The sequence below is a fragment of the Bariatricus sp. HCP28S3_D3 genome (assembly GCF_052065755.1).
GTDB lineage: Bacteria > Bacillota > Clostridia > Lachnospirales > Lachnospiraceae > Allocoprococcus.
Window position 1 is genome coordinate 1 of record NZ_JBQHTK010000021.1, and the last position, 57,330, is coordinate 57,330.

A 57,330-nucleotide genomic window follows, 5' to 3' on the forward strand; every position below is an offset into this window, starting at 1 on the left:
ACAGGTTGGGTCTGGTGTTGGGGTATTTTTTAAATTTTAATAGGGGGCAGTGGTGGCGTCACACACAAAAATGATAGTGTTACACAAAACCGCCCCCCAAAACAAACTAGAAACAAATCGTCTCCGGTTCACTTGTGAAGCTGCTGAATACTGCAGTTGCATTCTGAAAATAAAATACTGCTGTATTTCCATCATCTTCGGAATACATGGCTCTAAGAGATGTATAATCATCCAACATAGATTTTCTTGCCTCTCTTCTGTCATCTTCTACCAATTCTCCTGATACGCGAAGCCATTTTCCGTTCATGCATGCGCAGACTTCTACGTTCGGGTTCTCTTTCAACTGTTTATACACACTTTTCACTTTTCCGGTCTGTATATATAACTTTCCTTCAAAGATATGCGCCGTTCCAAAAGGTCTGACTCTTGGCTGGTTTCCGTCCATCGTTGCGAGATAATATGTTTCTGCTTCTTTTAAAAATTTTTCAACGCGTTCCATGTTAGTATCCTCCATGTTCTTTATTTTATACTTGTCACTTTACAAGGTACGGATTTGAATGTCAAGAATCCGGACAATGGATCTGAATACTTCATACTGCAGATTTCATTGACATTATGTTTCTTCCATTCTCCTTCCATATAGAAGCTTCCTGCACCGCCGGCAATATGTATACTGCCTTTTGCCATCGGGCAAATGCGTACTTTGAATTCACCTTTTCCAAAGACTGTCTCTACGATTGCTTCTTCTCCATCTTCCAAGCCATAACGTTTTGCATCTTCTGCGTTCATATCAATTGTTGGAAGTGGTTCTCTTTCGGCTATTTCCTTTAATCCCGGTCCAAATGAGCAAAACCTTAGGGCACTTCTTGCAGCTGTTGTCATAATGAGTGGATATTCTTCTTTGCTTCCCATTTCTTTGACAGAACGGATATCCTCATATTTCGGATACGGTGTATAACCGCATTCTGCAATATAAGTCGAACTGATCTCAAATTTCCCGGAAGGAGTCGGAAATCCCGGCTTACCATCCTCGCGCAGTTCTCCGGTCTTATATTTTTCATATTGGATTTCAGGTGGATTGACCACACCATATTCACTCTTCTTAAGCCGGTCAAGCAGTTGCTCGTTGCCACCGCACATCCAGAGCATAAGCTCCTCATCGTTCTTCGGATATGCGTCTCCAAAGCCCATTCGCTCCGCCAGTTCCTGTAAAATAAACACATCACTTTTGGCCTCTCCGACCGGTTCTATGATTCGGTTACGCAGACGCATGCCACCCTGAACCGGAACGACCGACTGATCTTCATAATAAGTTGTGGCAGGCAGAATCACGTCAGCATATTTTGCATCATCGGTCATAAACCGGTCGAGAACCACCAGACAATCCAACTTTTTATAGACCTCGTGCCACAGGCTTTGTTCCGGATATGTGATGGCCGGAGAGGCTGCACAGATCAGCATTCCCCGCACCGGATACGGATCGTCATGCAGCACCGCCTCCGGTATTTTCACAAACTGTCCGCTTCCGGTAAGCCTGCTGTAAAGCGGAAATTCTTTCGCACCGACAGCATCTTCCACAGTTTCCATCGGTCGTAGAGGAATCGTCGGATTCTTCTTAGAAGCAATACAGATTCCGCCGGGAACATCGATTTTCCCGGTGATCGCCCAAAGTATCTGGATGGCTCTGTTATTTTGTACACCGCTCAGCTGATATTCCAGTCCTGTGTATGAAATCAGTGAAATCTTTGTCGTACTGCAGAAAATATCTGTTAATTTGCGGATGTCTTCCATGGAAATACCGCAGCACTCTGACATTTCTTCCAGGGAAACCGTTCTCAGATATCCTGCAAATTCATCGAACCCTTTTGTATATTCATTAACAAATACTTTGTCATATCGTTCTTCTTCCACAATAATCTTCAGCATCGCAACCGCGAGTGCTCCGTCTGCTCCCGGAATCACCGGAATCCACCAATCGGCAAGTTCTGCCATTCCTTCTCCTCTCGGGTCAATCACAATGATTTTTGCACCGCGCGCTTTTGCTGCCTTTACCAGTTCCAGTGTAGTAAGCGGTCCGGAATCTGTTTTTGAATTTTTCCCCCAGATAAATACGACTTCACTGTTCGAAATATCCTGATAAAGCTTCGGCGTCGGGACACCATAGGTCAGTACAGGTGTCATCATATTAGAAGAGACATTACAGATACATCCACAGCTCATATCGTTATGGGATCCCAGATTTTTAAAAAATGCATTCACTCCGTTAAAGCATCGCATCGTTGCTGCTTCTCTTCCGCTGCTGCCCACATAACTTACCAATGCGTCTGCACCATATCGCTCTTTAATTTTCATAAATCCGGCTGCCGCTGCGTCTAAAGCCTCTTCCCAAGTGGCCTCCCGAAACGCTCCGCTTCCTTTCTCTCCGTTGCGGATCAGTGGTTTCCGTATCCGTTTTTCTGAATAAACGATCTGTGGAGATAATGCCCCACGCGGACAGACACGCCCTCCCGGGCAGTCCCTGTCGGGTTCTACTTTGATCAGTCTGCCGTCCTCTACAGTAGCTTCAATCGGACATTTATCCGGACAGATGCCGCAAAATCCTTTTTTCTTCATTTCTTCCTTCCTCCTTTATTCTGCCAGGCGAAGTGCTCCCGTATTGCACGCCCTCACACACGCCGGTTCCAGTCCACAGGCCACGCGGGTTGCGCAGCCGTCGCATTTTACAATTTTTCTTTCTTTATCATATCTCGGAATATCATGCGGACAGACTCTCGCACATGTTCTGCAGCCAATACATTTTTCTTTGTGCAATGCGACAACAAATCCATTTTCCGTCCGTTCAAACACCTTCATCGGGCACTGCTCCATACAGGGTGCATCCGCACAATGAAGGCAGCTTCTGGTTATATAGCTCACAAGCCCGCTCTTCCGGGATGTACGTTTCTCATAGATCCGGGGTGAAACCGCATCGGCCTTCGTTTCATCATAGTGCTGATCCATACAGGCTACTACGCAGGCAAGGCATCCCGAACACAGTGCCGGATCACATACAACTCTACTCATGGTGCACCTCCTTCTTTTCCAGTCTGCAGCAGTAAGATTTATATCCCGGGAATCCGGATACCGGATCAAGATAATTATCATCAATCAGAAGATTGATGTCCTTATCTCCCGCTCCATGATATACATTCACTGCTCCCGGCAGACAGGACGAATTGATGCTGAGCACTAATTCCATGCTTCCTACCGGTGTCTTTATCATTACAATCTCATTGTCTTCCATCCCCAGTTTTTGGGCATCATCCGGATGAATCTCAACAAGCGGATACTCTTCCAGATTTGCAAGCCACGGCATCCGGTAGGTTCTGGAATGGAAGAGCTGTGGTTTTCTGCTGCCTGTCGTCAGAATCAGCGGGTATTCGTCCATCGGAAGTTTTTCCCTGAAATCATGGTAAACCGGAAGTGCCTCATTTCCTTCTTTATTACATGACGCCATGATGCTGGAGACAAATTCAATCTTTCCGCTCGGTGTCTTCACCTGCAGAATCTGTTCCGATGTGCGCCCCGGCATGATTTTCCTTGCCTTGATTCCTTTTGGCGCCTGCCTGATTTCTTCCAATGTGAGTCCTGTCGCCGAAACAGATTTCCTCAGATAATCCTCATGGCACCTGATCGGTTCTTCTCCTCCGATTGTAATTCCCAGTTTTTCTGCCAATCCGGTAATCACATCCATATCGCTCCTCGCCTCTCCCATCGGTTCTACTACCGGTGCCTGATAGTACACGGTGTCTGCGCCTAATACGGCAACCTGCTCCCGTTCCAGAGACGTCTGGATCGGTAGAACGATATCCGCAAATTTGCCGGTATCCGTCATATAAAGATCCGCGCTCACGAAGAAGTCCAGCTTTTTAAAGCCTTCTTCCAGGCGGTCCGGTCTTGGCCACATATGATGATTCATTCCGAAAGAAAGAATCGTCCGGATCGGATAAGCTCCTTTTCCCTCCATATAATCAGCCAGTCTCGTCACCTGTGCCTCCTGCGCCGTAAGACGCGCCCATGCCGGAAATTCCTCATGACTCAGATCCTGATCCGCATCCACTCTCGCATGCATGGTTCCCAGAAATGCTTCCCGAAGCACAGCTCTTCCCGGTCCCGGCGGAAGTGTTCCTCCCTCCACGCCGAAGCTGCCGGTCAGTGCCAGGAGCAACACGATCGCACGGGCATTCTGCATACCATTCACATTATGTACCACCGGAGAAGCCGACAGCTGAATCGGGCAGGGTGCCTCCTTCGCCATCAGGCGGGCCGCTGCTGTCATGTCTTCTTTCGGAACACCGGTGATTTCTTCTACCCGCTCCGGCGTAAATTGCATCACATAATCTTTATATTCGTCAAATCCGATTGTATATTTATCAATGTATTCCTGATTCTGAAGTCCTTCTGTGATGATGACTCTTGCCATTCCAAGCGCAAGCGCTCCGTCCGTTCCCGGAATCGGGCGCAGATGGATATCCGCATGTTCCGAAGTCGGCGTACATCTCGGATCCACCACGATCAGCTTCACTCCTCTTTTGACTGCTCCAATAAACGCCCCTCCGGCCGTCACCGAATTACTGTAAAGAGAATTCACTCCCCATACAACCAGGATCTTACAGCGCTGCATATCCGGCATCGGCATCCGGACCTCCTGTCCGAATGTACTCATGCACGCCATCATCAAAGAATACGCACAAGTACTGGATTCCGTTCCGAAATTCGGCGTCCCGTAACCATTTGCCAATTCTGTAAGCTGCGGCCGGAACCATTTTGGATGTCCGACATAGATCAAAGTCTCCTTTGCTCCGTACTTTTCTTTGGTTTCCGTCATTTTTTCAGCGATCGTGGTAAGCGCCTCATCCCAGCTGATCCGCTCAAATTTTCCTTCTCCGCGTTCACCGATCCGTTTCATCGGATACAACAGTCGATCCGGATGATAAAGTGACTGCTTCAGCGCAGCCCCTTTCACGCAGATTCGCCCGTTCGAACCGGGCATATCTTTATTTCCTTCTACCTTGATCACTTTTCCGTCTTTACAGTAGGCATCCACCAGACATGATCCCCCACAGAATCCGCAGATTCCGGTCTTAACCGTAATGCCTGTCTCTTCACAGGGAATCTTTGCCCGTAAGAGTTCCTCCTTCTCTAGTGCTTTCATAGTTTTCTCCTCGATATTTTTTCCATTTTACTATTGCTTCTATCGTAAATTTCTTTTTTCTAAATGTCAATCGAGCCTGAAAACTTGAATACATAATTAGTAATTTCAATATTTTCCCACTAAATATTACGTTTCTTGATATTTTGAAGCTGAAATATAGTTTTTTTCTATAAAATAGTGCTGTAATGTTTATTTATTAGCATTATTTTCTATAGTGCGTTATAATTGTCATGCCCTTGAGGCGAAATATAAAATTATTGGGAGGACAATTATGAAGAAAAGACTACTTGCAGCACTGCTTGCCGGTATGATGGTATTCTCACTGGCAGCTTGCGGAAGCAAAGAAAGCACAACAACAGAAGACCAAAAGGAAGATTCCAAGACAGAGGAGTCTGCAGAACTGGAAGATTCCCTCGTTGTATACTCTACGCATTCAGAAGACATGTTAGAAGAAATCTGCAACGCATTTACCGAAAAGACCGGTGTAGAGGTTGAATACATCAACCTGAAGGGTGAACTTGCCGACCGTGTCAGAAGTGAAAAAGACAACCCGCAGGCAGACATCATGTTCGGTGGTGATACTGCAACCTATATGCTTCTTCAGGATGAAGGATGCTATGAAGCGACAAAGCCTGAATGGGCTGGTGATCTTCCGGATGATTTCAAAGATGCAGACGGATATTGGTACGGAACTTATAAAACACCGGTTGTGATGTTCTACAACACCGACTTAATGACAGCAGAAGAAGCTCCGAAGGACTGGAGCGATCTGGTAAAACCGGAATATGCAGGAAAGATCATCACGCGTGATTCTCTTTCCTCTTCTATGCGTTCCACCATCGCCGCTCTCGTAAGCTACTATACCGCAAATGAAAGCGAAGAAGCTGCATGGGAATACATCGAAGGTCTGAATGCAAATATCAAGAATTACTACAACAGCGGAAGCATGATGTTCCAGGCTATCGGGAAAGGCGAAGCAGCCATCTCTATCGCAGTACTTGACAACATCATTGACAACAGAGACAACAACAGCATGCCTCTTGAAATCGTAGATGCAACAAGCGGCGCAATCACAATCACAGACTGTATCGCAGCAATTAAAAATGCACCACATCCAAATGCTGCAGCCGCTTTCGTAGAATTCGTGGGAAGCAAGGAATGTGAAGAAATGGTTGCAAATTCTTTCAACCGTATGCCGGCTCTCGATGCTGCTCTGGAAGGTGCTCCGGAATGGATGAAGACCGGATATGCTCCGATGACTCTTGACTGGGCTGATATCAGCGCAAACCAGTCTGCAACACTGGAAAGATGGGAAACCGATTATATTGACGGCAACAAGACCGTGCAGTCCAATTAATTGATACCAATCGGCAAACACCATAAACATTTGGAAATAGTGGGGCGCTGCTCCACTATTTCTGTATGTTCAATTCTATGAGGGAACAAAATATGAGTGACATTATCCTAAAAAATATTTCACACAGCTTTGACACGACCCGAGTTCTTGATTCTGTAGATATCACCATTAAGAAAGGGGATTTCTTCACACTTCTCGGCCCGTCCGGGTGTGGCAAAACCACTCTTCTGCGTATACTGGCAGGTTTTATCCGCCCAACCGAAGGGCAGGTACTGATCGGAGATACCGACATCACAGAATGGGCACCGGAAAAACGCAACATGGGAATCGTCTTCCAGAATTATGCACTATTCCCAAACATGACCGTTCGCGAAAATATATCCTACGGTCTGAAAATCCGGAGACAGTCCAAAGCCCAAATTAAAGAGAAATGCGACTACTACATGGATCTTGCGGGTCTGAAAGAACTGGAAGGCCGGCGTATTAATGAATTGTCCGGCGGTCAGCAGCAGCGGGTTGCCATCGCAAGGGCTCTCGTCATTGAACCTCAGATGCTGCTTCTGGATGAGCCAATGTCCAATCTGGATGTAGCGCTCCGCGTGAAAATGCGCGAAGAGATCCGTGCCATCCAGAAAAAAACCGGAATTACCACATTATTTATCACCCATGATCAGCAGGAAGCGCTTTCCATCTCCGATCAGATTGCGGTAATGCGTGACGGAAAAGTCCTGCAGATGGGCGCACCGGAAGACATTTACAATCATCCAAACCAGGAATTTGTGGCAAATTTTGTCGGCACATCCAACAAAGTCCCCCAGAATCTTTATGAAGACTTTGGAATTTGCGGCCACACTGACGCCCCATATCTCTTTGTAAGACCAGAACATATGGCGATTTCCCACGATCCGCAGAACGGAATCCCTGCCCGCGTGGAAGAAGTCAAATTTTCCGGCATGTATTATGAATACACGGTTACCACAACGGATAACACATACCGCGTTATCGAGATTAATCGTGGAGATATTTCCAAAATCTGGCATGTAAATGACAGTTGTTTTGTTAAAGTTGCAAATATAGGCGGGGTGTAGAAGATATGAAAAAGGATAAAATAAGCATTTTCCGCTATCTATGGTATCTGATTCTCGGATTCCTCATACTCGGCTATATCATCGTTCCGTTTTTCCACACCTTCATGCAGGCACTGGAAACGGACTCCGGTTATGGGCTTGACGTGTTCCGGGAATTTTTTCAGAATCCAAACCAGCGAAAGGTTATCGGAAATACGGTTCTTCTGGGAGCCGCATCCGTACTGACTTGCGGAACCATCGGAATTATGCTGGCAATGTATATGACCTTTCTCGCCGGTAAATGGAAAAAGTTCGTTCACATTCTGCTGCTCAGTCCGATGATGATTCCAGGTGTTATCACCGTAATCTCATTTATCCAGCTTTACGGCGAGAGTGGAATCCTGACCAAAGGAATCCAGTATCTCCTTCACCTGGAGCAGATTCCATTTCAGTTTCAGGGATTTGGTGCCATCGTTTTCGTGGTAACGTATACACAGTACGTCTACTTTTACTTAAATGTCTATGTAGCCATGAAATATGTTGACAATTCCAGCATCGAGGCGGCAAGAAGTATGGGTGCCTCCTGGTTCCAGATTTTCAAAGACGTAATCTGGCCGGTCATCACCCCAGCTGTACTCTCCTCCGTGATTGTGACATTTGCATCCGGAATCAGCTCTTTCTCCGCTCCGAATCTGATCGGAGGCAGCTTCAAGGTGCTGAGCACGCAAATCGTAAAATCAAAGGCCAACAATCATATGGAAATGGCATCTGTTCAAGTTGTTGTATTATTTCTCATCAGCATGATCGTGATGCTGACGATCCAGTATTACAGCAAACGGTATGGGAACTATGCGTCGGACCGAAGCACAGCGATTGCGCCGCTTAAGGGAACGCATAGCCTGCTGTCATTCATAAGCCGGATCATCATTTTTATTCAGATCCTGTTGATCCTATTGCCGATCATCACCATTGTGTACCTTTCCTTCGTCCCGACAAGCTCCATCATGCAGGATATTTTCCCGCATACATTTACGTTGGAAAACTACCTGATGATCTTCCAGAAAACGCGAGTACTGAAACCACTGATCAACAGCTTGAAAATGTCTGCCATAGCAGTCATAGCCGGTCTTGTCATCACCGTGCCAAGCTCATACATGATCGTAAAATACAAAAGCAAATTCCACGCTTTCCTCAAAGTCCTGCTCATGCTCCCGTGGACCATGCCGGCAAGCGTTGTAGCCATCAATCTGATCAACGCATTCAGCCAGAAAAGTATCTTTGCCTTTGGGAATGCCTTGATCGGCGGGTTTTACATCGTTCCGATTGCTTATACGATTAATTCCATCCCGCTGCTCCTTAACTCCAACGAAGTGGCTATTATGGGATTAAACAAGAATCTCGAGGAAGCATCAAAAAGCCTGGGAGCCAACATGGCTCATACATTTTTCCGTATTATCATGCCGAATATTGCTCCCGGAATTATGGCCGGTGGCGTACTGGTACTGATTCGGACACTGGGAGAATACACCATGTCCGCATTGCTCTACGGTGTATTCAATCGACCAATCTCAATTTCCATGGTGACCGCTATGCAGGAATATAAGATGGGGCTTTCACTGGCATATGGAGTGATCGTTATCCTGATCTGCTATACGGCGCTGGGGATTATCTTTAAATTGGATAAGAAGCGGTTCTTCTAGGTGACTAAGGGACGGGTTTTCCGTCACACAGCCACATTAATAATAATGAAGCAGTGATCAGGAGATTAACAAAGTCTCCCATCACTGCTCTATTTTCCTCTCCACTTATTCCACTTGGAAATCAAAGCTCTTTTATAATATTTAACATAAACAACCAGCAAACCTAAAAGCATAATGATTGTTTCAATAACAAGTGCAAGAAACATAGTCTTTTTTGAATATGCCTCCTCAATGTAAATCATAAAAACGGGAATTCCCCATATTCCAAACTCAATGATAGTACTCCTGGTTTCAAGATAATACTTAGATTTATTTCTTCATTTTCGAGTTAGGGAGGACAGGTTCCTTGACTCACTCACAAGTGAGTCAAGGAACCTATCCCCAAAATTGCTAGCAGATTTCCGCTCCTGCCGGCATCGGTTTTTCCGGTGTCATCAGTGCCAGATTGCCGTCTGCATCTTCTGCGCAGAGCAGCATTCCTTCAGACAGAACGCCTGCCAGTTTTGCAGGTTTTAAGTTTACAAGTACCATTACTTTCTTTCCGACCATCTCTTCGGCAGTGTAATGTGCTTTGATCCCGGATACGATCTGTTTTACCTGGCTTCCGATCTTCACCTGAGAGCAGAGAAGTTTTTTGGATTTCTTTACTTCTTCGCAGGCAATGATCTCGCCAACCTGGAACTGCATTTTTCCGAAATCTTCAAATGTGATCTCCGGTTTTGCTTCGATATCGATCACATTTTCGTCTTCTTCTTTTTCTTCCTCAACCGGCGGATGAAGTTCTTCTACTTTGGCAAGGACTTCATTGATGTCCAGTCTCTGGAAGAGAATTTCCGGTTTCTCTACTACATGTCCGTCGCCGAGCTGAGCCAGGATCTTCTCAGAAGTTTCCGGCATGAAGGATTCGAGAAGGCGTGCGCCTGCGGAAATGCTCTGGATCAGATTCCAGAGTACGGTTTCCAGACGGTCTTTCTTCGCTTCATCTTTTGCCAGTGCCCACGGCATGGTTTCGTCAATGTATTTGTTGCAGCGTTTGAAGAGATTGAAGATCTCCGTCATGGCATCTGCCACACGCAGTTCATCCATCTTCTTTTCTACCAGAACCGGTGTATTTTCGGTCACTGCTTTCAGGTCTGCATCCACTTCTTCTGTCACACCTTTATTCGTTACGGTTCCGCCGAAGTATTTATTTGTCATGGAAACGGTACGATTTACCAGATTTCCAAGTGTATTTGCAAGGTCAGAATTGAGACGTTCTACCATCAGTTCCCATGAAATTACACCGTCATTTTCAAACGGCATCTCATGCAGAACAAAGTAACGTACCGCATCCACTCCAAAGAAATCTACCAGTTCATCCGCATACAGAACATTTCCTTTGGATTTGCTCATCTTGCCGTCGCCCTGCAGAAGCCACGGATGTCCGAATACCTGCTTCGGAAGCGGAAGTCCCAGAGCCATCAGGAATATCGGCCAGTAAATGGTATGGAAACGGATGATATCCTTTCCGATCAGATGAAGGTCTGCCGGCCAGTTCTTGTTGAATAATTCTTCGCTTTCACCGTCACAATGATAACCGATACCGGTGATGTAGTTTGTCAGCGCATCCAGCCATACATAAGTGACATGCTTCGGATCAAAGTCTACCGGAATGCCCCATTTAAAGGATGTTCTGGATACACAAAGATCCTGAAGTCCCGGAAGCAGGAAGTTGTTCATCATCTCATTCTTTCTGGATACCGGCTGGATAAACTCCGGATGTGTGTTGATGTAATCGATCAATCTATCCGCATATTTGCTCATCTTGAAGAAATATGCCTCTTCTTTTGCCGGCTGTACAGGGCGTCCGCAGTCCGGGCATTTGCCGTCTACAAGCTGTGACTCTGTAAAGAAAGATTCACACGGCGTACAGTACATTCCTTCGTAATATCCTTTGTAAATATCGCCCTGATCGTACAGTTTCTTGAAAATCTTCTGTACTTCTTTCTCATGATAATCATCGGTTGTACGGATAAATTTGTCATAGGAAGTATTCATCAGATCCCAGATCCGCTTGATCTCTCCGGCTACGTTATCCACATATTCCTTTGGTGTGATTCCGGCCTCTTCTGCTTTGAGCTCTATCTTCTGTCCATGTTCATCTGTTCCGGTCTGGAAGAAGACATCGTATCCCTGACTTCTCTTGTAACGTGCGATAGCATCTGCAAGCACGATTTCATAAGTGTTTCCGATATGCGGTTTGCCGGATGTGTAGGCGATCGCAGTTGTAATGTAATATTTTGGTTTATCTGCCATTTTGATTCCCTCTCTTTATAAAAAAATCCCGTCTTCCTAAAAATAAGAAGACGGGTTATTACCGTGTTACCACTTCTACTTCACTCTCACCCTCACGGGTCAGAGTCTCTGTAAGTGCATCTGCACTCATCCGCTGTAACGGGCGGAACCCATCGCAGCCTTGCAGGGAAAATGGAATATCCTTTCTTCCTGTTCGGTGCGCTGCTCGGAAGCCATGTTCGGCTGATCTTTCCTCATCCCTCTCAGCATACGGGATTTCTCTGTAGAAGTCCAAAAAGCTTACTCTCTTCGTCATTGCTTTTATCATATTTTGTTCGACTCTCTCTTTGTGTCTTTGAAAATCGTATCATATTCATGGCCGAATTGTCAAGACTACGAGTGGATTTGTAGCTTGTTCTGACTATATATGTTCATTGAAATATTCTTGTGTCACTTTTAATTGTTTCTTCAATATTTCCTTCCACATTCTTGTATGTATCTCTCCTGAACCTTTAGAAACTTTCGTCATCCTGATGCTTCCGTCATCGTCTATCTTCCGATAAAAATAATGATCCGTATCTTTATACAATTCCCAGCCATCACGCTCACAAAATCTCTTTAGCTCTTTCCATCTCGGCATTCAATACTCTCCCCTATCTTCTTGGGATCATCCATAATAAGTGCTTTGAAGATATACGGCACATGTCCTTTTCTGTTTGGGCTACGTGAATACAACGCATAATCATCATAATACTCTGCCGAATACTCTAAGATTGACTTTCCCAGCAATTCTCGTGCCTCTGGTTCCGTGCACCCATTTTCAATTAAATCAATTTCATTTAAGGATAACGTGACTGTGCCATCCTCTTCCACAAATCTATCTGCAGTAAAATGATACGCTTCCAGAATTTCAGACATCGTTTCCAGATTTGAGAACCACATCTTATCCCTGGTCCGCTTAATAAATTTCGGTTTATCATGAATCACGCTGTCGCAGACAGAACTCCATTCTTTTCTTACTGTTGTTGCCTGTTCCATTAACATATCCATCATCTCCTTATATACCTCCATTATAACAATTTGCGTACACAATGTCAATATTGTACAAAATGTACATTTATTATATGAAAGTATAAACAAAAAAATTCCACTATTTTTGGCTGATATTTGCAAACTTCAAAAGAAAAACCATTTATCTTTCACATAACAGCACTTCCCCATCAAAATTCCAACCGCATCTGGTACCACACCACATTCCCATGTACCGATTCTGACACACCTTCATTCACAAACCCAAACTTGGCATAATAATGAATCAGTTTATCCTTACAAGTAAGCACCACGCCTTTTCTTCCCTGTTCTCTGGCATCTGCAATTACCTGCCTGAGAAGCTTTTCGGCACATCCCTGTCTCCGGTACGACGGAATCGTATTGACTCCGAAGATCATCTGCCATTTTCCGTCTTCCTTGTGCAGCGATGCATTTTCATACATCTCATCTGCCAGGTCCGGTTCATCGGTCACCATTCCGTTAACAAATCCCACCAGTGTATCCCCGTCAAAAAGAAGCCAGAAATAATCCGGGTAAACAGTAAGTCTTCCTTCAAAATCTTTTTCCGTAGCCGCTTCCGCCGCCGGGAAACATTCTGCTTCTACAGCTGTGATTGCTTTCAAATCTTCTATTGTTGCTTTTCTGATCTTCATATATACTACCTCATTTCTCTTTCATGATCGACATTCTTCCTTCAAGATAATACCTTCTTTTCGCATGCGATACAAGTTTTTCCTCATAAAATCCTCTTCTCTATTGACATATTAAGTCTATTATTATAGACTAAAAGAAAAGCAAGTCTATTCTCATAGACCATTTTGTAAAGGGGGTTTTAAAATGGATTTAAAATTATGTGACAGTGAATATCGTTTTATGCTTCTGGTGTGGGAGACTGAGCCGGTGCGTTCCGGTGATCTGGTGAAGCTCAGTCATGACCGGCTTGGCTGGAAGAAGTCGACCACCTATACAGTCATCAAAAAGCTCGCAGAGAGAGGGTTCTTAAAAAATGAAGATACCATCGTTTCCTCGCTGGTTCCGAAGGAAAAATGTCAGGCTGTGGAGTCCGATTATTTTGTAGAACGGACTTTTGAAGGTTCCCTGCCGGGGTTCATTGCCGCCTTTCTGGGTGGCAAGACGATTTCGGAGAAAGAAGCGGAGGAAATCAAACGCATGATTGACGAACATAAGGAGGGATGATTATGAATCTGATCCGGGAAATATTCCTTACAATTTGCAATATGTCTTTCACAGCAGGCATTGTGATTCTCCTCGTACTACTTGCAAGACAGCTTCTTCGGAAATCACCGAAAATATTCTCTTATATGCTGTGGGGAATCATTGCGTTTCGCCTGATCTGCCCGTTCTCATTTTCCAGCCGATACAGTCTGTTCAGTCTGGATCTGTTAAGCAGGCATATCTCCTCCGGGAATCAGATGATCTGGGACACCACAGACGATCTGCAATCTCCTAATGTTATCTATAACGGCAATACGGCGGGTAACACGAATTCAGGAGGCACACCATCTGATATCTCCGAGGCAGTCGATGTTTCAAAGCAGACCTCAGCAGAGAAAGCAGCAAGTCAATCCGAAACCAACCGGCAGCCTTCCGGTTCAGGCGATACAAATGCCGGATCCACAGTAACTGCCGGTTCTTTCCCCTCTTCTGCTGCTTCGCCTGATTCCGAAAGATCAGCAGAATCTTTGCAGGGAATTTTTACTGTTACTGATATCATGATTGGAATCTGGATTTCCGGCATCCTGCTGTTCCTTACTTATCAGGCGCTTTCCGGCAGACGGCTGAAAAAGACGGTTGCCACCGCCGTAAAATACGAAGATGATATCTATGAATGTGACAGCATTTACGTACCTTTTGTTATGGGATTCCTGCGTCCGAAGATCTATCTTCCTTTCCGTCTGAACGAAACGGAGCGCAAATGTATCCTTCAGCATGAGCGATACCATATCCGCCGCCACGATCATCAGGTGAAAGTGCTTGCCATCCTTCTCCTTGGTGTATACTGGTTCAATCCTCTGGTATGGATCGCCTATTATTTCATGTGCCGCGATATGGAGATGAGCTGTGATGAGCATGTTCTTCTGAACACGGAAGCGGATTTCCGTGAACCATACAGCCACACGCTTCTCGGATTTGCCGCAGGCAGAAAGTACCATACTGCCGGAGCTTTGGCATTCGGCGAAACTTCTGTTAAAAGCCGTATCAAAAATATACTGTATTTTAAGTCCCCGGGAAAACCGGTAATCGCCGTCAGTATTGTAATTTGCCTTCTCACTGCTCTGCTGGGCTGTGGGAATGTTCTGAATCAGAGCTCTATGCGCAATAAGTCAGGCACCGCTACAGTTTCGTCTGACGGAATTGAATACGAATACCGTGTTTCTTCTGACATCAAAAGCATGCTTTTATACCAGGAGTGTTATACTGACGGAGAATTGACCGGATATCAAATCCTGAATCATGCCGACTTCACAGAAGATGGTCTTCCACGTAAAGGGACTTTCCGTGTTAAACGGGATTTCAACTACCCGGATGCTTCCCAGTGGAATGCTCTTTTCTCCGTAAATTTCGAAAATGCTCGGGCTGATTTCAGCATTTCCAATGCCATCCATTTCTCCGGAATGGCGGAAAATTATTATTTGGAGAACACCTCCGCTTGGACTGATATTATTCCCGATGAGGAAATTGTTCTGTCAGCATGGCATTTTGACGACGGTGAAGGTGTATCTGCTTTTCCCTGCAGCGAATACATGGATAAGACCAGTAAAGCAGAACTCCTTTCGAAAAACAGCGGAGATATTCTGTACTACCTTGTTTTTTCCCGAAAATCAAGTGATGAGCTTCTGGACGCATATTCTGTTTCTGAACGTGCGAAAGAATTATATCAGGCAAAAAATCCCTATTTAGGGGATGTCACGGCTGATGAAACTATTTTGCAGCTTATAAATATCGCTTCTTTTGGAGAATATACTTTAGAGCTGAATACTAAAGAAACCGGCTATGGTATTACAATAAACTTTGCAGAGTCTCCCCGCAATGAATATACCACTTATAACGATATGCTTAAAAAAGCCGCACTTTTTCTGATATTGACCGATAATGCCGAATATTTTGAATGGACATACCCTGCCCCGGACGAAACCGAAGTGAGGAGATTTAGATGTTCTTCCGAAAATCTGGAACAGATTCTACAAATAGAAGATATCAAAAGCTTTTCCTCATCGGAGACGGATCTGCAAATATTCTTAACCGAATATTTACAGGCAATACGTCAATATTACGAACCGGCTGCAAATTTCGGAGAAAAATCAGAAAGTCCGGACGGCACATTGTATCAATACACCAGATATATAATCGGAAAGCGAAATGGTGAAACAACCGACAACATTTACAAGATTCTCACAAATGAAGAAGCTGTAACCATGTCGGACGTCGAAGAAGCACTTCTGGCAGGCGGGAAAAGTGAAAAACTGTACATACTGAAGGAAAGCAGTTCCCAGGAAGATGCAGAATCTTCCACCTCCGGATCCGATGGATTTCTTGCACCTGACGGACGCGTTTATAAATATAAAGCGCTGTTTACAGGACGCCATCCAAACGCAGCCTCCGACAGCACTTATCTGGTATATGCAAATGACGCGGATCTTACATTTGACGATATAACGAACTATATCTTTGGTAGTACCTATCCCAAGGAAAGGCAAATGTATATCATTCCCCAGCCAGAATAAAAAGGATATTTCTAAGCCATACTAAGTCCGTAACACGAAATGTACAAAAGGAGGATGATACTATGTCTGATATTTCGATTCTGGACTTACAAAATCTGCGTCACCTGATCGGCGGTTTTGAAACCTGCCACTGCAAAATGACGGATTATGCATCCCAGTCACAGGATCCTGAAGTAAAAAAGATTTTTCAGGATGCAGCGGATTCTGCCATGAAAAATAAGCAAGAATTGATGAAATTTTTATAGGAGGCACAGAGAAATGGACGAAAAGACGATGGTTACCGATACTCTGGTAGGAGTCAACGGGGAATTGAAAATGTTTGCGGATTATATTACCCAGACAGAAAACAAAGAACTGAAACAATGTCTGAAGCAGATGCGAAATCAGACTGAAATGTCTCAGGAAAAACTTTATCAGGTTGCCCGGGAGAAAAGTTATTACGTTCCGGCAGCCAAAGCGACTCAGGAAGAGGTTGAACATGTTAAATCCATCCTGACTCAGCCGCAAATGAAATAATCCTCAGAATTGCATGGGCTGTCTACCTGGCAGCCCATACATTCTGCCTTCATGATCACGGCATATACCAGTAAGAATTGAACTGATACAAATAAGTTCTTGCCCCTCTCGGCATCTGTGTTAACGCATTGAAAACATTATAATAATCTCCCGCTCCCATTCCCAGACAAAGTGCCCCCAATGTTCCCAGAAATAAAAAAAACAATCCCACAGTTATCACAAGAGCTATGACATTTGCAACAATCCCCAAAGTCTTTGCATCATCAAATTCCTTAAATTTCACCGCGCCCGGCTTGTGTTCGCCATGTGGAAGCGTATTTACATCTCCGTTATATTTTCCTTTGTAGATCAGTTTCATTTTCATTCCTCCTACCTCTTTGCCCCTCTATATATGGTTCTTCAGCAATACTTCTACAACATCTTTATATCCACAGTGAAGAGCAATCTGCTTCAAACCATCCAGCGCCTCTTCCATCGAGTAATTATATTTCTCCAGAAATGCATCCCCTTTTTCAGCAATATACTCGTAAAAGAATACTGCCGCTGCCACTTCATCCTTATCATGATAATCCAGCGTTTCCAAAAGCATATTCTCCGCCTCATTGATTTTTCCGGCATCAATCAACTGCTTCCATTTCTCCGGTTTTGCTCCGGAAACTCCGTATTTATTCTCCTTGTCAAGTTCCACCTGTACATACTGTTTTCCTAATACTAAACTGGATAAAATGGCGACCATCTCTTTAATTATCCGCATAATATAATCTTTCTCATCTTCAAACTGCATACTTTTCTCCTTTATTCAAGCATAACCCTATATGTAAAATATATCTTACATTTTCAAGAATACACAGTTGTGTCCGTATTATCAAGTGTATTTTACATTTTATACTTTTTTAATTTGCCTGGTCTGCGGCCTTATGTTATACTTTCTACACTTGGAAACATTGATTGGTAAAATTATCGCTGTTTTCTTGTATCGGCTGAATGTACCACGCAAGGAAGTAGAATCATTTACCGATCTGATTACACGGAGGGATTTTGATATGTTATTTGACAGTTTTGAAGCTTATGATGTTCAGGAAACACGTCGGATCAGTAAGGAAGAGGGGCGCATGGAAGGTCATATGGAAATCCTTGTTCCACAAATCTGCAAAAAACTCAAAAAGCAACTGCCCCCTACAGAAATTGCTGATCTGCTGGAAGAAGATATTCAAACGATTCAACGGATCTGTGATGTATCTGAAAAATATGCACCGGAATACGATACCAATAAAATCATCGCAGAACTCCTCGACTTATAATGAGCCCTATTTAATAAAAAACATCATCGGTGCACAGACAAATTACCCGCCGCACCGATGATGTTATAATTTCCAGCAATTTACTATAAATCCACAACCTTCTCAATCCGCTTCCTGAAGAACTGGATCAACGGCCCGTTCAGCAATGCATTTGCAATCGTTCCAATCCCCACGATCAGCCACACATTATTACCTGCCGCCAGGCAAAATGCGACTCCGATCACAATGACTGTAATATCGGAAGCCACTCTGGCAAATTGAAAAGGCACTTTCCCTTTGGTCAGCTTCTCAATAATCAGCGCCACACTGTCATACGGAGCGAGTCCCATATCGGCGATCATATAAAGCGCCACACCGAGTGAGGCAAACAGCGTCCCCAGACACAAGGCCAGTATCCGAAGCGGAAGTGTCATTTCCACTTTCAGTACATCCAGCACTACCCAGCACAAAAAGTCTGCCGTATAGCCTACGCCTACCATATTAATAACCGTTCCCGGTCCGATCAAATGGCGTACAGTAAAAAATACTACAACCAAAATTAATATATTCGCCACAAGCTGCCAGTTTCCAAAGGACCATCCGATAAAACCGCTGATTCCAAGATTCATCCCACTAAACGGATCTACTCCAAATTCACTCAGGCGATAGCAGGTCACACATATTCCGATCAAAAGAATTCCCAGCAGCATGAACGCAGCCCTCATTCCAGTTACGCCCTTTGCCTTTTCTTTTTTTTCTTCTTTCTTCATTTCTATTATTCCTTTGCCTTTAACACATAGATTCTGGAATCAAAGTCTGTACATGGCGTTTTACCGGACAGAATTTCTCCTGCCGTCACATCGGAAGTGAGAAGGCCCAGATTCATCAGCTCATCTCCATAATTATCCGTACCGTTTTCCACATTTTCATACAAAGTATCTTCCAGCAGTCCCCGGAGCTGTATCCGGGTATATGGCATATTGACTCCATTAAGTACACGATACCATCCCACCAGAGATGTTTTCTTATCCTCACTTACCACCTGCCAGATCGTCTCATTGTTCTCAAACGGACTCTTCAGGCGATAGAAGGTACCGAACTGTATGATTTCTCTGTATTCCTTCATAAAACTTATCTGCGACTTCACCTGCTCGATTTCTTCATCTGTCAGTTTGTTCAGATCCAGTTCGTAGCCAAATGTTCCAAAGTATGCTACATTTGCCCGTGTATGAAGTGGCGTATTTCGGAATACCTGATGATTCGGAGTCACAGAAACATGGGCGCCGATACCGCTGATCGGGTAGCACATGGATGTGCCGTACTGAATTTTCAGTCGTTCCACGGCGTCTGAGTCATCGCTTGCCCATCCCTGCGGGGCATAATACAGGATTCCCGGGTCGAATCGTCCTCCTCCGCTTGCACAGGACTCAAACAGAACTTCAGGAAAGTTACTCGTAAGTCTCTCATACAAGTCATACACTCCCAGAATGTACCGATGGAACACTTCTCCCTGGCGGTCCGCCGGAAGTGCTGCCGAATAACACTCCGTAATGCTGCGGTTCATATCCCATTTGATATAAGAGATGCGCGCTTCCGCAAGCAGCTTCGCCATCATTTCGTAAATGCAGTCCACTACTTCTTTTCGTGAAAAATCCAGCACATACTGATATCTTCCGTGGGAAACACTGCGTCCCGGCGTCTGAAGAATCCAGTCCGGATGTAAGCGATACAGATCGGAATCCTTGTTCACCATCTCAGGTTCAAACCAAAGTCCAAACTTCATACCCAACGCTTCAATCCGCTCTGCCAATCCTTTGATTCCTCTCGGAAGACGTTTCTTATTCGCGTACCAGTCTCCAAGGCCTGCGCGGTCACTGCTTCTTTCTCCAAACCAGCCGTCGTCGAGTACAAATAGTTCCACACCGCACTCTTTCGCTTTAGAAGCGATCTCCACCAGCCTATCCTCGGTAAAATCAAAATACGTCGCTTCCCAGTTATTATTTAAAATCGGTCTTACCCGGTCTCTCCAGTATCCTCTGACAAGTCGCAAGCGGTACAGCCTGTGAAATGCCTGACTCATGCCATTCAGCCCTTCATTCGAATAAACCATAACCGCCTCCGGTGTCTGGAAATGTTCCCCTATATCCAGTTTCCAGTCAAACCCTGCCGGATTGATCCCCGCCGTGACTCTTGTCACATCATGCGTGTCCACTTCCGCCTGCATCCGGAAATTGCCGCTGTATACCAGACTGAAGCCGATAGCTTCCCCCTGATGCTCCGTCGTATGCGGGCGCTTCAGCACAAGAAACGGATTATGCTCATGAGATGAATTGCCACGTCTGCTGTCCACAGCCTGAATTCCCTGTTCCAGCACGCGCGTCTTAACATATCTTTCTCTCGCCCATGCTCCGGAGAGCTGCAGCCATACATAATCCTTATCCGGCAGATCCATACTCAGGCTCATGGCTGTAAGAAGATGCACCGGAGCTTTCCCTTCATTTACAAACCGGGCACTTCTTGCAATAACTCCGTCTCTTTCAAATATCGTATAGAGAAGTTCTAACTTCACTCCGGTCAATTCATCTTTCAGAGTAACCATCAAGGTCTGTGCCTCATCATCCGATTCCGTATACGTTGCAGGAAGCCCCTCAAGTCGCGGCTTTCCCCCATTGATCGTATGACTCGCATACTGAAAATCTGAAAGACGACTTCCGTTTTCCTGCAAAATCTCCACCGCCGGATGGCGATAGTCGGTCGTTCCGTACACCGGATACTCCTGTTTCAAATGCTCCAGTGAAAAGGTCCGATCCCCCTCATAAATATAAGAAGCCATTGGTCTGGGTGCTTTTTCAATCAAATAAGAGAAATCCTCTTTGTCACGAATCCGTTTCCCATAGTAAAGCTGTCCTAAATGGCCATTTTCCAACACACACATCAGATAACTGATCTGCTGATTATATAAGTGAAAGATTCTGCTTTTTTCATGATAAATAATTGCTGCCATCTTCGTTCCTCCTTTGAATTTCTGATAACAAGTATATCGCTCCTCAAAGGCTTGCGTTAGTTCTTTTTGTCAGCAAAAACATATCAAATGTTAGTTTTTTCCGGTTCCCGGGCTCTTCTGATTCATGAGCAGACGATCTTTCGCTGCCTGCCGGTTCGTCTTACGAAATTCTGTCGGAGTCATCCCGGTCTCCTGCTTAAAATTCTTTGTAAAAACCAGAGTGCTGTGATATCCACAGGCAACAGCGATATTTTCCACCGATTCTTCCGTAAGAATCAACTGTTCTCTCGCTCTGGATATCCGGAATTTTGTCAGGAACTCCTTGGGCGACAGCTGCAGCTTATTTTTGAATAACGTATAAAGATAACTTCGATTTACTCCCAGATATCCTGCCAGTTCTTCTACCGTAAGTCCTGCCGCGTAATGATTCCGGATATAAGTCACCGCTTCCTGAATATAACGATTCTCTTTATTCTCTTCCATTAATTCCTCTATCACCACATCGGATGCCAGAACCGAGAACAACTCGTATAACTTTCCCTGCAGATAATACAGATCTGAAACTGTTGATCTGGTATGCTTCATCATATCCATCACAATTTCATTCAGCTTCTCCCCGTCCGCGCACCGGAAAATTCGCTGTTGACTGTTCAGTCCAATGTCCTGTATAAATTTTTTTGCACCGGTTCCACCTACTCCAACCCAGAGATAGCTCCAGGGTTCTTCCTGATCGGCCTGATAGAAGGTCAGTTCCTCCGGCTCGATGAGAAATCCCTGTCCCTTTGACAATTTGTATTTCTTTTCTCCCACCTGGTAAATACCTTTGCCATCCATAATATAGTGAACAATATAATTCGGACGACTTGCAGGACCATAACTGTGCAGGGGTTCACACTGTGCAAAACCACAGAAACAAAGGTGAAATTCCTTGAACTTCGGTTCTAAAAGTTGTAATACATATGAATCTTCCATCGTATACTTATTCCTCTTGCCTCTTAAGCTCCAGAAGTTTCAATTCCTTCAGTTCTCTCAGTGTAAAGAAACCGCACACAATCGCAGCCGCCGCATCGGCAATCGGTCCCGCATACATGACTCCGTCGATTCCCATGAATATAGGGAAAATGATAATGAGCGGGAGCAAAAACAGAATCTGTCTTGTCAGCGACATAAACACACCCAATTTTGATTTCCCGATGGAATTAAAGAAATTGGACGTAACCGGCTGGATTCCATTGATCAGCGTCAGGAACATAAAAATACGAAAATACCGTTCTGAAAACTGGAAATATAGCTCACTTCCCTTCCCAAATACAGAAATGATCTGTCTCGGGAACACCTGGAAGCAGAAAAATGCAATACCCGAAAGCACCGTTGCCGTTCCCACTGCAAGAAGATAAGTCTTCCGTACACGATTGTATTTCTTCGCCCCGTAATTGTAACCGATGATCGGCTGTACCCCCTGGGAGATTCCGATGATAAACGACATAAAGATCATATTTACCTTCGATATGATTCCCGCACATGCAAGCGGAATATCACTTCCATAAACGGAACATGCCCCATAATACGCAAGCGTGTTGTTCATCACGATCTGCACAACTGCCATAGCTATCTGATTGAAGCATGCACTCATTCCCAGCTTGAAAATATTCAGACAGCGGATTTTCTTCATCCGGAAACAGCCCTTCTCCAGACGAATATTCCTAAAACGAAACATATAGCGGAGACTGATCGTAAATGACAGGATCTGTCCGATAATAGTCGCAAGCGCAGCACCAGACATTCCCATGTGGAATGCAAAGATAAAAATCGGGTCCAGAATCGTATTCACAATTGCCCCGGCAAGCATAGACATCATCGAATAATTCGGACTGCCATCCGCCAGAATCAGTTTACTCATACCGGTGTTTGCAATCAGAAATGGAAATCCAATTGCCACAATCCTGGTGTACTCCTCCGCATACGGCAGTACATCGCTGGTCGCACCGAAAAACTTCAGCATCGGAGTCAGAAACAGTAAGACAACCGCAAGCAGACAGATCCCGAAGATTCCCATCAGAGCGATAGCATTCCCGGCATATCCGGCGGATTCCTTTTCCTGCCCTTCCCCCAGTTTCAAAGAAAAGTTCGTTGCACCTCCGATTCCGATCAAAAGGGAAATCGCTGTGCATGTCGTCGACAGAGGAAATGCAATATTCGTCGCCGCATTTCCAAGCATCCCTACACCCTGACCAATAAAAATCTGATCCACAATATTATATAACGCTGTGACCAGCATGGATATAATGCACGGAATTGCAAAATTCACCAATAGCTTTGACTCTTTTTCAAAGCCAAGCGGATTGTGCTGATCCTCCATATTCTGCATAGAATGCTGTCCCATTGCTCTGCCTCCTTATATTTTTTCTTCCGTTTGTTCCCCTGTAATTTGTACACGAAATCATGATACACCTTTTTTTTCTTCTCTGTCAACAAGGGACATGTGCGTCCCTGGCACGTAACCGGAAGAAATGCCGGCTGCTGTATGAACAGTAATCGGAAGTCACTTCAGGCTACTATGCGAAAAAACCGCATCATTTCCAATAATGCCTTACTTGATACCTTACCGGAAATGATGCGGTTTTCTATTTTTATACTGCGAACTGCTCCCCACCTTAATACAACAATTCATTCAAATATTTTTTGTTTGCCTCAATATCGATTTCCAGCACGTCCATTCCTTCATAGGTAACCGGCTGGTATGCCCCCTCTGTCGGCATGCTTGCCTGCTGCATCCTCAGATTGTCGATCGCCAGTACTTGTTTTGCCAAATCATAAATCTCCGTCACGCTCATGTTTGTTTTCACATGATTCATGCAGTAATTGATCAGAGGCAGGATGGCGGAAGCATCTTTCTCCGCCATAATCTGGCGGTAGATTCCGTACATAACGCTTCTCTGTCGTCTGGTCCGTTCAAAATCGCTTCCAAGTGTACGATTGCGTGCATGGGCCAAAGCCTGCGATCCGGTTAATGTCATATCGCCGCTCTGTATATCCGGCATTCCGTTCTGACGGTAGTATTCTGCCTCTTCTTCCGTAATGAAAACTTTTACCCCGCCGATTTCATCAATAATACTGACCAGATTTTCAAAATCAATGGTTATATAATTCTGGATATCCAGGTCATAGGTCTTATTGATCGTATTGATCGTCAGTCCGATTCCTCCATATGCATAAGTGTGTCCCAACCTGCTTTTCCCGTATCCGTCAATATCTACTAATGAGTCCCTCAGAAAAGACACGACCGTTGATTTATTCTTACTCTTATTGAACGATACAAGCATCATGCTGTCAGAACGTCCCATATCGGAATTCGGATCGCGGGAATCCGTACCAACTAAGAGAACATTGAAAACATCTTCGTCCTTTGGATCTTCCTGTGCTATTTTTACACTTTTTGCGGTTGGGTCCACCTGATCTTCCGGTACGATCGAGACAACATCCTGATAATATTTCCATGCGATTGATCCATATATTCCAACATTCAGTAATATAGCTGCCAATAACAATAACCCAAGAATTTTTCTTTTTCTATTTCTTCTGAAAAATCTCATCTGTCTCCTCCTACTCTTTAATGATTCGCCCGTATTGATCCTGTGTACCCTTTGGGGCATTTCCATAATGCCTGTATGAGTCCGATTCTTTTTTCACGCCATACCGACTGTAACCACTATATCGTCTGTAGCCGTATCCATAACCGTAGCCATAGCCACGCCCACGGCTTTGGTTGTCCCCGTTAAAGGTGTAACCGATCAGGTGAATACCGCTCATTACAAGTGACTGGATTCCTTCCCGGATCTGCTGCATCTTGGTATAATCATATCGGATCACATAGAGCGCCGCATCCACATACCTTGCAAGAACCGCCGCATCGGCCAGAATACCGGATGGTGCTGTATCCAGTATAATAAGATCCGCCTGTTTTTTCAACGTATGAATCAGTGCTTCCATTCGTTTTGTTCCCAGCAGCTTCGTGTTCTTTTCATCATTATTCCCACCGTACAGAATTTCAAGACTTCCCTTACCTGTTTCTACACGGATCAATGCATCATTCAGAGCGGTTTCTTTTTTCAAAACAGCGCCCAGCCCCGGATGCGTTTCCTGTTCATTCATCACTCCGGCGACGGATGGATTTCTCATATCACAATCAATCAGGATAACTTTCTTTCCCTGATTTGCAATGGAGATTGCCAGATTGACTGCAAGTGTGGTTTTGCCTTCCCCCGGTATGGAACTGGTAATCATAAGTGTTTTGAATTGATTCTCCTCCATATCTTTCATGGCCTTGATCCGAAGCTTACGGATTGCTTCCACATATCCCTGCGAAATTCTTTCATTTAACAGACAAAGCGAATTGTTGAAGGTTTTCTTTTTTCTCTTCTTAACCTGAATATACGGAATACTTCCGCAATCCATCAGATTGATTTGATTTTTCAATTCTTTCTTTGATTTCACAGTCCTTCTTGTAAGAACATAAAACGCCAGTATCGCAAATCCGAAGCCGGCACCCTTAAGTGCCCCTCGCTTATACGAGCCGCGGATTACTTCTTCTCTTCTTGTGTCAGACGGGATTCCCGTTTCGTCCAATACGGTCAGTTTCGTCTTTCCTACGACAAATTCTGCGACCTCCGGATAATTTTTGAGCACAGACTGAAGGGTGTTATATGCCACCTGCGGATCACTCGACGTCACGGAAATGGTCAATAGATTCGTCCCCTCATCCGCCACCGCGCTGACTGTGCCGGGGAGCTGCGTCACCCCCATATCCTCCGCCACAACATCCGCGAGAACTCCACTGCTTAGAATATATGGGAAAATCTGTGCCATATCTTCTGCCGAACTTCCTGTAGAAGATGTAACCGATACCGTAGCCTCTGCCACATATTGCGAGACATAACTGGTACTTGTTGCAAAATACCCTCTTATCGCAAACACGACGGTCAATACAAGGATCAACCACCATAGTTTACGCAGCCCCTGACAAAAATCCACAAAAAGCGAAGTAATATCAATTTTTTCCAACTCTCTTCTTGATTCATTTTCAAATACTTCTTTATACTCTTCCATGTACCTTATTTCCTTCTATGATTATAGTGTCCGTAATATCCATACTCACCATATTTCCCATAATAGCGCCCGATTGTCTGATCTGCCGCACCGGCAAAGGATTTTACACCGTTTAGAACAACTCCCAGAATTTTCGCGTGACCGTCACGGAATTCATCCAGAATGTCATTTACATCTTCAGCCAGCATATAATTCTGCCTCACCACCATGAGCACGGCATCCGCATGCTGCGCCCACACCTGTGCATCTCCCAGAAGTCCTGCCGGCGGAGTGTCAATGATCACATAATCCGCACTCTTGCGGCATGCTTCCAGCAGGATGGGCAAGCGCTCTGAATAAAGCAGTTCTGTGGAAGAAGAGTAGCAATTTCTTCCGCCCAGGAAAAACAAACGTGGTCTTTCTCCCGTTATCAGGATATCCGACAAATGACCGGAACCTTTTAAGAACTCACCAAGCTCTTTCTGTTCTGTTTCCTTCTGATTGAAAATAAGAAACTGGGAAGGTCTGCGAATATCGCCGTCTATCAGGATCACTTTCTTCCCCTGGTCCGCGAGACTGATGGCAAGATTCGCCGCCACCGTAGATTTTCCTTCATTCTCAGACACACTGGTCACGACCAGGGCTTTTCTCCCCTCTTTCGCCATCTGATATTCTACCTTCGCCGTCGCCTTTTTATAGCTTTCTACAAAGGCAAATCCAGAAAGCGGGTTATCAATCAGAACCGCCGCTTTTTTTCGGCTTAACACATCTCTTACAGTCTTATATTTATACTCGAAACTGATCGATCCAAGACTTCTTGCATCCAGCTTTTTCTCAATCTCATTTTCCTGCTTTACCGTATTGTGCATCACCGACAACAGCCCGAATAACAGCGTACAGATCGCCGCACCTGCAAGAAACCCTTTCTTCGCCTGGGCACGCGCATCCAGCGGATTCGCGGATGCGTACGGCATCTTCGGTTCCTCCAGAACATTTAACACTGCATTTCCAACCGTGTAAATGGATACTTCGGTATAATGATCCATGATCGTGCGGATGATATCAATGGATTCTCTTGCGTTATCTGCCGTCACGCTTAAGGTAAGCAGATTGGTTCCTTCCATAACGTCTGTCTGGATCGTGGCATCAACCTCTTCTATTCCCAGATTTTCACAGATGATCTTTTTCATCACATTGCTTTTCAGCGTTTTCTCCAAAACCTGCGCCATGTTATAAGTCGCGCTCAAATTACTGTAAGAATAATTGCTTTCTTTCGAACCGACCACAAAGGTAGCTGTCGACGTATATTCCGGAACATACTTTAAATTTGCCGCAACATAGAACAGCATCGCCCCTGCAAGCGCTCCCAGAATGATTGCCCACCAATTACGAAGAAGATCCTGCACCAGAGTAAAAAGGTCGATTCCCGTATCGACAGCCTCCGCGATTTCTTCCCGTTGTCTTTCCTCTCTGCTCATTCTACTCTTCCTCCACAACTACAAATAGCTTCGTAACCGCTGTCGATGCATTTTCACCGGTGTAACTGTATTCTACCGTGTATACCCCGGGATTCGCATAGTCCACTTTCGAATCGATCCGAATGGCCTCCCTCGTCCCGGCCAGGAACTCTTCATCCTCTTCATACAGATATTCTGTCCCATTTTTCTCGATTCCTATCATCAAAGATTCCGGATCGATCATCTGATTTACTTTCGTGTATACAATATAATCCGAAAGAAGCGGATACTCTTTTCCGTTTTCCTCACGGTCATTTGCTTCCGTGACAGTCATCTCGATTTCCACTTGGCACACATCTCCAGCACTATTGCTGACCTGCAGAGTCACCGGATAATCTCCGGTCAGGGAACTATAATAACTGTCATCCCAAATCGTCCGGATCTGACTGCTTAAGTCGCCATCCAAACAATCCTCCGCCGACATGCCTTCCCGGATCACCTGCTCGATCTCGTCGGAAGAAGTAAACCGAAACGGATTTTTCATATAGATCTTTGGCGAAACATAATCGGTATATTCTACAGATCGTTCCAGTGTTCCGATATTATTTGCCTCATCAAAAACAACATACGTTATGTTGCGCCTGTTATTGATAAAATGCGTCATGGCGGAGATTCGGATATAATCCGTAAGATCGCCGTCTTTATCATCCTTTGCCGTCACACCTCCCAGCAGTGCGACTTCTCCATCCTTTACGCTGACAGAGATCGTGTCCTCTTCACATGTGATCACAGGCGGCGTATCATCGGCCATCATCTTCTCTTTCACCTGATATCCTATAAACAAAGTGAACGATACGGTAAATACCAGACATATCATCATTTGCAATCTTCTCATAATCAACTTCCTTATCTACACTTCATAATCGTCAAACGGGATCGGCTCCAGCTTCAGGATCGGCTGATTCTTACAGATCCTTGCAGGATTATGCTGAAACAACAGATCCGCTATCTTCTTCGAATACTGCTCACAGATCACCTCGTACGCATCAAGAAGATAAGGCGTTCTCCGAAACGGGCTGTGGGCATCACTTGCCATTACGGACACAAGATTGTGGGAAAGCATCTGCTGCGCACATCTTAGCGCATTTCTTCCAAATCTCCCGAGGATACTTCCTTTGTTAACCTGTATAATGTATCCTCTTTTGCGCCACTGATAGGCAATCTGCGGATAATCCTGTATAAATTCATACCTTTCTGCATGCGCAATGACCGGCCTTGCTCCAACCGCGCTTACCCGTTGCAGAAGAAGCGATGCGAAATCAGGATCCTCATCGAAAGCGAATTCCATCAATATGTATCGGCTCTGATTAAGCGGCATGACCTTATGATCCACAATCATCTCCGGCAGATCGTGCGTGGCATAAACTTCCACTCCCGGATAGAGCGCAAGGGGAATCTGCTCCTCCTTTAACGCTCTGACACAATCCTGATACAGCCTGACATAGGCATCGCTGAAATAATTGTCAAAAAGTCCCGGAAGATTACAATGCGGTGTCGCCACCATTGCTGTCACTCCACTTTCCACCGCCATTTTCGCCATCTCAAGTGTTTCATACATATCCTCCGCACCGTCATCGATTCCAGGCAAAATATGACTATGTATATCTATCATCTTCTCATCCTTTACATCTTAAAAATCAATTGCCATCTTGCCGGCTTCTTCTTCCGAAAGCTCCGTAACCTTCGTCTCCATAACCCGGTACACTCTCTGGCACATATTCAGCACACTCGGCCTGTGCGTTGTGACGATGCAGGTCTTATTAGGCTTCTGACTGATAATATTCCGAAGCACCCTGCGCTCTGTCGTCACATCCAATGCCGATGTCGCCTCATCCAGAAGGAGAATCGGCGCATCGCGAAGAACAGCCCTTGCGATTGCGATCCTCTGTGCCTGCCCCTCTGAAAATCCTCGTCCTCTCTCCCCGATTTTACTCTGGATCGTATCCGGCATCTTCTCCACAAAATCCCAGGCACAGGACACTTTTAACGCCTCAATGATCTCCTCATCCGTCGCATCTTCTTTGACCATCCGCATATTCTCGGCAATCGTACCGGAAAGAATCGTATTTCCCTGCGGCACGTAGGCAAATAAATGCCTCGTCTCTGCATTCATCGGCACCTCCCGGCCATCCGCTCCGATCATCACAGCCTGTCCCTTCTCCGGCCGGATCAGTCCCAGGATCAGTCGAATCATCGTCGTCTTCCCCTCCCCGGATGGGCCTACTAAGGCAACGATCTCTCCCGGATGGGCGTGAAAGGAAGAGTCTGTAATCACTCTGGTTCCTTCCACATAAGAGAAATCCACATCTCGCATCCGCACTTCAAATCCCTCTTCCGCAAGGCGATCCAGCTCATTACTCTCCGGAATATGCACTTCCTTCGGAAGCTGCGCCAGTTCCCGGATACGATGTGCGGAAATCGAGCTGTTCAAAAATGCCGGAATAATCGAGATCACACTGTTAAATGCAGAATTCAGGTTCCCCCTCTGCTGCAAAAACAGCGTCATCGTACCATAGGTAATATCATGGGTCCACAACCGAAACAGGCAGTACCCGAACGCCGCATACTGGACGATCATCCCCATAATCGACATGAAGATTCCCGTCTTAATCGAAAACATATTGTATTCCAGGCTGACATCTTTAAACCTGCTTTGCCATGTCCGCATCTTTTTCCCATATAAATCAGAAATCCCAAACGATTTGATCGTATCAAAATTGTAGAACGTCTCCACTTCAAAGGTCATCAACTGACTGCTCATCTCTTTGACCTTTTTCGCATATTCCCGCTGTTTCTTTATCAAAAATTTTGACATCAGAAGCATGACGGGTGCACTCGCGAATGCCAGAAGAGACATGATCTTATCATAATGCCAGATCACAATAAATGTTGCCACAAAATTATAGATTGCGATTACGATAGAAGGAAGCCAGCTGATCGCATTTCCACTCACCGTACTCACATCACTGTTAAAACGGTTCAGCACATCTCCGTTACTGTACTTGTTAATCTCAAGCCAGTCTGCATCGATGATTTTATCGAAGATATCTGCCTGAATATCATTATTAATATAGATACTGAGCTTCGTGGAAATCCTGCTGATTATATTCGAAAAAGCCAGGCTGAAAATGGCACTTCCCACAGTCAGCACAATCATGATCCACAGCTTATCGGTCTGGTATCCGGTAATGATATCGATCATATACTTACTTGCCACACTGCTCACAAGCCCCATCGAGGTGCTGAAAATGCCGAGCAGCGTATAGAACACGATCGCTCCCTTGTATTTTTTACTGTAAGAGAAAATCCATTTCCAGTCGTCAATAATCTCGGAAAAGGTCCCGTCTTTCCATCTTCCTATCAGAATGTCCAGCGACTCAAACGAGATCCCCTTATTAGTCTGATTCTCTTCCATTGTATTCCTCCATCACAACTTTGCTATCTGCAAATGCCGGCATATATCCGCATAATCACACGCCGAAATGGTATGATATGGATCCACACATGTTCAAAGAATTCCCACCAGAAATCTCCGGGCATGATCCATTCCCCTTTTCTCTGAACCCTGGTAATAACCGCAAATATCTGCTCCTCCGCCACCGGGCCTTCGATCACCGTCTGCGCATCGCCCACGATATAGAGCCCCTCCGGCTTTATTTTCCAGATGCGGTGCATGATGTACTGACCGGTTTTTCTCTGGAAAAATACGATATCGCCGGGCTTTAAGGGGCGATTGGGCTTCCGGAAGTATACGTAATCTCTTTCATGGATCAGAAACGGGGACATACTGTTTCCGGAAACCAGAAGGCTTACCTCTTTGCCTTGCTGCACGAGGTCTTTTAGTATGGTTAGATATTCTTGTGTGTCTACTCTTCTCATGGTTCTATATCATCCTCCACAGTATTTGCTTCCGGAAAAATAGCCTGTTCCAGACATTTGACAGCATCCTCTGTCATATTGCAGGTAAGCTGATAAACCGGAACCTGACCGATAAGATCTTCGATCAGTTCCATTGCACGCTGCACAAATGCGGGGTTCCACTGGTTGATTGTAGTCTGAGCGTAGAGCTGTGTAAATGCCTGAATGGGAGAAAGCCGTTCTATATAATTGGTCTCCCCCTGTCTCAGCATCACAATCGTATAAAGAGGCGTATCTTCGGATTCACAGATGTCTGATGAACCACAGACAGGCCAGCCACAGGCTGACCATACTCCATCTATTTTTCTTAAAAGCGCACGGTCTCCATTGACAATTCTGCTGCCCCGGTATTGCTTCCACAACTCTGCCTGCGTGGATTTACCGATTCCAGAAGGGGCGGAAAACAGGATGGCTTTTCCTTTGTATACTGTATAGGCACAATGAAGGATCAGGCTGTCTCGTTTTATCATGTGACGCTCCAACGCAAACAGAGAAGCAAATACAGTATCAAAATGTATATCCTGAATTTTCTCTTCGGATAACTGGATTTTCGCACAATTATTCCCATTCTCCCGGTATAAGGCATAAAACCCTTTTCTGCCTTTCGAACCAATCAGACGCCATTCAAATTCTTGATTAGAGTAAATCACGATATCCTCCCGATTGGCAATTGCAGATTTGTCCGGTCTTTGAATCGAACAAGAAAGGGAAATGGTATAAAAATAGGATGCTTTACCTTGAGATACCGCAAAAGTCATAAAATTGTCTGGAGGGATGATCTCTGTAGGATAAGAAAGAAAGAAGCAGAAATCACCAACTTGAAATAACTTTGTTTTATTCATGATCTAACTCTTCCTTTAAACATTCTAAAGTTTGCTCCGTATATCGGCACATATACTCCGGTACACCTCCAAAACTTCCACTTTCATACAAGGCACATGCCGCACATGTCTGACATACATCCCGCTTGGAACATTCAGTACATGTATGACTTAAGCGAATGTTCTTTACCCCATCAGAAATCGTTCTCCATGCATCATCAAAACTTTGATCAAAAACAGAAGCAGATGGTGTCTTAAGCATGACGCAGGGCTGCATTTTCCCCTGCCAGTTAATGGCAAAAGAACCCCTCCCTGCCAAGCATTTCATTTGGTCTCTATCCTCTGTGGCAGGCATTGGATGCTCCGCTTTATAAAGGAACTGTTTTGCAGATTCCCGAAATTCAGTTTCAGTTTGAGCATATTTTTGTATCATTATTCGTGACTGAGCAGCCTCCATTGGTGTCAATCTGGAATGAAAATCATATATTTTGCCACGTTCTCTTGTCGCAGGGTACATATAGGTGTCAATATTAATTGGCGTATCCAGCTGGTATGCAATATCAAGTAGTTTCTTGACTTCTCCCTGGTTTGCATTTACAAGACTTCCATTGATCTTGACATCAACACTGCGCTCTTTGAGCAGGTTTATCGCGCGAATTGTTTGTTCAAACCCTTTACTATAATGGCACAATCTCTCGTATGTATCCTCACAGGATCCATACAGTGTGATATTAATCCGTCGTGGTTTATGCTGCGCAAAGAAATCTGCCCATGCTTCATTAAGCAGCGTTCCGTTTGTGTTGAGTGTAGGAATGATTCCCATCTGTTTCAAAGCCAGATAGACTTTTTGAAACCCAGGATAAAGAAGCGGCTCTCCCCCGGTAAGCTGAAGGAACAATACACCACTTTTTTGCATTTGTCTGCAAATACCAATCCATTCTTCCGGGGTACGCAGCCGGCCTTGCCGCTCCATTTCCGAACAGCTGAGCCGGACATAACACATATCACAGTTCATATTACAAAGAGGAAGCAGTTCCAGGCTCCCGTTGATGGGGACATTCTGCTTCTTCGCATTCTCAACCAGATATTTTTCAAGTGTACTATTATCCATAAAAACTTCCTAAAATTAAAAAGGAGGCTGCTGCTAAAACAATCAACAACAGTCCCTGTAAGGTTACGTTATAATTATGAGTGATTCGGACGACTCTCATCAATATTTGTAATGACAAGTCTTCCTGTATGGGAATATACATCTTTTCCTCCATTATCTGTACTATTCCAAGTAACATTGGTATATGTTCCTGGCTCTAATTCATACCCAGAAATATTATAAATAGGACGATTCATTTGTTTTACTCCATTTATCACTTCATATCCACTTGCAGTCTCACTATCAAAACTAATCGGCGCAGCCTCTCCACAAAGTCCATGCTGTAAACGAGTTTTTGGTTCTGTATATATAGGGGTAGTCCCATCATCCTGCTCAGTAGAACTCTTACCGGGAAGCGCACACTGAATATTTCCTACGATACATGCAGCTACATATTCATTCGCCGTAAATTCCTGTACTAAAATTTCCGGCTCAATCCATTCTTTTTTCATATCAAACAACCTCTTCTAAAATCCTATACTTTAAAGATTCTTCCACAAAACGATTTGTAGATTCCCGAATCACTTCTTCCTCCACGTCGTATTCTTGCATTCCTTTTCTAACTGCATCCTCTTTGGTATGAGGAGTCTGGAATACCTTCCAGAAGAACACAGCCGAATCATTTGGTGACATGACCGCATTCGAAATCATACATTCTTCATCCACCGGAACAATTACACATTCCCCGGCAATTTCTCGAAGAATATATCCCGGCTTAATACAATATTTCTTCTCTACATACTCTTCCATATCAAACCTTCCTTCTAATACTGAATAAGTTTAATCGGCCTTTGTCACAAAGTATGTCGATTGGCATGATTTCACATTATCATTTACTCTGTATATGAATCACCGCAATCCCCGGAACATTATTGATCCTTGGCAGTATTTCTCCATAACTTCCGAGTCCGCTACTTACAAAGATATGCATCTGATCTTTTTGATACATGCCATGTATATATTCAGGGAAATACCCCTGATCTCCGCCAAATACTCCCCCCAGCACAGGCAGAACCACCTGTCCTCCATGGTCATGGCCGCTGACTACAAGATCCACCTTCCATACAGAAGATGCATTTCCAAATATAAAACTGTCTGGTCTGTGCGACATCATAATCTTCAAACAGTCTGTATCCTGATACTCTTTCAAAAATGAACCGGCTTCTGCATCGATCGCCTCTGCCGAATCTTCGCCGTCCAGTCCAAAGGCATAGCCATACATCCCACCAATCCGGAGTTTCTGTCCTTTTATCTCAATATCCACATATTTCAATTCCAGAAACGTAGCTCCAGCCTCATCAATCTTCTGAACCAGCTCAGGATGTCCATTTGTCATGTACGTTATCTCATGATTTCCCAGCGCATAATATACCGGGGCAATCTCATGAAGTGTACGTATCAGTTCTGTCACTACAGAGTCATCCTTTGAATCTTCATTCAGGAAATCACCATCCAGAAGGATAATGTCCGGTTCTTGCTGGGCGACTTTCCTCGCCAGCTCCTCATTTCCTTTTCCAAATTCATGTCCATGAAGATCCGACAGCACCACCAGAGTCAATCCCTGTGATACTTTTTCAGTAGAATATGTATATTCCCTGACTGTCAGGCAATTATAGGATGCGTATATGCTCACAGCAAGTCCTATCACCAAGATGAGTGCCAGTACGAGAAAAATTTTCCGACCGTTTCGTCTCATATTTTTCATTCCATCCATAATATAATCGGCCTTCTTAGGGGCCTGGTAACCACAAATATCAGGATTCATTTCATTATAACCCACCTGATTTCAATAACCTCATCTTAAAGTATTAGATTTATTCCACCTTTTTATGATTTTTTATTCTATATCCCCTGTTTTTTCCATTTTTTCACGAAAAAGGAAACGATTATGCCCCATTCAATATTCCACCAATGATCTGAATCCGGCTCTCTGCCAGATGTTCCATTCCATCCATAATGTAATCTACCCTCGCAAAATCTTTCCTTACAACAAAAATCGCGCCGTCTGCATACTGCGCCAGAACAACTGCATCTGTCAGAAGTCCTGCAGGGGCACTGTCCAGGATCACATAATCTGCCCATTCCTCCATCTTTTCGATAATACGTTTCATAAGTTCCGTTCCAAGGAACTCAGAGCCATCTTTCATCGTACTTCCACCCGGAAGAAATAAAAGCTCTACATCAGAAGGAAGTCCCAATTCCGTACTTCCAATCAGGCACTCAGACATTTTCACTTTCTTCTCAAGGATCTCTGCCAATCCATCTCCCGAATCCAGATCCAGGATTTTGCGATCCGTGGGATGCCTCAAGTCACAATCGATCAACACAACCTTTTTCCCTGACTGCGCAAGCGACAATGCCAGATTTACCGCAACGGTGCTCTTTCCTTCTCCGGCAAGGGCGCTCGTAATTAAAAAGGTTTTCATATGATAGGTATGTGCACTGTATTCTATTTTATTTCGGATCATTCGAAACGCTTCCAGGAATTTCTCATCTATTTTCGGATCCGTCAGAACTTTCCTCATCTGGCTGGATCTTGTTCGCCGTTTTTCATGAATTTCCGGAACTGCTCCCAGACATCTCGTGTGCATCCACCTGTGAATATCCTCTTCTTTGCGCACCGTCCTTCTTGTCACAACCAGGAGAGCCGTCCAGGCCATCGCCAGCAGGAATCCGAATACCGCGCCTTTCACGGCACCGCGCTTAAAATCTCTCGGATTGTCCGGCTTAGGCGGGATACCGGTCTCATCCAGCATCTCCATATTCACCTTTCCCACGATCACTTCAGACACAGACGGATAATTCTTAATCACGGATTGAAGCGTTACATAGGCACGCTCCGCATCCACGTCCGTAACAGAAATCGTAAGAAGATTCGTATTTTCAACCACGGAAGCTTCAATATTTCCGGTCACCACGCCGGTTCCCATATCCTTTGCCACTTTTCGTTTGAGCACTCCACTGGTCAGAATGTACGGAAATGTTGTCGCCATCTGTTCTGCCGCCGAATTGTCAAAAAAATTCGATGATCCAGAATTTCCTCCCACCTGCTGGTCACTCTGTATATTGATTGTAAATGTTGCCGAAGCCGTATATCTCGGCTGATACTGCATTCTGGCACGAACGTAGAAGATTCCGGATCCTGATATCGTAAGAATCAAAACCCATGCCCACATCTTCCGGAATATACGCAAATAGTCTGACAGTAATCCGGTGATATCAATCAATTCCATTTCCTGACTTTTTTCATTTTCCTGATTCCCCATATTCTATCTGGTCTCCTCTTTTTTCTGTGTTTTAGGCTCATTCTCTTCCTGTCGTCTGTCATAATAATAGGATTGATACTTTCCGTATCCATAATATTTGCCATAACGGTATTTTCCATAGCCATAGCCATATCCGTAGCCGTATCCATAACCATAACCGGAGCTTATGACTGCATTTCCAACCAAAACATCATTTAACACGCACCCGAGCAGGCCATTTCCATAATTCTCCAGCATATCGATCGTATCGTTGATATACGGAACCTTCGCGCAGTTCTGCTTTACCACCAGTAAAGACAAATCGGATTTTCTCGCCAGGATTTCTGCATCAGCCCTGCCCTTTGCAGCCGGACCGTCAATAATAATAAAATCCATCTTATTTTTCATCTCATTCAGGAACTCTCCGAACCGTCTCGATGTTAGAAACTCTGTAGCTCTTGCGTGCGGAACATTATTTACCAATAAATATAGAGATTTTTCATCTATCTGAAATACCAGTTTTTCAAGATCCGTCATCAACTGTTCACCAAGCCCTGCTCCTTTCGGAACTTCTACACCCATAGCCACTGCAAGAGCCGTATTTCGAAGATCTCCTTCTATCAGAAGAACCTTCATCCCCCGCTGCGCCATCGCCAGCGCAAGATTGGCTGCCACGGTCGTCTTTCCTTCCTTATTTACTGTACTTGTAACCAGAAGAACCTTGTTCCGTTCCTGCCTGCTCTTATATAACAGTTTTGTACGCATTTTCTTAATTGTTTCCACAAATCCGAAACTGACTGCCGGTTCCGTAATCAGCATTTTCTTTTTCTGACGCTTCAGGCGGGCTTTCAGGTTCCGGTACGCCGGCTCGTGATTCAGCGTTCCAAATACAGTCGTGTCCAATTTGTCCGTCACATCATCCACACTCTTGATGTTATCTTTTCGATAGGACATCACCGCCAGAAGCAGAACCACAAACGCCGCAGATACCAGAAATCCCTTCTTCATCACATCTCTTCCCTGAAATGCCAGATCCGGTCTTGACGGGAAATTCGGTTCTTCAAACACTTCCAGAACCACATCACCAAGCACATTTTTCGACACTTCCGGATAATGCTCTAAGATACCATTCAGAAGCCGGAACGAGATCTCCGGTGAATAGCTGGTCACAGAGACCGTCAGAAGGTTCGTCTCCGGCACCACCGCGATCCGAACGGTCCCCGGAAAGGAATCCATTTCCAGAGAATCTGCCACCTTTTTCTTCAAGATCTGACTGTCCAGCACCGCCTGAAACACATCCGTCAGCTTCTGTGTCTGACTTTCATTTGCATAAGCACCGGTGGTTGAACCCTTAGCAGATACCACAAAGGTTGTATTCGACGTATAAGTCGGACTATAAGAGACCGCAGATGCAATATAGGAAAGAAAGGCTGCTGATAACGCGATAAATAGTACAACCCACCAATTTTTCAGCACATCCCGGAAAATATTATAAATATCCTCCATCTGTTTCTTCTGCATTTCCTTTTCCATATTTCTGACCTTTCTATCGTACTACCACAACCAGACGGCTCTTGCCGCTGCTCATCGTTCCTTCAACTACATAATCCACATAATAAGTTCCGGCCTGTGACGTATTCACATTCGACTCGATGGATAACTCTCCCTCTCTGTCTGCCTCTTGATAATATAAAGCAGGATCAAATGCTTCTCCTACAGACAGATAGATCAGATAGTCCTTTAATTTCACTTCAATTCCCGCATAGTTCTTATCGGAAATGCTGATCTGCGTTTTCAGATACACCGTATTTCCACCACTATCCATGACACGGAATTCGATCGGATACTCTCCGGCAGTCATCGTATTGATGGTTTTCTCCAGAGAGTATTTGATATTGGACGTCAGGTCCCCATCCAGCACACTCTGCGCCGATATGCAGGACAGAATGTCAATATTCTGTCCCACTGTATAACATAGCGGTTCACTCATATGAAACACCGGAGGTGCATAATCCTCGTACACCAAAGTCCGCTCGCATCTACCGACATTCATGCTGTCATCTACCGCCGCATAGGTAATGATCCGCGTTCCTTCTTCCGTAAATGCAGACATACTTTCCACTACAACCGAATCCGTCACATCTCCGGAGCGACTGTCCTTGGCAGTCACTCCGGTCAGCAGGTCCTCTTTTGTGGCAGTGACTGATACGGTTAGCTCCTCACTGTCACAAGTCACTACCGGTGGAGTGTTGTCCTGGATATGTTTTGAATATGTTTGAAATGCGACAAAAGCTCCTGTTGAGATCAGCAGGAGTATGACGCTGAAAACTCTTAATTTCTTCATCTGTATAAATCCGCCTTTCTGCGAAAAAGTGCCGATGAATGGCTAAATCTTATTCCTAAAAATACTCCCTTCCAGATCAACAGTCTTTTTGCTGTTTACCTGAAAGGGAGCACATCTGGAATTCATACATAAGCCTTCTAAATACAAAATTCCAAGGCTCAATCACTCACTCTGCTTTATCGGACTCATCGCCAAATAATCGCATAATATTAGAATTTTATTTATTATAACTCAGCTGGATTTCGTATCCTCATCTTAAAGTATTAGATTTTGTTGGCTTTTTTACTTTTTTTATATTCCTAAACCCTTAATATTATTTTATCCCGCTGTAGCTTGTATAAACTGTATCGGAATAGACATAAATCGTTTTTCCAGCGCTATTTTTATATGTAACAAAAGCTCGAGTTGCATAAATTGTATTCGCTGTTTTAGGTGTCATACTGTAACTATAACTACCAGTACTTCCAATACCACTAATATTTACTTTCGTCCTACCAATTGTATTGACCGTCAGAATCTTACTGCCTAATAATGCCTTCGTTACATAGACAAAGCCATGTCCGGTTATTTCGTAATAATCATCAATGTTTTCATAATCCTTCACATTACCAGTTAACCGGATTTTCCCATTGTTTTGAGAAACACTAAGCTTCACCGACGGCGCTGACAAAGATTTGACAGGAATTGTCTCTGTCTTCGTTACCCCACAGACAGTACAGTTATAAGTTTTGATTCCTTCTTCCTCTGTAGTTGCTTCTTTTGTAACCGTACCATTGTCCCAACTATGTCCCAAAGCCTCAGTCTCCTCGCTGATATAGGTATCTCCACACAAAGAGCATATGTATGTGGTATACCCACCTGCGGTACAAGTAGGAATGGTCACAACTGCGCCATACTCATGCGTACATTCCGATGCATTTTCCGCAATATATCTCATTTCTTCAATGCTATATGCATCAACAAAATCCTCATCCATGATCAGATAATGGATACCAGTAGTGGAATACGGAGCTTCCAAGCTGTCAAAATCTGATGTCCCTTTTAATAAATACTGATAGGAGTAAGTTCCTGCTGCCACTTCATCACTGAATCCAGCGTCCCAGGTGGAATCCGCAAAATACCATTTACCGTCGATTTGGACAATATTCCATGCATGGTTTTCATAATAATTTGACACATCCTCCGATGCCTCGCCACCATAGCCGGTAGCAACACGGATATCGAGATTCAATTCTCTCAAAATCCTGTAATACAAGGACGCGTAACCCTGGCAGACAGCAGTACCATTAATCAAAGCCGCGTAGGTTGAATATTTCAAGGTATAGCTACTATCTTCCAAATTTTCATTATCATAGGTAACATTGCTGCAGATATAATCATATACTTCATAAATTTCCTTGTAGTCAGAAGTACTATCTTCAAATGAAAACGTCGTTTCAAGAAGACTATCGACTTTCTCATTCACAGCCGTTTCCTGCTCGGCCGTTGTAAAATAGGTTGGTGTAAAAGCAATTGTATAATATTTGTAATTCCCATCACTGTCTGCTGCTATAGAAGCTCTATATCCAGTTCCGCCATAATTATAACGCAGGTAATCCCCCTCATTGGCGTTCTCTGTCTCTGCGAGCGCTTCCGGGATGATCTGGTTTGTACACAGGTCCTTAAAATACTCGGAACTGTACACATCCCCATAATAATAGACCGTAATCGTTTCCTCACGTGCAACCATGCCTGCGCGCAATATTGCGCCTGCTTCTTCAATCGTGTCACAATATTCTATACTTTCTGAGTCTTCTGCAAACGCACTTATTCCATAGTTACTGGATTTTCCAGAACTCTCAATTTCATCTGGAACATCAATATCGTCTTCACCGATGACATCTTTATAGATAGGATTGATATAGACAGCAGCGTCTGTTTCATAGTAAATTGTTCCGTCATCCTGATTTTCTGATTCCGTCGGCGTTCCTATTTCTGTAGGATACTTTCCCGCACCTTTTGCTGCCAATACCTCAGTTGGAATCAAGGAAACGAGCAACAATATTACCGTCACAAGTGATAACATTCTTTTTTTCATTTTGTGTATTCCTTTCAATTCTTCAGTCTAGTCAGACAGCTCTTACTTAGTCAAATTATTATAGCTTGTATAGACAGGATCGGAATAAACGTAAACAGTCTTTCCATTGCTATTTGTATAGGTCAGGTAAGCACGGATCACATAAGTCGTAGAACTGCTCTTAGGTGTCATGCTATAACTGTATGTTCCTGCACTTCCAATACTCTTGACACTGACTTTCGTGCGGCCTGAAGTATTTACATTCAATGATTTTGCACCTAATAAAGCTTTCGTAATATAGACAAATCCTTGACCAGTGATCGTATAATAATCGTCCTGATTCTCGAAATCTGCCACTGTTCCTTTCAGCTTGATCTTTCCGTCATTCTGTGATGCTGAAAGGGTCACATCAGGTACTTTGAGTTCTTTTATCTCCTCCAGCTTAGGAATTGTTTCAGTCCTAGTTTCGCCACAGACGGTACAGGTATAAGTTTTGATACCTTCTTCTTCCGTAGTTGCTGCTTTCGTCACAACGCCACTATCCCAACTATGGCCGGTAGCAGAAATCACGGTTCCACTGGTAACAGTCTCACCACAGATGGTGCAGACCTCATCTCCAGTATAACCTTCTTCCGTACAGGTAGCAGCTCTATAGCTCTGCAGCACTGTAGAATGTCCAGTAGCAGGAATTATTTCACCAGATTTAATAACCGTTCCACATTCCTCACAGTAGACATCCCCAGTATAACCTTCTTCCGTACAGGTAGCTTCCTTGGCATCGATAATGGTAGTATTCTCGTGAGCACACCCCTTAGTCAATTTTACTCTATAAGTTTTTGTTTCACTGCTATCCTCAGAAATAGTCAGGATGCGCACTATGCCATCCGTATATACTGGTAGAATAGTGATGCCTGCATTCACATTCGTAACAGCTGTTACAGTAGAACCATTGGCTTCATAAGCCAGCGTATCAGCATCAAATCCACTTACTGTTATGCCATCCACAGAGATACCTGACAGATCAGCTGAAGAATTGATCTCTACACTTCCCGCATAAGTCATTATTTCAGCCTCTGTTAAGCCAACGCAATGACCTGACTGCTCTGTAAAAGTAACACGCAAGGCAATCGGATTGATAACCTGATCAAATACATATTCTGTTTTAGTAAAGCCAGCTGTCGGAGTAACATCCATATAACCAATTTCAGTAAAGTCGGTTCCATTCAACGAATACTCAAATTTTACAGAGCTAGGTAAGGCCGCAGAATAATTATCTGTAAAGTAATACAGATTTACACTAGAAATCAGCTGTGCCGTAGTCCACATAAAGGTAATAGCTGCTGTACTGCTGTTATTCCTGTTGTTGTAGTTAGTCCAACGGGCATTAGTAGCTGAACTATCGCTTGTCACCCCGTCCACAATAGAGGACAGATTGTCAGAAATTGTTCCACAGTCTTCAGAAAGATTTGCACCAGAAGCCACGTTTTTACTTTCCGTATTCACTGCCTCGGCCACACGAACAGTACAGGTAACCGGCAGTGTCTTTTCTCCAATAATGTTTGCCGTACCATTTACGGTCACAATATCTCCTACCTCAGCAAAATCACTTGCATTAACAGAATCCCACGTCACATCAAATTCACCTGTTACCGTTCCGTCTGCCAAGACACCATTCACGGTGCTGGGCAATACAGGCGCTTTCTCTGTCATAGTGACAGTAGAAACATTCCGTACCGCAGCCACGTCTGCAATAACATGAAGTCGAGCAATGACAGTGATAGGATCATATCCTTCAAAGCTCAGTGTACCAGTGACTGTATAATCTCCGGCATTATCATAAACGTCAGAAGAGATTTCATTCCATGCAACAGCACCTTCCAAGCTAGAACCATCCGCCAACTTTCCGGTTGCTGTGGTGTTCAGTTCTGGAACTGTCCCAACCATAACACTGTAATCCCGAACCATAGTATAGCTGACCAGTCCTTCTTCAGTCGCTCCATCATCTACAGCAATTGTGTTAATAGTCGCACTGCCGCCAGTCAAACCATCTGAAGTCACATTGACCGTGATATTTCCAGCTGTGTCAGTGGACTTCACAATTACCAGTGCCTTACCCGCATAAGCGGCAATATGAGCGCTTGTACTACTGGTCAGAACACTTGTCTGCTGATATTTCTCTGTAGTAGCCTGATCGCCGTTGTCCACACCCACAATCTCACCATTACCTACAAGTGAAAAGCTGATTGTGTTAGATGCCGTAGTATCCAGGTTACCATCAGCATCCTGGACTTCTACCTCGATGTAGGCCAAACTTTGCCCGTCCGCATTCATGACTGTCTTATTCTGAGTCACTTCCAGTTGCGTAACCGTTCCAGGAGTCGTAACCACCTTGTTTCCAGACGTATTTTGAATTTCATCATCACTCTCATCATAGGCAATGGCAGAAATAGTTCCTGCTTCATAGGTCACATTGAAGGTGGCATACAGACTGGCTGAACCAGAAGCTGACACGGCAGTACAAACACCACTGTTATCACTCTCCGTAGTGTAAGTATAATACTTATGTCCTGCACTGGTGGTATTCACCTTCCGGGTGGCTGTGCCTATCAGGTTTTCGTTACGGTACAGCTTTACCACTGGAGCATTACTATAGACAACAACCGGAGTCTGACCATTGCTGTCAGTATACATATTTTCGCTATCCCAGGAAGTCACCAGATGAAGTGTTGTGCTGTCCTGATCCCACTGGCTGCGATAGAGATAATATGTATCTTTTTCAAATCCTGCAGTGTCGACAATACCAAAATAACTGCTATTAGGAACCGCACCACTACCAGATACGGAACCGGTACCTGTACCGTTCCACGGAGTCGGTTCTCCGATGTAGTCCCATCCAGTCCAGACAAATTCACCTGACACAAAATCATTTGTCATAGTATTCCAGATGGAATCATGAGCCGATATTCCCCAAGAGACAGCATAGTTATCGTAAGAAGTCAGGTGCATGAAACTGTCACTGCCGTTGGTAGTTGTATAGACACTCCGGCTGTTGATTGCAGAACTAGTCTCTGTCGAAATCAGCACACCCCATGCATTATACAGATTTGAAAGGGAACTGCTGGAATTCGCGTAGTTGAATCCCGCAACACCACCATTATTCAACAGGACTTCTAAGATCTGCCCGGCAACTGTGGAAGTACTGGTAGACCATTTATTATCTCCCAAAGTATAAGTACGACTGTTATCCAGCTCCTTAATCCAATTAATCAAATTCTGAGTAATGGTAGGATAATTATCACTCAGATCCAGCTCATTTCCCAAAGACCACACAATGATAGAAGGATCATTTCGATCTCTCTTAACCATACTCTTAATGGTATACTCTGCCCATGTCATAGAGCTGTCACCGCCCAGAATAATATTGGTGCTTCCAATGCTAGTATTGAAATACTTACTGAAATCATTCCCATTTCCATTTTTAGAATTCGTCCAACAGTCAAATGCTTCCTCCATAACCAGAAGCCCCAGTTCGTTGCAGATGTCGATGAAGTCTTCATCTGCTGGATTGTGGCTGGTCCTGATAGCATTCACACCCATATCCTTCATGGATGCAAGCTGCCGATACATCGCATCATAGTAAGCCGCCGAACCAGCAGCTCCCTGGTCATGATGCATACAAACGCCATTTAGCTTAACAGCCTTTCCATTCAGGTAGAAACCACTGTCTGTAAAGCCAAACCAGCGGAAACCAAATTCCGTATCATAAGTGTCGGTCAGAGTCCCATTCACATAAACCTCCGTACGGACAAAATATAAATTTGGCTCATCAATGCTCCACAGCTTAGGGCTGCTGACTACTGGGCTGGCGATAATAGTGCTACTAGAGTTAGCTTTCACCGTGTCCGTAGTCTCAGCGATATTGGAAGCTGAAATACCATCACTGGTATAGACTGTATTCTTCACAGTCACTTCCACATCCGTGTCACTGTCATTATCCAGCTCCACCTCGGCTTGGACAGTTCCGTCTCCGCTGGAGATATTCGGTGTGGTCACATAAGTACCATTATATGCCACATGAATTGCGTCGCTAACAATGAGGGTTACATCTCTGTAAATTCCACTCCCAGAATACCACCGACTCGTAGGGATATTATTCACAGCCTTCACTGCAATCACGTTCTCCGTTACACCATCGCAAATTACATAATCGGTGATATCAAAGGCAAAGGAAGTATACCCATAATGGTTTTCTCCCACATAAGTACCATTAATATAGACATAAGCGTCAGAATATACACCATCAAAATTCAGGACGATAGTCTTTCCTTGTTCAGCCTCAGTTAATAGAAAACTCTTACGATACCAGCCAGTTCCACCAGGCAAAAATCCACTTTCTGCTTCACCTGAGGTCGTGAATTCCTGGCCAATGCTGAAATCATGTGGAAGAGACACTTTCTCCCAGGAAGAATCATCAAAGTTCGCACCAGAAGCGGAACTATTGTCACCCAGATAAAATTTCCATCCATTATTAAAGTCGTTCTCCCGATCAACGGCACCAGAAGAAACGATAACCGTCTGCTCTTCGCCTGCTACTGTGCCAATGTCACCGGTATCTTCTGCAGCAAAAGCCATCATATAACTGTTGGAGAGCACCATGGCAACAGATACTGATGTTGCAATCATTCTCTTAAATAGGTTATTTTTCATATCTAGCCTCTTTTCTTTAGTTTTCATCAAACACACAGCTTTCCGGCTGCGTAGTTGCCAAATCTGTGGATGCTGCAATCATATCGACAGGCAGCTTATCCATAAATTTCTTATAATATTGTGAAGCATATTTTGCCTTCTCACACAGGTAAACTGGCCGCCCCGTAAAGCCGCCGGTCTCGTTGTAGACCATCGCTGCACAAACATAACAAATCTTCCGATTGACACAGTTCCCACAATACGAGCTGTATCTGGCATTGTCAGTCCAATCAACGATCTTCTGCCATGCATCATGAAAAGACTTGTTTTTCAGACTAACCTTTGGATAATCCATCATACCACATCCACTTAAGTTACCTTGCCAATCCACCCAATAACTGCACCGTCCGGACAAACATCCCATTTTCTGCGCCGGTTTTTCCGCAGCTTCAGCAAGCAGTTCCGGCGTTAGTTCCTGATACTTTCCGGCGTTAACCGCCAATCTGCAGAACTGTTCCGGTGTAAGCTGATACCAGTCAGAAAGCACCTGATAATAGGCGCACTCCTGTGGCGTCAAACGCTCCGAAAACTCCTCTTCACGACCAATTCGGCGAACAGGCGGAAACATATAGGTTGCCACCCGGAGCCCCAGACCATAGCCGTGAGCAAAATCCAGCATTTTTTTCACATCTGCCGCATTGTCCGGCATCAAAGAACAATTGAACTTAAATCGAATCTTATTTTGAACCAGAAGCTCCACGCCATGGCGTACTTTATCCAGCCCATTAGGATCACCGCAGAGCCTTCCATAGGTTTCATTACTGCCTCCATAAAGCGTAATATTAATACGAGACGGCGGCATCTCTCGAAGCCATTCCACAGTATCTCTTGTGATACAGCTCCCATTGGAATTAATACTGATTTCCATACCCATCTTGTACATCGCCTGATATAACTCACGAATATGTGGGTACAGAAAGGTCTCTCCTCCTGTCAGCAACGGCGATAGAGTTCCTGCATCCCTGGCCTGCTCTGCCACATCCAACCAAAAGCTCAGAGGCTGAAGGCCACCCATTTTTTCCACCTCTCCGACGGTTTTCCGCACATAGCACATTTTGCATTGAAAATTACAGACAGGTGTTAATTCAAAAGCTCCCGTAATCGGAATTCTTTTTTTGGCTGACAGTCCAAATAATTTATCACGAATGGCTGACAAAGGAAATCACCTCATCTTTCTCTAATTGTTTTTTCAAGCATATCACGGCATCTCTGTCTGGCCTGCAAGTCAGCTGATAAACAGGATACAGCTCCAGAAGGTCAATCCAAAGCTGCTGGATCACCACCCGTTCTTCTGCGTTCCATAGATCTATTGCCGTCTGCTCCATCAGAAATCTAAGTGCCTGCGGAGCTGCCAGACGTTGAATCTGATTTTCAGTCCCCTGACGAAGAACAACAATTGCTCCCAGAATGAGACGTTTATTACTATAAATCGGGCTGCTTCCATCTACAGGATAACCATATGTATTAAATTCCCTATCTTTTTTTCGTATAATGGTGCGGTCATTGCCTACAATTTCCGCATGTTCAAACTGTCTCCATAATTGCGACTGTGTTGTTTTCCCCGTCTGGCTGGGTGCCGTAAAAAGTACAGCTTTCCCACAGACTTCTATTCTACTGGAATGCAGAATAAATGCCTGATAATGTGCCAACAGCTGTCTCATAGGAAGAAGCTGCAACACCTTATCCACAGTTCGAACAACACCAGGAAAACTCTTCTCATTTACATAAAGTTTTACCTGGGAAAAATCTGAAGCATAGACCACTTGAGAAATCGCTCCATCCTTTCCCATTTTTGCTTCCTCATAATAATAATTGCTTTCTTGGTAATACCGGAACATTCCGTCTTCACCATAAGGGATGCTGGACACTGCCGGAAGTATATCTGCAGCAATGACATCAATTAAAACATCTGGGACTCTATCACCACACCGAAACGGTTCTGTCCCTTCTAGAAATCGGAGTGAAATATCAGACGAAATCCCGATCCTGACATCACCTACAAAAAGGTATTGATTTTTCTTCATTGGTATCATCTTTTTATTTTCTTGTAAGGCAATCTACCACTGACAGATTGCCCTGCATACTTAGTAATGTAGAAAAGAGGGACCAGATGCGCCAAAGGCAACCAGCCCCTCTCTTAAGTCATTAAGATGTAAATATAGTACCGCCGCCTGCACTCAGATAGCAGGAGCAAGTCTCAAAAAAGTTCATATGTGCAGGAGATTCCGCATCAAAGGTTTCTTCTCCAAAATAATCGCATGCTGTATAAAATTTACCATTGTATTCATGAGCCTCAGGTCCCAAATCCACTATTGTACCGCAACCAGTCGCAATAGCTGTATCCATCTGATACTCTTCAATCACAATTATCGGCTTTTCATAATTTGCTTTCATTACCAATCACTCCCCTTCTATTTAGCCGTTACGACATAGGTCTCGCTAGCTACACCATCTGCGTTATAGGCTATAATTTCATAAGTCGTGCCTGATATTACTTTTGTATAGGACTTGCTGAAACGAAGCTTACCGGAAACTGTCTTTCCAGTGACTTTCGTACCGTTGATGGTCACATAGGACACATCCTTGGAGGTCACCACGTTCACGGTTGCCTTCTTAGTCTTACTTGCATAGGAGCAGCTGGTCGTGATGCTGGCTGGGGTGAAGACCGGAACTTCTTCCTCTGCTTCTTCCGCCAGACTGGCAGCATAGGTCTTGCTAACCAAGTAGAGTGTATTCTCGCTATACTCGTCATCAGTAACAATATCCGTACTATAGGCTAAGTTAAACTCGTCTACGCCGGTGACTTTGAGGTTGGTGAGGGCTGTCAAACCGCTTACTCCTTCGACATTCACATAACCAATCACAGTTCCATCATCCAGTGTCTCCACTTCTACATAGTCGCTGATGTCATAGTAGCAGTCCGCGCTGTTGCCGATTTCAAATGTGCCGGAGCCAACTGTCACTTCAGATGCTTCTCCATTCGGAGCTTTCATGCCCAGATAGAGCTTGTAGGACTTAGAATCCCAGTTGACCAATGCAAAGCTGCCGTTGTAGCCCTCTTTCAAATACAGCTCCTGATTCGGACCGATGTCACTATACCCTTCGACATCTGCGATCTCTCCGTTCACATCAGTCAAGGTGAACACATCGTCTGCGTACTCTCCTTCATAGTCAGCAACAATCTTCTCTCGAATGTTGACCACGGCCACATTCTGCTCACCGTCTGTAGAGTAGGCGCTGTTGGCCGTCGCATACCCCTCATTATCCTCTGTGCTAGTACCCATAGGCTGGAATACCCGGATACCATCCAGATAGAACTCATTGTTAGTCTCGTGCAGTGTGCCGGACTTGTAAACATAAATTGTCACCGTATAAGTATCATAGCCACTCTCCAACATAGTATTCTGATAAATAGGAATGTTGTATAGGGTAGTATCGAGGATCTGATCAGTCTCTTTTTCCGGAACAGTCACATAGTTGATCGTGTCGATGTACTGGGTATCAACCTCAGTTCCCACACTATCTGTTACCTTCACCCGAATATAGCCAGTAACATTGGATACCCGACCATAGATCGTGGTACCTACACCAGTGAAGCTGTAAGAATACTGAGCCGCACCATTGGTGGTGTCTACTTTCAGGCTAGTTCCGTAGCTGTCGCCCAGATTGTTCAGGTAAACCGCGTCGGTACCATAAGTACTATCAGTGGTAGTGCCCACAAAGCCGGTCTCCTGATAGTCGTTCAAGCTCTGACCGACTGTATTGAAGGTTGCATTGTTAGTCTTTGTCGTTACCAGCGTTCCAAAGTTCTCCTCATAGTACATGGAAGTTGCCGGAATAATGGTCAGAGTAGCGGTATCAATTACTTGGCTGCTATCGGTACTGTCTTGTGCAGTGACGGTATATGTAAAGGTCTCAACTCCGCTCAGCGGCTTGGTCAGAGTATAAAGCAACTTGTTGTCCTCTGTAACTGCTATCGTACCGTAAGTACCCTCCGTTTTGTCTACAGTCAGCGAAGTGAACGTACCGTTGGAAATAATATCATCGTGCAGGACATCGATCTCAACAGGCAAACCATAGTCGATCACAATTGTATCATTGTTTGCGTCAACAGCTAATTCAGACACATACTTATAACTATTGGTGCACACGAAAGTAACGGTATCGGCAGCGGTTTCACTGCCAGTGACGGTCACGGTATCAGAGGTCGCATCATCACCACCGCTAATATCGGCATAGGCAACTGTGGAGGTCGCTGTCCAGGAAGGTGTGGCCCATCGATTAGACAAGCCGCTAGTGTCCTCAACAATATAGTAGCTGACTTCTTCGTCCAGACTGATGTTCTTAAAGGTGGCTGTCTGACCGTTCTTCAGAGTAAAGCCCCCGTTATCGTCCGTACTTCCGGTACCGACCAGATTGTTGTCTGTGTCGTAAATCGAATAGCTCTTATTAGGAACAATTGCGTCATTCTTATACGCCGTAAAGTGGAAGTCAATATTGTTCAAAACTGCCATGACATCCGAAGGGATTGTTTCATCAATGCCAGAATATGTATCCGCAATATTCTTAGTCACGGACACACTGTCGCGCTGAGGCAGGTTAAACTTGATCAGACAGTTGGTACGTCCCTGTCCACGGTCCATGTAATAGATAGTCAGGGTATGATTACCGCTGGCAGCAAAACCTGTCAAAGTTGTACCAAGGGCTTCGTACAGATTCGTCTGGCTCAGACCGGTGGAATCATCAACTACCGTATCGGTTGCCAAGTCCCCAACAGAACTATAGCCATTAGCGGAGTGAAGAATGACGTCGCCGGTAGCAAAATTGATGCTACCAGTAATTGCATCGTGGGTACCACCAATATCCAAGGCCAGAGTCCCATCAATATAGACCCACACGTCGTCATCACCCGCAAACTTGAAGGTGATGTCGTTACCGTTGGCGTCTTTGCCGTTATCCGTCATCTGGAAATTGACGGTGGTGACCATACCGAAGCCATATTTCATGCCGTTGCTAGAATAGTTGGTGTTGCTGGCCGCGTTGATTTTATACGCCGTTGTAGTGGAAGACGATCCTGCCGTATAACCGGTCATAGTCGTACTACTCAGGCTATTGAAAGGAGCAAAACCAGTAACCGACGTATTGGTTCCAGAGTAACCTACATAACCAGCCGGAAGGTCAGCAATCAACATTTGGACGTTGGAAGCCCCAGTGCCATTTTCAAAATATACCGCGTTCTTGTCGCTATTCAGCTCGTAATAGCCCGTCTTCTCATCATAGATAAAAGGGACCTTTACATTCTTATATACACTGGTATAACTGTTATCAGCATCAGCAAACAGGTTGGCAGCGTTCACAGCATCGCTGAACGGCGCATTGCTGCTCTCGCTGAGCTTGCTGACGGCCAGACCGGAATAAATCTTCCAGTTCTGATCATTGTCCTGCCACTTGCTGAAATCCGCAATGGAATTACTGTTAATCCCACTAATCGATTCGCCTGCCGTAAAGTAGAAGCCCTTGCCCTCATAACTGCCGTCAGTGGACTTATAGTCCACCTCTTCCGTTGCCGCATTGGCTGCGGCCTCATTCCAGCTATACAGGTTGCTGTCGAAGTACTCCACATTCAACTTTGTGTCACTTTTCTGACTGGGGATAGGTTTTACTTCTGTTGCCGCCAGTGCTGTAGCAGGCAGCAATGATGCCAGCATTCCAAGCGTAAGCACTGAGGATAGAATACGCTTGGCAAATTTTCTTTTCATAGTACTTTCCTCCTAACTTTAGATAATTGATTGTTGTTGATATATGTTAAATTGCTAATTGCAATGGATGACCATTAACATCGCAAAACCATATTGCGGGATAACGCTGTATCCAAAAATTCGGCTACATCTTGCAGACTTTGCTTCTTCTCCAAATCATATTCTTGAGCAAACATCTCTATCAACTCCTCAAGAGAACGCTCTTGCTCCAATGCTTTCCAAAGAAATGCACCTGTAGAATTTATGGAAATAATTCCGAAAAAGGATTCCGCAACCTTTCCAGTGGGTACCAAAACTGCTTCGCCCGCAATCTCACGATATATGTAATCTGGATTTCTGCGAAAAGATACTTTATCATCCATGCTTACTACCTTCTTTCTCCAGTTCCACTTGTTTCACTTCATTTTTCCAAAACGGTTATACTATCGGGAAGCTAAATGTCTTTCTCGCTACATACGACAATTGCATCTATATAGTAATTATATTTCCCCATTTAATTGCGTACTGTCTGGAATATAATTTATTGCATCGTATATTAAAATACTGCCCATTTATAGATGTATAAATTCCGAATTATCGGACTTTGCACCTAGTAATCGCATAATATTAGCATCTTATTCATTATAACTCACCCGTTCTTCATATCCTCATCTTAAAGTATTAGATTTCTCATTTACTTTTCACTTTTTTCTTTTCATCTTTCTTCATATCCCTACCTTCATTTAGAGCACCTATAAGTTGAAGTAGTCACAATCAAAGTCAAAAAAATGAAAAAAGATGCCAAGGAGAATTTCTACGCTTTTTTACCCTCAGCACCTTTTCTTTTCATTTCAATTAACTTTGATATCCAAATCAGATATCAGCCTGGCTCCAGTAGCTCTCTACAGCCTTTTCTGCCTGCTCTCTGGATATTTCGAATTTCTGCATTACTCTTTGGATTGCAGCATCTTTCTCTATTCCAAAATCGTACAATGTTTCCACTACGCCTTTTACCACGCCAAGTTTCATGCCACGCTCTATGCCTTCATTATATAGATCTTCCAATGCCTTACACATATCCACTTTCCTCTTCCCTTGACTCTGTTCTATATTTCCCTTCAGTACTCTCTCCGAGTACAGAAACTCCAGCAAAGCAGACTATCTCCAGTAACGCTCCACATCCTTCTCCGCCTGTTCTCTGGATATTTTAAATTTCTGCATTACTTTTTGAATTGTTGCATCTTTTTCTATCCCTAAATCGCACACTGTTTCCACTACACCTTTTACCCTGCCAAGCTCTATTCCTTCGTTATACAAATCTTCCAACACTTTACACATATCCACAGTCTCCTCTGATTCTTCCCTATCCTTCCCTTCAGTATTCTCTCCAAATGCAGAGTTTCCAGCAAATCAATCTATCTCCAATAACTCTCTACATCCTTTTCCGCCTGTTCTCTGGGTATTTCAAATTTTTGCATTACTTTTTGAATCGCAACATCTTTCTCTATTCCACAATCATACAATGTTTCCACTACACCTTTTACTATTCCTTCATTATACAAATCCTCTAACGCCTTACACATATCCACAGTCCCCTTCCCCTGACTTTTCTCGATATTTTCCTTCAGCATTCTCTCCGAATGCAAAAATTCCCGGATCACATAATACGTTTCTTCATCTACATTTTGAAAATACTCTTTTCTGTCGTTTATATATTTCAGTAAATTTTCTTTATCTCCTCTACACTGTATCATACCCAGAACTTCTTGTAAATCGCTTTTGAATCGCTCTAAGTGCTCCAGATTCCCAGCATCAATCAGATTAATCCGATAATTCGGAACATATTCCTTCAAAACTGCATTTTTCTTCTCATCCTCACTCCACCGCAGCATTCCGTACAGATCTTTACTCCCATCCCATTGGTCTACATCATAATAGAAGACCAGTGTAAGCACCGGAATCAATCGATCATCTTTTCGAAATTTCGAAAGAAATTCGGCCGTACTCATCTTTTCTACACCTTTATTCCACATCCTCTGAATCTGCCCGACATAAGACAGACCGTCATACAGCATATTGCGTACAGCCATGGCATAGTGCACTTTTGCTTGATTCTCGCATGCCAATAAGATCAGCACTGCGTCTTTCTTCCACTTCATAACAATATCCCGATACCTATGTACTTCCTGCTTCTTCCCATTTTTGTCTGTCAGCAGGATATCTTCCTCTCCATCTACCGGCTCTAATTCTTCCGGCCGGATCACCTGCTCCCCGTTAAATACTGTTGCGTTAAATAAATCTGCAAATCGTTTTGGATTCCCCATCCACTGCCGCACTGCAGCATTGCTCTGGCCCATATTACTACCTCCGCATTCTGTTCTTTTGTTCATCAAAGTTGAAATATCCGGCGAAACTGCCTTTGAATTTTGAACCGTTTTGAGTAACGGTTGTTCAGACGGATAGATTTTATTTGTCCGGATCGGACTCCGTCTGAGATTTTGATGTGTGATTAGTATAGCACAGAGTTTCCTCTTTGCACAGCCCCTTAATATACAAAACTACCGGAAATGCTTTTCTACATCTCCGATAGTTTCTTACATTGGATATCTTTTCGCAATACCATCCACGCAATCTTATAACTAGAGAATACCAATTTATCAGCTTATCTCCAATAGCTCTCTACATCCTTCTCCGCCTGTTCTCTGGGCATTTCGAATTTCTGCATGACCCTTTGGATTGCAACGTCTTTCTCTATTCCGAAATCATGTAATGTTTCAACTACGCCTTTTACCACTCCAAGCTCCATGCCACGTTCCATACCACATGTCATTCCACGCTCCATTCCAATCTCTATTCCTTCATTATACAAATCTTCCAATGCCTTACACATATCCACAGTCTCCTTCCCCTGACTTTTTTCTATATTTCCCTTCAATATTTTCTCCGAGTACAGAGATCCCAACAAATCAACCTATCTCCAATAGCTCTCCACATCCTTCTCTGCCTTCTCTCTGGATATTTCGAATTTCTGCATTACTCTTTGAATCGCAGCATCTTTCTCCATTCCAAAATCATGCAATGTTTCCACTACGCCTTTTACCACGCCGAGTTCCATGCCACATTCCATACCACGCGTCATTCCACGCTCCATTCCAATCTCAATTCCTTCATTATACAAATCTTCCAATGCCTTGCACATATCCACAGTCTCCTTCCCCTGACTTTTCTCTATATTTCCCTTCAGCATTCTCTCCGAATGCAAAAACTCCCGGATCACATAATACGTTTCTTCATCTACATTCTGAAAATATTCTTTTCTGTCATTTATGTATTTCAATAAACTTTCTTTATCTCCTCTACACTGTATCATACCCAGAACTTCTTGTAAATCGCTTTTGAATCGCTCTAAATGCTCCAGATTCCCAGCATCAATCAGATTAATCCGGTAATTCGGGACATATTCCTTCAAAACTGCATTTTTCTTCTCATCCTCACTCCACTGCAGCATTCCGTACAGATCTTTACTCCCATCCCACTGGTCTACATCATAATAGAAGACCAGTGTAAGCACCGGAATCAATCTATCACCTTTCCGGAATTTCGAAAGGAATTCGGCCGTAGTCATCTTTTCCACATTTTTATTCCACATCCTCTGAATCTGCCCGACATAAGACAGACTGTCATACAGCATATTGCGTACTGACATGGCATAGTGTACTTTTGCCTGATTCTCGCATGCCAATAAGATCAGCACTGCATCTTTCTTCCACTTCATGACAATGTCCCGATACCTATGTACTTCCTGCTTCTTCCCATTTTTGTCTGTCAGCAGGATGTCTTCCTCTCCATCTACCGGCTCTAATTCTTCTGGCTGGATCACCTGCTTCCCGTTAAATACTGTTGCGTTAAATAAATCTGCAAATCGTTTTGGATTCCCCATCCACTGCCGCACCGCAGCATTGCTCTGGCCCATATTATTACCTCCGCATTCTGTTCTTTTGTTCATCAAAGTTGAAATATCCGGCGAAACTGCCTTTGAATTTTGAACCGCTTTGGATAACGGTTGTTCAGACGGATAGATTTTATTTGTCCGGATCGGACTCCGTCTGAGATTTTGATGTGTGATTAGTATAGCACAGCGTTTTCTCTCTGCACAGCCTCTAAATATATAAAACTACCGGAAATGCTTCCCAACATCTCCGATAGTTTCTTACATTTGATCTCTTTTTACAATACCGCACATGCAATCTTATAGATAGAGAATGCCAATCTATCAGCTTATCTCCAATAACTCTCCACATCCTTTTCCGCCTGTTCTCTGGGTATTTCGAATTTTTGCATTACTTTTTGAATTGCAGCATCTTTCTCGATTCCGAAATCACGCAATGTTTCCACTACACCTTTTACCACGCCAATCTCTATTCCTTCATTATACAAATCTTCCAATGCCTTACACATATCCACAGTCTCCTTCCCCTGACTTTTCTCTATATTTCCCTTCAGCATTCTCTCCGAATGCAAAAACTCCCGGATCACATAATACGTTTCTTCATCTACATTTTGAAAATATTCTTTTCTGTCATTTATGTATTTCAATAAACTTTCTTTATCTCCTCTACACTGTATCATACCCAGAACTTCTTGTAAATCGCTTTTGAATCGCTCTAAATGCTCCAGATTCCCAGCATCAATCAGATTAATCCGGTAATTCGGGACATATTCCTTCAAAACTGCATTTTTCTTCTCATCCTCACTCCACTGCAGCATTCCGTACAGATCTTTACTCCCATCCCACTGGTCTACATCATATTCAAGTACGCCTCGGCGTACTTGCTGCGAGGTGCGCGTCATGCTTTGCATGACATAATACATCTGCGCACCTCTGCAATCCGCCGGAGGCTTTATCTTGAAAGGAGATTGGACTCCCATCAAGACATATTTGTCGCAACTCACCACCTATAGAGGTGGGAGTCTTATCTTCTTTCAAGATAAAAAACCAGTGTAAGCACCGGAATCAATCTATCATCTTTCCGGAATTTCGAAAGGAATTCTGCCGTAGTCATCTTTTCCACATTTTTATTCCACATCCTCTGAATCTGCCCGACATAAGACAGACCGTCATACAGCATATTGCGTACAGCCATGGCATAGTGCACTTTTGCCTGATTCTCGCATGCCAATAAGATCAGCACTGCGTCTTTCTTCCACTTCATAACAATATCCCGATACCTATGTACTTCCTGCTTCTTCCCATTTTTGTCTGTCAGCAGGATATCTTCCTCTCCATCTACCGGCTCTAATTCTTCCGGCCGGATCACCTGCTCCCCGTTAAATACTGTTGCGTTAAATAAATCTGCAAATCGTTTTGGATTCCCCATCCACTGCCGCACCGCAGCATTGCTCTGGCCCATACTAATCTCCATTCCGCCGCCTTTGGCTGGCGGCACAAATAGTAATGAAAGTGTTCCAACTCTCTACGTTGTGCTGTAAAATAGTTTGCAAGAAGCTACACTACAAAGCAC

At 44.2% G+C, this 57,330-nt stretch carries 52 protein-coding genes; 8 read left to right on the forward strand and 44 right to left on the reverse strand.

The features are described from left to right. Positions 1–106: 106 nt before the first annotated feature. Genes ACTNB3_RS12265 through ACTNB3_RS12280 form a run of 4 tightly spaced genes read right to left on the reverse strand, consistent with a single transcriptional unit; the run spans position 107 to position 5,194 of the window. Positions 107–499 carry a pyridoxamine 5'-phosphate oxidase family protein gene (locus ACTNB3_RS12265; protein WP_427820138.1) on the reverse strand — a complete coding sequence of 131 codons (393 nt, stop codon included), beginning with the start codon at positions 497–499 and terminating at the stop codon, positions 107–109. Positions 500–519: 20 nt separating this feature from the next. After that, on the reverse strand, positions 520–2,613 hold the full coding sequence (locus tag ACTNB3_RS12270; protein WP_441025992.1) for a molybdopterin-containing oxidoreductase family protein: 2,094 nt from the start codon (positions 2,611–2,613) through the stop codon (positions 520–522). Positions 2,614–2,628: 15 nt separating this feature from the next. After that, positions 2,629–3,063, reverse strand: coding sequence for a 4Fe-4S dicluster domain-containing protein (locus ACTNB3_RS12275; RefSeq protein WP_441025994.1), 435 nt, complete (start codon positions 3,061–3,063; stop codon positions 2,629–2,631). Beyond that, the gene (locus tag ACTNB3_RS12280; RefSeq protein WP_441025996.1) at positions 3,056–5,194 is read right to left on the reverse strand and encodes a molybdopterin-containing oxidoreductase family protein; all 2,139 of its coding nucleotides are present in this window, start codon (positions 5,192–5,194) and stop codon (positions 3,056–3,058) included. The genes ACTNB3_RS12275 and ACTNB3_RS12280 overlap by 8 nt, the downstream gene beginning before the upstream one ends. 271 nt (positions 5,195–5,465) lie before the next feature. Between ACTNB3_RS12280 and ACTNB3_RS12285 the strand changes: the two genes are divergently transcribed. From ACTNB3_RS12285 to ACTNB3_RS12295, 3 genes are all read left to right on the forward strand, one after another. Continuing rightward, complete coding sequence (locus ACTNB3_RS12285) at positions 5,466–6,551, forward strand: extracellular solute-binding protein (protein WP_427808790.1); 1,086 nt, start codon at positions 5,466–5,468, stop codon at positions 6,549–6,551. A 92-nt stretch (positions 6,552–6,643) separates the two neighbouring features. After that, entirely contained in the window at positions 6,644–7,639 is a 996-nt protein-coding gene (locus ACTNB3_RS12290) for an ABC transporter ATP-binding protein (protein WP_441025998.1), read from the forward strand. A gap of 5 nt (positions 7,640–7,644) precedes the next feature. Beyond that, complete coding sequence (locus tag ACTNB3_RS12295; RefSeq protein ID WP_441026000.1) at positions 7,645–9,318, forward strand: ABC transporter permease; 1,674 nt, start codon at positions 7,645–7,647, stop codon at positions 9,316–9,318. 390 nt (positions 9,319–9,708) lie between these two features. Here the strand turns inward: ACTNB3_RS12295 and metG are convergent, their stop codons facing one another. From metG to ACTNB3_RS12320, 5 genes are all read right to left on the reverse strand, one after another. Further along, positions 9,709–11,613 (reverse strand): methionine--tRNA ligase, encoded by a 1,905-nt coding sequence (gene metG / locus ACTNB3_RS12300; protein ID WP_427808794.1) that lies wholly within the window; start codon positions 11,611–11,613, stop codon positions 9,709–9,711. Between the two features lie 58 nt (positions 11,614–11,671). Further along, positions 11,672–11,920 (reverse strand): hypothetical protein, encoded by a 249-nt coding sequence (locus ACTNB3_RS12305; protein WP_441026003.1) that lies wholly within the window; start codon positions 11,918–11,920, stop codon positions 11,672–11,674. A gap of 93 nt (positions 11,921–12,013) precedes the next feature. Continuing rightward, complete coding sequence (locus ACTNB3_RS12310) at positions 12,014–12,232, reverse strand: type II toxin-antitoxin system HicA family toxin (protein ID WP_427808796.1); 219 nt, start codon at positions 12,230–12,232, stop codon at positions 12,014–12,016. Beyond that, on the reverse strand, positions 12,211–12,636 hold the full coding sequence (locus ACTNB3_RS12315) for a hypothetical protein (RefSeq protein ID WP_427820131.1): 426 nt from the start codon (positions 12,634–12,636) through the stop codon (positions 12,211–12,213). Before ACTNB3_RS12315 ends, ACTNB3_RS12310 begins: the two co-directional genes overlap by 22 nt. A gap of 176 nt (positions 12,637–12,812) precedes the next feature. After that, entirely contained in the window at positions 12,813–13,295 is a 483-nt protein-coding gene (locus tag ACTNB3_RS12320; protein ID WP_291817189.1) for a GNAT family N-acetyltransferase, read from the reverse strand. A gap of 184 nt (positions 13,296–13,479) precedes the next feature. Here ACTNB3_RS12320 and ACTNB3_RS12325 point away from each other — a divergent pair, with 184 nt between their 5' ends. The 4 genes from ACTNB3_RS12325 (at position 13,480) to ACTNB3_RS12340 (ending at position 16,904) form a co-directional block, all read left to right on the forward strand. Further along, positions 13,480–13,839, forward strand: coding sequence for a BlaI/MecI/CopY family transcriptional regulator (locus ACTNB3_RS12325; RefSeq protein WP_291817187.1), 360 nt, complete (start codon positions 13,480–13,482; stop codon positions 13,837–13,839). A 2-nt stretch (positions 13,840–13,841) separates the two neighbouring features. Further along, positions 13,842–16,388, forward strand: coding sequence for a M56 family metallopeptidase (locus ACTNB3_RS12330; RefSeq protein WP_441026006.1), 2,547 nt, complete (start codon positions 13,842–13,844; stop codon positions 16,386–16,388). 62 nt (positions 16,389–16,450) lie between these two features. Further along, positions 16,451–16,633, forward strand: a complete 183-nt coding sequence (locus ACTNB3_RS12335; RefSeq protein ID WP_291817183.1) for a hypothetical protein — start codon at positions 16,451–16,453, stop codon at positions 16,631–16,633. A gap of 13 nt (positions 16,634–16,646) precedes the next feature. Continuing rightward, on the forward strand, positions 16,647–16,904 hold the full coding sequence (locus ACTNB3_RS12340; protein WP_291817180.1) for a spore coat protein: 258 nt from the start codon (positions 16,647–16,649) through the stop codon (positions 16,902–16,904). Between the two features lie 55 nt (positions 16,905–16,959). Here ACTNB3_RS12340 and ACTNB3_RS12345 read toward each other — a convergent pair whose 3' ends face one another. Beyond that, positions 16,960–17,262: a hypothetical protein gene (locus ACTNB3_RS12345; RefSeq protein ID WP_427820128.1), complete on the reverse strand. Its 303-nt coding sequence runs from the start codon at positions 17,260–17,262 to the stop codon at positions 16,960–16,962. Between the two features lie 27 nt (positions 17,263–17,289). Further along, on the reverse strand, positions 17,290–17,688 hold the full coding sequence (locus tag ACTNB3_RS12350; protein WP_427820127.1) for a DUF6483 family protein: 399 nt from the start codon (positions 17,686–17,688) through the stop codon (positions 17,290–17,292). Between the two features lie 259 nt (positions 17,689–17,947). Here ACTNB3_RS12350 and ACTNB3_RS12355 point away from each other — a divergent pair, with 259 nt between their 5' ends. Next, on the forward strand, positions 17,948–18,205 hold the full coding sequence (locus tag ACTNB3_RS12355) for a hypothetical protein (protein ID WP_291817174.1): 258 nt from the start codon (positions 17,948–17,950) through the stop codon (positions 18,203–18,205). An 83-nt stretch (positions 18,206–18,288) separates the two neighbouring features. Here the strand turns inward: ACTNB3_RS12355 and ACTNB3_RS12360 are convergent, their stop codons facing one another. The 33 genes from ACTNB3_RS12360 to ACTNB3_RS12520 form a co-directional block, all read right to left on the reverse strand. Then, positions 18,289–18,954, reverse strand: a complete 666-nt coding sequence (locus ACTNB3_RS12360) for a YczE/YyaS/YitT family protein (RefSeq protein WP_427805877.1) — start codon at positions 18,952–18,954, stop codon at positions 18,289–18,291. A gap of 5 nt (positions 18,955–18,959) precedes the next feature. Then, entirely contained in the window at positions 18,960–21,188 is a 2,229-nt protein-coding gene (locus ACTNB3_RS12365) for an alpha-galactosidase (RefSeq protein WP_441026010.1), read from the reverse strand. Positions 21,189–21,278: 90 nt separating this feature from the next. Continuing rightward, positions 21,279–22,160, reverse strand: coding sequence for an AraC family transcriptional regulator (locus tag ACTNB3_RS12370; protein ID WP_441026012.1), 882 nt, complete (start codon positions 22,158–22,160; stop codon positions 21,279–21,281). 7 nt (positions 22,161–22,167) lie between these two features. Then, entirely contained in the window at positions 22,168–23,556 is a 1,389-nt protein-coding gene (locus ACTNB3_RS12375; RefSeq protein ID WP_441026065.1) for an MATE family efflux transporter, read from the reverse strand. Between the two features lie 286 nt (positions 23,557–23,842). Next, positions 23,843–24,781, reverse strand: coding sequence for an LCP family protein (locus ACTNB3_RS12380; protein WP_441026014.1), 939 nt, complete (start codon positions 24,779–24,781; stop codon positions 23,843–23,845). Between the two features lie 10 nt (positions 24,782–24,791). Continuing rightward, the gene (locus tag ACTNB3_RS12385) at positions 24,792–26,294 is read right to left on the reverse strand and encodes a polysaccharide biosynthesis tyrosine autokinase (protein ID WP_441026016.1); all 1,503 of its coding nucleotides are present in this window, start codon (positions 26,292–26,294) and stop codon (positions 24,792–24,794) included. Positions 26,295–26,299: 5 nt separating this feature from the next. After that, the gene (locus ACTNB3_RS12390; protein ID WP_441026018.1) at positions 26,300–27,751 is read right to left on the reverse strand and encodes a polysaccharide biosynthesis tyrosine autokinase; all 1,452 of its coding nucleotides are present in this window, start codon (positions 27,749–27,751) and stop codon (positions 26,300–26,302) included. Position 27,752: 1 nt separating this feature from the next. Beyond that, positions 27,753–28,625, reverse strand: coding sequence for a hypothetical protein (locus ACTNB3_RS12395; protein ID WP_441026020.1), 873 nt, complete (start codon positions 28,623–28,625; stop codon positions 27,753–27,755). 15 nt (positions 28,626–28,640) lie between these two features. After that, positions 28,641–29,402, reverse strand: coding sequence for a tyrosine-protein phosphatase (locus ACTNB3_RS12400; RefSeq protein ID WP_441026022.1), 762 nt, complete (start codon positions 29,400–29,402; stop codon positions 28,641–28,643). A gap of 18 nt (positions 29,403–29,420) precedes the next feature. After that, complete coding sequence (locus ACTNB3_RS12405) at positions 29,421–31,205, reverse strand: ABC transporter ATP-binding protein (protein ID WP_441026024.1); 1,785 nt, start codon at positions 31,203–31,205, stop codon at positions 29,421–29,423. A 23-nt stretch (positions 31,206–31,228) separates the two neighbouring features. Then, entirely contained in the window at positions 31,229–31,669 is a 441-nt protein-coding gene (locus tag ACTNB3_RS12410) for a S24/S26 family peptidase (protein WP_441026026.1), read from the reverse strand. Next, positions 31,666–32,550 carry a hypothetical protein gene (locus ACTNB3_RS12415; protein WP_441026028.1) on the reverse strand — a complete coding sequence of 295 codons (885 nt, stop codon included), beginning with the start codon at positions 32,548–32,550 and terminating at the stop codon, positions 31,666–31,668. Before ACTNB3_RS12415 ends, ACTNB3_RS12410 begins: the two co-directional genes overlap by 4 nt. Beyond that, positions 32,543–33,640 (reverse strand): radical SAM/SPASM domain-containing protein, encoded by a 1,098-nt coding sequence (locus tag ACTNB3_RS12420; protein WP_441026030.1) that lies wholly within the window; start codon positions 33,638–33,640, stop codon positions 32,543–32,545. The genes ACTNB3_RS12415 and ACTNB3_RS12420 overlap by 8 nt, the downstream gene beginning before the upstream one ends. A gap of 74 nt (positions 33,641–33,714) precedes the next feature. Continuing rightward, positions 33,715–34,131, reverse strand: a complete 417-nt coding sequence (locus ACTNB3_RS12425; RefSeq protein ID WP_441026032.1) for a hypothetical protein — start codon at positions 34,129–34,131, stop codon at positions 33,715–33,717. A 1-nt stretch (position 34,132) separates the two neighbouring features. Next, positions 34,133–34,429 (reverse strand): PqqD family protein, encoded by a 297-nt coding sequence (locus ACTNB3_RS12430; RefSeq protein ID WP_441026034.1) that lies wholly within the window; start codon positions 34,427–34,429, stop codon positions 34,133–34,135. Between the two features lie 79 nt (positions 34,430–34,508). Continuing rightward, complete coding sequence (locus tag ACTNB3_RS12435) at positions 34,509–35,444, reverse strand: metallophosphoesterase (protein WP_441026036.1); 936 nt, start codon at positions 35,442–35,444, stop codon at positions 34,509–34,511. A 121-nt stretch (positions 35,445–35,565) separates the two neighbouring features. Next, a complete protein-coding gene (locus ACTNB3_RS12440) occupies positions 35,566–36,945 on the reverse strand; it encodes a polysaccharide biosynthesis tyrosine autokinase (protein ID WP_441026038.1) in 1,380 nt (459 codons plus the stop codon). A 3-nt stretch (positions 36,946–36,948) separates the two neighbouring features. Continuing rightward, positions 36,949–38,457, reverse strand: coding sequence for a polysaccharide biosynthesis tyrosine autokinase (locus ACTNB3_RS12445; protein WP_441026040.1), 1,509 nt, complete (start codon positions 38,455–38,457; stop codon positions 36,949–36,951). Positions 38,458–38,470: 13 nt separating this feature from the next. Then, positions 38,471–39,268 carry an HYR domain-containing protein gene (locus ACTNB3_RS12450; RefSeq protein WP_441026042.1) on the reverse strand — a complete coding sequence of 266 codons (798 nt, stop codon included), beginning with the start codon at positions 39,266–39,268 and terminating at the stop codon, positions 38,471–38,473. Between the two features lie 313 nt (positions 39,269–39,581). Next, entirely contained in the window at positions 39,582–41,345 is a 1,764-nt protein-coding gene (locus ACTNB3_RS12455; protein WP_441026044.1) for a transglutaminase domain-containing protein, read from the reverse strand. 42 nt (positions 41,346–41,387) lie between these two features. After that, on the reverse strand, positions 41,388–46,031 hold the full coding sequence (locus ACTNB3_RS12460; protein ID WP_441026046.1) for a glycoside hydrolase family 2 TIM barrel-domain containing protein: 4,644 nt from the start codon (positions 46,029–46,031) through the stop codon (positions 41,388–41,390). 16 nt (positions 46,032–46,047) lie between these two features. Further along, positions 46,048–47,226, reverse strand: coding sequence for a radical SAM/SPASM domain-containing protein (locus ACTNB3_RS12465; protein WP_441026048.1), 1,179 nt, complete (start codon positions 47,224–47,226; stop codon positions 46,048–46,050). Next, a complete protein-coding gene (locus tag ACTNB3_RS12470) occupies positions 47,210–48,094 on the reverse strand; it encodes a hypothetical protein (protein ID WP_441026050.1) in 885 nt (294 codons plus the stop codon). The genes ACTNB3_RS12465 and ACTNB3_RS12470 overlap by 17 nt, the downstream gene beginning before the upstream one ends. Positions 48,095–48,215: 121 nt before the next feature. Next, on the reverse strand, positions 48,216–48,464 hold the full coding sequence (locus ACTNB3_RS12475; RefSeq protein ID WP_441026052.1) for a hypothetical protein: 249 nt from the start codon (positions 48,462–48,464) through the stop codon (positions 48,216–48,218). Between the two features lie 17 nt (positions 48,465–48,481). Continuing rightward, positions 48,482–51,829 (reverse strand): Ig-like domain-containing protein, encoded by a 3,348-nt coding sequence (locus ACTNB3_RS12480; RefSeq protein WP_441026054.1) that lies wholly within the window; start codon positions 51,827–51,829, stop codon positions 48,482–48,484. A 74-nt stretch (positions 51,830–51,903) separates the two neighbouring features. Then, the gene (locus ACTNB3_RS12485; protein WP_427820100.1) at positions 51,904–52,191 is read right to left on the reverse strand and encodes a PqqD family protein; all 288 of its coding nucleotides are present in this window, start codon (positions 52,189–52,191) and stop codon (positions 51,904–51,906) included. A 490-nt stretch (positions 52,192–52,681) separates the two neighbouring features. After that, the gene (locus ACTNB3_RS12490) at positions 52,682–52,885 is read right to left on the reverse strand and encodes a hypothetical protein (protein WP_427820099.1); all 204 of its coding nucleotides are present in this window, start codon (positions 52,883–52,885) and stop codon (positions 52,682–52,684) included. A gap of 81 nt (positions 52,886–52,966) precedes the next feature. After that, on the reverse strand, positions 52,967–53,146 hold the full coding sequence (locus tag ACTNB3_RS12495) for a hypothetical protein (protein ID WP_427820098.1): 180 nt from the start codon (positions 53,144–53,146) through the stop codon (positions 52,967–52,969). Between the two features lie 77 nt (positions 53,147–53,223). Then, positions 53,224–54,165 carry an Rpn family recombination-promoting nuclease/putative transposase gene (locus ACTNB3_RS12500; RefSeq protein WP_441026057.1) on the reverse strand — a complete coding sequence of 314 codons (942 nt, stop codon included), beginning with the start codon at positions 54,163–54,165 and terminating at the stop codon, positions 53,224–53,226. 305 nt (positions 54,166–54,470) lie between these two features. Continuing rightward, positions 54,471–54,698 carry a hypothetical protein gene (locus ACTNB3_RS12505; protein ID WP_427805899.1) on the reverse strand — a complete coding sequence of 76 codons (228 nt, stop codon included), beginning with the start codon at positions 54,696–54,698 and terminating at the stop codon, positions 54,471–54,473. Between the two features lie 81 nt (positions 54,699–54,779). After that, the gene (locus tag ACTNB3_RS12510) at positions 54,780–55,781 is read right to left on the reverse strand and encodes an Rpn family recombination-promoting nuclease/putative transposase (protein WP_441026059.1); all 1,002 of its coding nucleotides are present in this window, start codon (positions 55,779–55,781) and stop codon (positions 54,780–54,782) included. Positions 55,782–56,086: 305 nt separating this feature from the next. Further along, positions 56,087–56,680 (reverse strand): hypothetical protein, encoded by a 594-nt coding sequence (locus ACTNB3_RS12515; RefSeq protein ID WP_441026061.1) that lies wholly within the window; start codon positions 56,678–56,680, stop codon positions 56,087–56,089. Between the two features lie 101 nt (positions 56,681–56,781). Beyond that, positions 56,782–57,219 carry a hypothetical protein gene (locus tag ACTNB3_RS12520; protein ID WP_441026063.1) on the reverse strand — a complete coding sequence of 146 codons (438 nt, stop codon included), beginning with the start codon at positions 57,217–57,219 and terminating at the stop codon, positions 56,782–56,784. Positions 57,220–57,330 lie beyond the last annotated feature (111 nt).

Bases quoted from the DNA above. Each gene is read 5' to 3' on its own strand.
- ACTNB3_RS12265 (WP_427820138.1), bottom strand. From the start codon at position 499: ATGGAACGCGTTGAAAAATTTTTAAAAGAAGCAGAAACATATTATCTC.
- ACTNB3_RS12270 (WP_441025992.1), bottom strand. From the start codon at position 2,613: ATGAAGAAAAAAGGATTTTGCGGCATCTGTCCGGATAAATGTCCGATT.
- ACTNB3_RS12275 (WP_441025994.1), bottom strand. From the start codon at position 3,063: ATGAGTAGAGTTGTATGTGATCCGGCACTGTGTTCGGGATGCCTTGCC.
- ACTNB3_RS12280 (WP_441025996.1), bottom strand. From the start codon at position 5,194: ATGAAAGCACTAGAGAAGGAGGAACTCTTACGGGCAAAGATTCCCTGT.
- ACTNB3_RS12285 (WP_427808790.1), top strand. From the start codon at position 5,466: ATGAAGAAAAGACTACTTGCAGCACTGCTTGCCGGTATGATGGTATTC.
- ACTNB3_RS12290 (WP_441025998.1), top strand. From the start codon at position 6,644: ATGAGTGACATTATCCTAAAAAATATTTCACACAGCTTTGACACGACC.
- ACTNB3_RS12295 (WP_441026000.1), top strand. From the start codon at position 7,645: ATGAAAAAGGATAAAATAAGCATTTTCCGCTATCTATGGTATCTGATT.
- metG (WP_427808794.1), bottom strand. From the start codon at position 11,613: ATGGCAGATAAACCAAAATATTACATTACAACTGCGATCGCCTACACA.
- ACTNB3_RS12305 (WP_441026003.1), bottom strand. From the start codon at position 11,920: ATGATAAAAGCAATGACGAAGAGAGTAAGCTTTTTGGACTTCTACAGA.
- ACTNB3_RS12310 (WP_427808796.1), bottom strand. From the start codon at position 12,232: ATGCCGAGATGGAAAGAGCTAAAGAGATTTTGTGAGCGTGATGGCTGG.
- ACTNB3_RS12315 (WP_427820131.1), bottom strand. From the start codon at position 12,636: ATGTTAATGGAACAGGCAACAACAGTAAGAAAAGAATGGAGTTCTGTC.
- ACTNB3_RS12320 (WP_291817189.1), bottom strand. From the start codon at position 13,295: ATGAAGATCAGAAAAGCAACAATAGAAGATTTGAAAGCAATCACAGCT.
- ACTNB3_RS12325 (WP_291817187.1), top strand. From the start codon at position 13,480: ATGGATTTAAAATTATGTGACAGTGAATATCGTTTTATGCTTCTGGTG.
- ACTNB3_RS12330 (WP_441026006.1), top strand. From the start codon at position 13,842: ATGAATCTGATCCGGGAAATATTCCTTACAATTTGCAATATGTCTTTC.
- ACTNB3_RS12335 (WP_291817183.1), top strand. From the start codon at position 16,451: ATGTCTGATATTTCGATTCTGGACTTACAAAATCTGCGTCACCTGATC.
- ACTNB3_RS12340 (WP_291817180.1), top strand. From the start codon at position 16,647: ATGGACGAAAAGACGATGGTTACCGATACTCTGGTAGGAGTCAACGGG.
- ACTNB3_RS12345 (WP_427820128.1), bottom strand. From the start codon at position 17,262: ATGAAACTGATCTACAAAGGAAAATATAACGGAGATGTAAATACGCTT.
- ACTNB3_RS12350 (WP_427820127.1), bottom strand. From the start codon at position 17,688: ATGCAGTTTGAAGATGAGAAAGATTATATTATGCGGATAATTAAAGAG.
- ACTNB3_RS12355 (WP_291817174.1), top strand. From the start codon at position 17,948: ATGTTATTTGACAGTTTTGAAGCTTATGATGTTCAGGAAACACGTCGG.
- ACTNB3_RS12360 (WP_427805877.1), bottom strand. From the start codon at position 18,954: ATGAAGAAAGAAGAAAAAAAAGAAAAGGCAAAGGGCGTAACTGGAATG.
- ACTNB3_RS12365 (WP_441026010.1), bottom strand. From the start codon at position 21,188: ATGGCAGCAATTATTTATCATGAAAAAAGCAGAATCTTTCACTTATAT.
- ACTNB3_RS12370 (WP_441026012.1), bottom strand. From the start codon at position 22,160: ATGGAAGATTCATATGTATTACAACTTTTAGAACCGAAGTTCAAGGAA.
- ACTNB3_RS12375 (WP_441026065.1), bottom strand. From the start codon at position 23,556: ATGCAGAATATGGAGGATCAGCACAATCCGCTTGGCTTTGAAAAAGAG.
- ACTNB3_RS12380 (WP_441026014.1), bottom strand. From the start codon at position 24,781: ATGAGATTTTTCAGAAGAAATAGAAAAAGAAAAATTCTTGGGTTATTG.
- ACTNB3_RS12385 (WP_441026016.1), bottom strand. From the start codon at position 26,294: ATGGAAGAGTATAAAGAAGTATTTGAAAATGAATCAAGAAGAGAGTTG.
- ACTNB3_RS12390 (WP_441026018.1), bottom strand. From the start codon at position 27,751: ATGAGCAGAGAGGAAAGACAACGGGAAGAAATCGCGGAGGCTGTCGAT.
- ACTNB3_RS12395 (WP_441026020.1), bottom strand. From the start codon at position 28,625: ATGAGAAGATTGCAAATGATGATATGTCTGGTATTTACCGTATCGTTC.
- ACTNB3_RS12400 (WP_441026022.1), bottom strand. From the start codon at position 29,402: ATGATAGATATACATAGTCATATTTTGCCTGGAATCGATGACGGTGCG.
- ACTNB3_RS12405 (WP_441026024.1), bottom strand. From the start codon at position 31,205: ATGGAAGAGAATCAGACTAATAAGGGGATCTCGTTTGAGTCGCTGGAC.
- ACTNB3_RS12410 (WP_441026026.1), bottom strand. From the start codon at position 31,669: ATGAGAAGAGTAGACACACAAGAATATCTAACCATACTAAAAGACCTC.
- ACTNB3_RS12415 (WP_441026028.1), bottom strand. From the start codon at position 32,550: ATGAATAAAACAAAGTTATTTCAAGTTGGTGATTTCTGCTTCTTTCTT.
- ACTNB3_RS12420 (WP_441026030.1), bottom strand. From the start codon at position 33,640: ATGGATAATAGTACACTTGAAAAATATCTGGTTGAGAATGCGAAGAAG.
- ACTNB3_RS12425 (WP_441026032.1), bottom strand. From the start codon at position 34,131: ATGAAAAAAGAATGGATTGAGCCGGAAATTTTAGTACAGGAATTTACG.
- ACTNB3_RS12430 (WP_441026034.1), bottom strand. From the start codon at position 34,429: ATGGAAGAGTATGTAGAGAAGAAATATTGTATTAAGCCGGGATATATT.
- ACTNB3_RS12435 (WP_441026036.1), bottom strand. From the start codon at position 35,444: ATGAATCCTGATATTTGTGGTTACCAGGCCCCTAAGAAGGCCGATTAT.
- ACTNB3_RS12440 (WP_441026038.1), bottom strand. From the start codon at position 36,945: ATGGGGAATCAGGAAAATGAAAAAAGTCAGGAAATGGAATTGATTGAT.
- ACTNB3_RS12445 (WP_441026040.1), bottom strand. From the start codon at position 38,457: ATGGAAAAGGAAATGCAGAAGAAACAGATGGAGGATATTTATAATATT.
- ACTNB3_RS12450 (WP_441026042.1), bottom strand. From the start codon at position 39,268: ATGAAGAAATTAAGAGTTTTCAGCGTCATACTCCTGCTGATCTCAACA.
- ACTNB3_RS12455 (WP_441026044.1), bottom strand. From the start codon at position 41,345: ATGAAAAAAAGAATGTTATCACTTGTGACGGTAATATTGTTGCTCGTT.
- ACTNB3_RS12460 (WP_441026046.1), bottom strand. From the start codon at position 46,031: ATGAAAAATAACCTATTTAAGAGAATGATTGCAACATCAGTATCTGTT.
- ACTNB3_RS12470 (WP_441026050.1), bottom strand. From the start codon at position 48,094: ATGAAGAAAAATCAATACCTTTTTGTAGGTGATGTCAGGATCGGGATT.
- ACTNB3_RS12475 (WP_441026052.1), bottom strand. From the start codon at position 48,464: ATGAAAGCAAATTATGAAAAGCCGATAATTGTGATTGAAGAGTATCAG.
- ACTNB3_RS12480 (WP_441026054.1), bottom strand. From the start codon at position 51,829: ATGAAAAGAAAATTTGCCAAGCGTATTCTATCCTCAGTGCTTACGCTT.
- ACTNB3_RS12485 (WP_427820100.1), bottom strand. From the start codon at position 52,191: ATGGATGATAAAGTATCTTTTCGCAGAAATCCAGATTACATATATCGT.
- ACTNB3_RS12490 (WP_427820099.1), bottom strand. From the start codon at position 52,885: ATGTGTAAGGCATTGGAAGATCTATATAATGAAGGCATAGAGCGTGGC.
- ACTNB3_RS12495 (WP_427820098.1), bottom strand. From the start codon at position 53,146: ATGTGTAAAGTGTTGGAAGATTTGTATAACGAAGGAATAGAGCTTGGC.
- ACTNB3_RS12500 (WP_441026057.1), bottom strand. From the start codon at position 54,165: ATGGGCCAGAGCAATGCTGCAGTGCGGCAGTGGATGGGGAATCCAAAA.
- ACTNB3_RS12505 (WP_427805899.1), bottom strand. From the start codon at position 54,698: ATGTGTAAGGCATTGGAAGATTTGTATAATGAAGGAATAGAGATTGGA.
- ACTNB3_RS12510 (WP_441026059.1), bottom strand. From the start codon at position 55,781: ATGGGCCAGAGCAATGCTGCGGTGCGGCAGTGGATGGGGAATCCAAAA.
- ACTNB3_RS12515 (WP_441026061.1), bottom strand. From the start codon at position 56,680: ATGTATTATGTCATGCAAAGCATGACGCGCACCTCGCAGCAAGTACGC.
- ACTNB3_RS12520 (WP_441026063.1), bottom strand. From the start codon at position 57,219: ATGGGCCAGAGCAATGCTGCGGTGCGGCAGTGGATGGGGAATCCAAAA.